We start from the raw sequence: 57671 nt of genomic DNA on the forward strand, positions 1-57671 counted from the left end.
CTCTCCATGCTGACCCAGGTCACCGTCACCTTCGCATTGGTGTGTGTTCTGTGGGTGCTTTATGGCTACAGTCTGGCGTTCAGCGAAGGTAATGCCTTCTTCGGTGGTTTCCAGACGGCGATGCTGAAAGGCATTGGCATTGACAGCGTCACCGGGACCTTTAGCCAGATGATCCACGTAGCGTTCCAGTGTTCATTCGCTTGTATCACCGTCGCGCTGGTGGTGGGGGGCTTTGCCGAGCGTATCCGCTTCTCGGCGGTAGTGATTTTCGCCGCTATCTGGTTCACCATTTCCTACCTGCCGATTGCCCACATGGTGTGGGGCGGTGGCTTCCTGGCCGCTGATGGCGCGTTGGACTTTGCCGGCGGCACCGTGGTGCATATCAATGCGGCAAGTGCCGGCCTGGTGGGCGCTTATCTGCTCGGCAAGCGTGCTGGTTTCGGTAAGGAAGCTTTCAAACCGCATAACCTGCCGATGGTATTTACCGGCGCTTCTATCCTGTATATCGGCTGGTTCGGCTTTAACGCCGGTTCTGCCAGCGCGGCTAACGGCATTGCGGCCCTGGCTTTCCTGAACACCGTAGTGGCAACCGCAGGCGCTATTCTTTCCTGGACTTTTGCCGAGTGGATTGTGCGCGGTAAACCTTCTCTGCTGGGGGCCTGTTCCGGCTGTATCGCCGGGCTGGTTGCCATCACGCCAGCTGCGGGTACCGTAGGGGTTGGCGGGGCGTTGATTATCGGCCTGGTCGGTGGCATTGCCGGTCTGTGGGGCGTGGTCACGCTGAAGAAATGGCTGAAAGTGGACGATACCTGCGATGTGTTCGGTGTACATGGCGTATGCGGCATCGTCGGATGCTTGCTGACCGGCGTGTTCACCTCCGCCTCGCTGGGCGGAACCGGGTACGCAGAAGGCGTTACCATGGGACATCAGGTATGGATCCAACTGTTGAGCGTGGTGATCACGCTGGTATGGTCTGGAGTGGCCGCCTTCATTGCCTTCAAAGTGGCAGGTGCTATCGTCGGGCTGCGCGTACCGGAAGAGCAGGAGCGCGAAGGTCTGGACGTCAACAGCCATGGTGAGAGTGCCTATAACCAATAAGCCTTGAAGAAGGGCAGTGCGCTAAATAACTCGAAAAATAATGATGATGCAGAAAGGGCGATGGAGACATCGCCCTTTTTCTTTTTTAACGATATTCCCCCTTTTTAAGTAATGCACTGTTTTTATTGACCTTATATTAATTGCATTATCAAGTGCTTTTTCTATAATGGCTTTGTTTTGTACTGTTTGTTTTATTTATTTGTATTAATACGTATTAAATGGGAGATAACGATGAAAGGAATAGTGAATTCTGTTTACGTAGGAAAAGTGGTTCCTTTCACTCGTCCTGACAGCTTTACCGGCATATTCAAAAAAGAGGTTAATCATCTGGTTTCAGTAGGTTATGAAGGCATTGAGGGTGATGAGATCGGCGACCTGAAGGTACATGGCGGACCGGAAAAGGCGGTACACGTTTATCCATTGGAACATTATAAAAAGTGGAAGGCAGAATTTCCCGACTGTCCCTTTTTCGAGAATGCCGGCGCATTTGGCGAGAATTTTAGCACTATCGGTTTGGATGAAAGCCAGGTCTTTGTCGGCGACATTTTTAGCATAGGGACGGCAGTAGTGGAGGTTTCACAAGGTCGATTACCCTGTTGGAAGTTAAATGACAGATTCGACATTCCCTATTTTTCGGAAATGCTACAAATTAACTACCGCACCGGTTGGTATTTCAGGGTGATTCAGCAGGGAAATGTCGGTTTGGGCGATGAAATTACCTTGATTAACAGGACCAATGATAAATGGAGTTTGCAGGAGATAATGAAAGTTATTTTTACTAAATCTCTTGATGAAGAAACCCTGACCAGTATGTTGGAATTACCCTTGGTTGCCTCTTGGCGGAAACTGTTTATGAAAAGATTGCTCACTGGGGCTGTTGAAGATTGGTCGCCAAGATTGCATGGAAAAAAGGATTAAAATGAAAGGGTACGTTGATTTTTTATCGCTGCTACGTACAAACCTATTCAAAATTGGTAAGCGGATGAGTGAAGCCAGTTTTTTTAACGTTCACTATATTTTTATTTTTATCCTGTGCAAGGCAAAGTCAATCGATCTGTCACGTTACCAGAAGAAGAACATCAAGGACTACAGCAGCTTCCAGGATTTTTTTTGCAGAGAGCTCAGCGAAGAAACAAAGAATAAAGTCAATTTATTGAATTCAACGGAGCTTTGTATGCCTTGTGATGGGCGTATGGGGGCCCATGGCGAGATAAAAGAGAATACGTTACTGCAAGCCAAGGGGGTTGAGTATTCCATCTTTAGGCTTTTTGGTTTTAATAATGAAATGACGCAGGGCTACAATGGCGGCCGTTTTGCGAATATATACCTGGCGCCGGAGGATTATCACAGGGTACATATGCCGTTCGACGGTTTCTTGATTAATACTATTTATTGCCCCGGAGATTTTAAATCGGTCAGGGAGAAGAATGTAAAAAATGATAAAGAATTATATGTGGGTAATGAACGACTGATTTGTGAGTTTATGACGGAGCATGGCAGGATGTCCGTTATTTTTGTAGGCGCATTTATGGTGGGGGGGATAGTCACGGCTTGGGGAGGAAAGGTCAACTATAACCGGCTCTACACCCATGAGTCTTTTTATAATGATTGTTTGTTTTACAAGAAGGGCGAGGAGATAGGCTATTTCACTATGGGGTCAACAGTCATAGTTCTGTTTGATTCCTGCTGGAATCTCGATTTCAGTAGTGTAAATCAAGGGGATAGGGTTGAGTTTTCTGATGTTTTTGTCACTGTGATGAAAAAGTAAGCGTTAACTTTTCGCCGAATGATGAGGAAGTATTTTCATTTGAATAGGGAGTCAGAGCATGGCGAATACACATCACATGGGCAATCCCGCGTTATTGCCAGACGACCTGCCATGCCCGGTGGATGACGGTGCGGCCGATCATCTGGTCGGCATGCCGATGCCGGCCCTGCGTTTTCACTCAACGTTTGGTGAGAGGGTAGACTTGTCTATCTTGCCGGGGCGAACGGTTGTTTATGCCTATCCGAGGACCGGCGAGCCCCACGGCAATCTGCCGGCAGGTTGGGACGCTATCCCCGGAGCCCGTGGCTGCACAGCGCAAACTTTATCTTTTCAGGCCGAAAAGGAGGTGTTTACCACCTTCGGGATCAGGATCTTTGGGTTGAGCTCGCAAACCACGGATTATCAGAGAGAGCTGTCTGACCGCCTCAGGCTGACTTTCCCCATCTTGAGCGATGCTGAATTTGCATTGGTCGACGCCTTGCGTTTACCCACGATGAACGTGGAAGGCATGCGGCTGATTAAGCGTTTAACGCTGATCATCAGGGATGGCACGATTGAACATGTGTTCTATCCTGTTTTCCCCGCGAACAGAGCGGCCGCTGAGGTCATCGGGTGGCTGAGAGACCATCCGGATTTAGCACCGGGAACCCTTGACTGAGCTGGGTGCGCCCATTTGTGAAGGCACAAAGCAAAAATGCCAGCCAACCTGACTGGCATTCCATTGAAGGGTGAATTGCTTAGGCTTCGCGCTGGCGGATGACGCCTTCCTGCACCGTAGTGGCAACCAGAACGCCGTCACGGGTATAAAATTGTCCGCGCACAAATCCACGGGCTCCGGAAGCTGACGTGCTTTCGACCACGTACAACAACCAGTCATCCATGCGGAAGGGGCGGTGGAACCACATTGAGTGGTCAATTGTCGCCACCTGCATGCCCGGCTCCAGGAAACCTACGCCATGAGGCTGCAACGCCGTCGGCAGGAAGTTAAAATCTGACGCGTAACCCAGCAAATATTGGTGGATGCGCTGATCGTCCGGCATGGTACCGTTGGCGCGGAACCAAACGTAGCGGTGTGGCTCTTCCACGCTGCCCTTCAGTGGGTTGTGGAATTTGACCGGGCGCATTTCGATCGGCTTCTGGCCGATAAACTTTTCACGCACTTTATCCGGCAGCATGTGCGACAACTTTTGGGCAATGTCCGATTCGGACATCAGCCCTTCCGGCGGCGGCACATCCGGCATGGTGTTCTGATGTTCAAACCCTTCTTCCGGGCTTTGGAAAGAGGCTGTCATATAGAAAATCGGCTTGCCATGCTGAATGGCGCTGACGCGGCGGGCGCTAAAACTGTTACCGTCGCGCAGGATTTCCACGTCGTAGATAATCGGCTTGCTGCTGTCGCCTGGACGCAGAAAATAACTGTGAAACGAGTGTACGCTCCGCTCTGCGGGAACCGTCTGTTTGGCGGCATAAAGTGCCTGACCAACCACCTGACCGCCAAATACCTGACGTAGCCCCAGATCTTCGCTTTGGCCGCGGAACAACCCTTCTTCGATTTTCTCCAGATCCAGCAGATCAAGGAGGTTTTGCAGTGCCTGGCTCATAAAGTTACTACCCTTATAATAATCATTTTGCTCAGTGTGCGGAATATCACGGTAAGACGTCAATATATTGCGTTATGGCACAGAGAAAATTGGCTGAATACTGAACATTATTAGGGGGGTAAGTGATTAATAGGCAGTGTTAAATGGATTTTTCAGTGTTTTGTGCTAACTTTAATGAGTGGGGTGGTGGAAGCCACCAACGTGTTGATAATAAAAAAGGAGACCGATCCATGAAACTCTGGCAAATCGTAGGTGGAGCTGCAGCATTAACCCTCACTCTGGCTGGCTGTGCCCAGAAGAGTGGCAATGTGCCTACTCCAACGGCGGGAAGCGCGGCGATTGCACAAACGCAGATTCAGGGCCCGGCGGTGACTGGTTCGGTTAACATTCGCCAGCGCATTGCGCTGCCGCCGGATGCGATACTGACCGTCACGCTCTCTGATGCTTCACTGGCGGACGCTCCGTCTAAAGTGATCGCCCAGCGTGCGGTACGTACTGACGGCAAGCAGGCGCCGTTTAATTTTGTATTGCCATTCAACCCGGCTGATATTCAGCCTAATGCGCGTATTATCCTGAGCGCGGCAATCACGGTTAATGGGCAGCTGATCTTTATTACCGACACAATCCAGGAAGTAGTTAACCGTAACGGCACCCGTGCCGACCTGCTGCTGGTTCCGGTGCAAGGCATTCCGGTTCAGGCAACGCCAACGGCGATGCCGTAATCCGGTGGTCCTGAAGCAGTAAGCTATCAACAGCCTTTGCGCTCCGGCCAAAGGCTGTTTTTTTATCACCAGCGCCAGCCGTAAACCAACAGATCCACCGTGCTGTGGGCGCCAAAAACGATCCCTTCCCCAAGCAATGCCTGACGTTGGCGTTGGAAGTCCTCGCCCTGCTGCGAAATCTGCCCGTGCCGGTTAATCACCCGATGCCAGGGCAGGCTGCTGCCTTCCGGTAGGCGACGCAATACGCCGCCCACCTGACGTGCCGCACGTGGTGAACCGGCCAGGCGCGCTACCTCACCGTAGGTCGTCACTTTGCCATAAGGAATGGCGGCCACGATGTGAAACACCCGCTGGCTGAATGAGGCGTCTTCTGATTCCATTTCTGTGTTCCTGCTGCGGCGAAATCCCAAGATCAAAGTGTGCCACAGCCGAGGTGGGCAAGAAAACAGCGGTTGGCCCCGGTTGGCTTGCTATTTGGCTGGCCATCACCGATAATGCCCACCGCTTCGCAGTACCAGAAGCCGTCAATGGGGGCCCTGTTGGTTCTCCCGCAACACTAACTTGTGAACTCGGTCAGATCCGGAAGGAAGCAGCCGCAGCAGGTGACGTGTGTGCCGGGATGTAGCTGGCAGGGCCTCCACCAATTTCAGCGCCGCATCATTCTTTCACTACTCTCTCGTATTTACTATCGCCCCAAAAATCTCGCTGCAGGAAAACTGCCGGCGCCGATTGCTCGCCAGCAATTCACCTCAGTGCTTCACCAGCGTAGCGAAATAGTACGCCAGCGGGATAGCCAACAGGTAAAGCCCGACCGGGACTTCACGCCATTTGCCTGCAATCACCTTGATGATGATATAAAACAGCAGCCCACCTGCGATACCGGTGCCGAAGCTGTTGGCAATCAGCGTGATCATCACCATCATCAGCACCGGCAGGCCGTCGGTAAAGTTGGCCAAATCGACTTTGCGCAATCCACTGAACATATTCAGGCCGATCAGGATCAATGCCGGTGCGGTAGCCTCTTTTGGGATCATCAGGGCAATGGGGGTAAACAGCAGCATCAGCAAGAACATGATGGCTGCCGCCAGCGCCGTTAATCCAGTCTTGCCACCGGCTTCGGCAGCGGCTGACGATTCGATCAGCGCCGTGGCGGCTGGAATGCCGACCCAGGGCCCGAGAGCCGCTGCGATCGAGTCCACCATAAACGGCCGGTTGATGTGCGGCATGTTGCCGTGCTCGTCCAGTAACCCGGCTTCACCGCCGACGGCGAGCGTGGTGCCCATGGTGGAGAAAAACTCCGAGGCGAAAAAGACAAACAGGTAAGGCAGGAAGGCGATATTCAATGCACCAATCATATCGACGTGGCCGAGCACAGGGGCCAATGAGTGTGGCATTGCCATCAGACTGGCTGGAAGGTGCGTGACGCCGAATGGAATACCCACCAGAGTCGCGACCAGGATCGCCCACAAAATCGCGCCCGGGATGCGTCGAGCTTGCAGGGCAATGGCCAGAAACAGACCGCACAGGGCGATCAACGCACCGGGTGCCGTGAAGTCACCCAGCATCAGCGCATTGGATTTGGCATTGGCCAGTACCAGCCCGGCGTTACGGAACCCCAGCACCGCAACAAATAATCCGATAGAGGCGGTCAGCCCCAGCTTGATGGACTGCGGTACCGAGCGGGTAACCACCTCGCGCAGCCCAAGACGAGTCAGGGCAAAAAACAAAATGCCGGACCAGCAGGCGATACCCAGCCCAATCTGCCAACCTATGCCTTCGCTGCCCGCCAACGTCACGCCGACCAACACCGAACCGCCGATCCCTGGGCCAACGATAAACGGCAGATTACCGTAAAACGCCATAAGCAAGCTGCCGATCACAAACACCAGAATGGTGCCGGTGGTCACCGCGCCCTTATCCATGCCGCCGATGGCCAGCAATCCGGGGATTACCACCAACAAATAGGCCGCAGCCAGAAAACCGGTGATACCGGCCAGGCATTCGGTTTTGACATTGCTTTGCCGCGCATGCAGTTGAAAACGCCGTTGCAGCCAGCCCCCTGGTGTTGGAGCATTTACTGAATTCTCAGCCATATAGACAATCTCCGTTGCTACCCGTCGTATTTCAAGCCGCAGCGTTGTTGGCAACACTCACTCACCCCAGTAACTTACTTGAGTAAGCGCCTGGGGATGAGTGAGCGTACCTGTCTAGCTGCAACTAGAAATCCATAGGGTATATATTGTTATTATGATTATTTTTACGCCGGGGTTTCCCAGCAGGCGATCAGTGGATCGACAATTTGGCGCGTGGTGCCGTCGGTCAGGCCGAGATCGGTCAGGTGCGGCCCGGCGTTACACGCCAGACAGGTGCCCTCGATTGCCTTGAAAACCCGGTAGGGCGGTTCCCAATCGGCGATTTGTGCGCTCAGATCGCGCAGTTTTTTAAATTGTTGTGCCAGTTCCGCGGCAGGCAGATCTGAAAGCATGCCGGCAATCGGCATCGCCACCTGAGCCAGAATTTCCCCGTTTTGACTTAGGGCCATGCCGCCACCGCAGGCGATCAGGGCATTGGCCGCCAGCGCCATATCGGTTGCGTCACGGCCAAGAACCACCAGGTTATGCGAGTCGTGTGAATAGCTGGTGGCGATGGCACCGCGCAGTTCCCCCCAGCCTTCCAACAGTGCCAGTTGCGGGGTGGCCTGGTGGCGACCATGGCGATGTTTCACCCAGATCAGGCTAAAGCCATCCGGTATCTGCACTTCGCCGTCGCGAACCTCGACGGTGGTTTCGTTCCACTGGGTAAAACGCGCGCCTTTAATGTGGCGCAGAGTGGCTTTACCGTGGCGGATCGCCGGGACTTTCAATATGAAATCTGCGGGAGTCAGTGGCGGGAGCCGCAGCGTATCGCGCGGCACCGTCACCTTCGGGTTTGCACTGAGCGGTGTCAGCATTTTTCCGTTCTGCGCCAGCAGCTTTCCTGCGACGTAGACTTGCCGCGCACTCAGTTGAGTGAGCGAATCAAAGACCACCAGATCGGCAATGCGGCCCGCGGCAATCAAGCCCAGATCGTTGCGTTGCAGGCGAATAGCGGCGTTAAGCGTCGCCATCCTCAATACGTCGGTTCCCGACATCCCCTGTTCGATCAGCATATTGAGTAACGCCACAATGCCGCCTTTTTGCAGCAGCATATCCGGCGGTACATCGTCGGTGCAGACGGTGACCTGCGAGGACAGGTGTGGCAACGTTTTTAGTGCCGAAACGATCTCGGGTAGCAGGTAAGGGTGAGATCCTCTGATCTCCAGCGTCAGTCCGGCGCGTAGTTTCTCCAGCGCGTCGGCTCCGGAGGTCAGCTCATGGTCGGACGTCACGCCCGCGGCCAGATAGGCCTGAAGCTGAGCGCCGCTTAGCCCACGTGCGTGACCTTCGATCAACTTGCCGCTGTTCAGCCCGGCGTTGAGGATCTCCAGCATGCGTTCGCTGCCGTTCAGTACGCCGTGCATGTCCATCACTTCGGCAACCCCGCCGACTTCCGGCCAGGCCAACATGGTTTCCATTTCATGACCGCCGAAATCAGCGCCGGACATTTCCAAACCTGGAGTGGAAGGGACGCTTGACGGTGCCGCACAGATCACCCTGAGCGGGAGACCACGGCTGGCGTCGACCGCGTAACGCACACCCTCAACACCGAGCACGTTGGCCAGTTCGTGTGGATCCCAGAAAATGGTAGTGGTGCCTTGGGCAACGACGATTTCGGCGTATTTTTCCGGCGGCAGGTGCGAGCTTTCAACGTGTACGTGGGTGTCGATCAGGCCGGGGCTCAGATATGCGCCGGCCAAGTCTTGCGTTTGAAGGGCTTCGGTCATAGTGCCACAGGGATGAACGCTGGCAATCAGTGCGCCGACGATGCCGACATCAGCGCTACGGATTTCACCGGTGGCCATATCAACCAGCGCAGCGTTCATCAGCAGCAAATCAAAAGGAAGTTGGCCTAATGCAGCCTTCACCGCGCGTTGACGTTCGCCCGCGCTGGTGTAATGAGTGGTCATGGTAATTACCCGGCATGATGACAGGGTTGTTACTCTAGGGGGGCGGGCAGGCTTTGCACAGATGATTTAATTTATTGCCTGATAAGAAACGTTTATGCTGTCGCAAACGTTTACTTGGTTGGCGAATGGAAACCTGACATGTCTGAACCCTGGCGCCGCTTGCCCGCGCTGTCTCTGAAGCAGATTCAATATTTCGTTACTCTGGCGCGGCTACGGCATTTTACCGATACCGCGAACCGTTTGGCGATCAGCCAACCGGCACTGAGTAGCGCGCTGCGACAGATAGAGTTGGTGCTGGGTGGAAAATTGGTGAATCGCACGGCTTCCGCGGTGACGTTGACCGAACAGGGGGCTGCAATTTTGCCGCATGCCGAGCGGCTGCTGAATGTGGCGCAGGCGTCCTTTGACGATATGCAGCGCATTATGTTGGCGGGGGGCGACGGGACCTTGCGCATCGGGTTGGTACCTTCGGTCAGCAGGCTGTTGTTTCCGGCCGTGCCACAGTTGCTGGCGGCGAACTTTCCACGGCTGAGGGTAGAATTTCACGATCAAACTAATGATTCTCTGCTGCTGCAATTAGAGAACGGCATGATTGATTTTGGTATTGGGGCGCTCGATAGTTCCGTGCCGGAGTCGTTGGAGATATATCCGCTGCAGGAAGATCCCTTTGTGGTGGTTATGCGCCGTGATGACCCTTTGGCTGAATCACATCATCTGCCGTGGCGGCAATTAGCCCGGCGTGATATTGCGGTTTTTTCCAAGGGGAATATCAGCCGGCTGGTACTGGCATTGGCAGAAAGCCACCGTCTGAATTTAATCGCACGCTACCAGGTCGATTTTCTGGAGACGTTATACGGATTGGTACGTTCGGAATTAGCGGTCGCTATTTTACCTCAGCTTTACACCACCCATTTGAAAGACGATGAATTAACCGTGGTTCAACTGCAGCAACCGATGCTTAGCCGTACCGTGGCATTAATGCGCAGTGCACACAGAAATCACCCGGCATTAATTGAGGATTGTTTCCAATTGTTATTACAGGATTTTCAACGGCGGATGAAAGTGCAGTAAGTCAATGAGATAAATACGAGAATTTGCCTGACATTGAGGCCGATAGTCTATCGGCTCAACGCATCTCGAGCCTTGATTAACGTACGAACTTCCAAACGGCCGTTGGGATTTTATCGTAGAGCTTATTCATGGTGAGCTCAGCCAGACGGTGGTCAGCTGCAGAGTAAAACAGCTCCAATTCGTCATCCGAAAGCTCATACTTATTTTTTTCAATAACGCGTTCAAGGGTGTCAATAGTGGTGCATTTACGTAAACGCATCAGATAATCAGTTTTAGTCATGATAACCTTTGGTGTTATAAAACGTAGAATAGAATAATTTAGGGATAATTATCCCCTAAGATTTCATTGTCGTACAGATGCCCTCTCCTGAGAACATTCTGAATAATCGCGCCTTGGTTTTTTGCCAGCGACGCAGATCGGAATCATTGATACCGTAACTGCTGAACAACGTGTAGGTATCATCGAGATATTCCTCGACTAACTCCGATAAATCACTTTCGTCCATGTATTTAATTTTATAACTCATCACAAACGAAGCAATATGTTCAATCAACTCATTAAGCTGGAGGTTGACGGAAGACGTTGGGTCGTTCACCCAGCCGTGGTGGCTGTCGCCCAGCGTGGCTATGCCTTCATCATACAAATTTTCGCACAAGAATTTCAGCTGAGCAATATCGTGCCTTTTAGGCGAATACTCATCCATATCATCCCCTCCGTAAGTCTTAATTTCGGTGTTGATAACACTCTGTGAGTAAGCTGATTTACATCATGGACAGAGGTAGCTTAATGACGGTGATAAAATAAACTTCCTATATAATGAATATAAATCATTTCTCCACGTCTGGCCTGCTGTTATTACGTAAACTTACAATTCATCTGCAGTAGATGGACGGGAGTTATCAATGATGTCAAAGCACAAGCTCGATTCAGTCACGCTAAAAATCACGCTTTCGTTGATGTATTCCTCGGCGTTGATATCCAGACAGGCGTTGAAAATTGTCCATTTATAGCGGTAACTCATTGAATACTCATGGTCGCTCAATTTATGAATATCAAGTATTTCTAATGAACCTTCACTATACCGTGCGCTTTCTGAATAAAAACTCAAGCCGCTGGTCAATGCCGGCACCAACTCTGACATTCTATCGTTAATCACTTTCTTTAGTTTTTTAACAGAAAGTGCTTCTATCATTGTGCTGTAGCTAAGAGTTACCTGCATTTAATGCCTGACCGTATAGCGATCCTATCTATTAATCTTACTCCTTTTTCATCCATACGTCGGTAAACTTTTCGTTAACCAGATGCTTTTTTACAGTAACTCAACGTTGTTTACCGGTTAATAACCCTGACGTTTCTCAGTATATCCCTGAAAGAGTTCCGCTGGTGTTCCAAAAATGGCGCTGGTCAACGTTGGTATCACTTTATTGTTACGTTCGGTTGCATTAATCACCGAGAGGGTGCTTGAGTCACAGAAGTGATTGTGATGTTATACTGTAACAGTAAATTCTCTCTCGTTTGGCCATGAAACTGACATCCACACCACAAGATGGCGATCTGCCGTCATTGAACTCGCTGTTCACCGCTTCCGCAGGCCTGCGCTGCGGTATTGCCGCTTTGCTGCTCGGCTTACTCTGGTTGGGCATCCATTGGGCGGTAGCGCTGCCATGATAACGCTACAAAAAGCCGTCATCGGCTATGGCAGAACGCCGTTGTTTCCCCCACTTAGCGGGCATTTCGCCGTAGGATCGCTGACCGCCGTGGTTGGCGTTAACGGCGCAGGTAAGTCTACGTTGCTGAAAACACTGGCTGGGCTTTTACCGCTGCAGGGCGGGAACTTACGTTTTAGCGGCAACAAATTACCGCGTATGGCGTATTTACCCCAACAGGCGGAACTGGATCGCCAGTTTCCGATCCTGGTGAGCGATCTGGTGGCGATGGGGAGCTGGCCGACCAGTGGGATGTTCGGTGGGTTGAATAAGCACGCGAAGCGGCAGATTAGCGAGGCGCTGGACAGGGTAAACATGACCGCTATGGCGCGCACTCCCGTCGGCGAGTTATCCGGTGGCCAACTTCAGCGGGTGTTATTTGCCCGATTATTGGTGCAGCAGGCACCGCTTATTTTATTGGATGAACCCTTTACCGGCATCGATAGTTCCACCGTTCAGTTATTGCTTCAGGTGATCGCAGGTTTGCATCAGCAACGAAAAACGGTAATTGCCGTATTGCACGATATGTCGATGGTGGCGAATCACTTCCCACAGGCGCTGTTGCTGACCCCAGAGTGTTGCCACTGGGGTAAAGCCGACAGCGTGTTGGAACATATTCCTGCGTTAAATATTGCCAGCGCTCCGCTGTGCGGCAGAGGAGGGCGCAGTGATGTTGCTTGAGACATTAATTGATCCCTTTGCTTCCTTCGGTTTTATGCGGCGTGCGCTGGTGGCCTGCTTTGCCTTGTCGATCAGCGCCGCGCCTTTGGGCGTTTTTTTACTGCTACGGCGCATGAGCCTGGTGGGTGATGCATTGTCGCATGCGGTGCTGCCGGGTGCGGCGATAGGGTATTTGATTTCCGGTATGTCGCTGGTGGCGATGGGCGTGGGGGGATTTATCGCCGGGCTCGCCGTGGCCATGCTGTCTGGGCTTGTCAGTCGTCGAACGCCGTTGAAAGAGGACGCCAGTTTTGCCGGTTTCTATCTGGGATCCTTGGCGCTGGGAGTCACACTTGTCTCCTTGCGTGGTTCTAGTGTCGACTTGCTGCACGTGCTGTTCGGCTCGATCCTTGCCGTGGATACGCACGCCATTTTCATGGTCGGGGCGATAGCCAGTTTTTCACTTTTGTCGCTGGCGGCGCTGTATCGCGCTCTGGTGATTGAGTCTTTCGACGCGACCTTTTTACGCGTTAGCGCCCCGCGCTGGTTAGCACTGATCCACGGGTTATTTTTAGCGCTGGTCGTGATCAATTTGGTGGCCGGTTTCCAAATCCTCGGCACCTTGATGTCGGTAGGGCTAATGATGCTGCCTGCCGCCAGCGCACGTTTTTGGGCCCGTAATCTGCCACATACGTTGGCGGTGGCGATGGGCATCGGCATGCTATCGAGTTTGATCGGCCTGGAGTGGTCGTATTACGCCTCGTTGCCTGCCGGCCCGGCTATTGTGCTCAGTGCCAGCGTGATCTTTTTTGGGTCGATTCTGTTTGGGACGCGTGGGGGGATCTTTTCCCTGGCGCGCCGTTGAGAAGTGTCATGTGCAAGGAGAAAGTATGAAACGTTTACCTATTACGCTGGCAGTCGCTGCTCTGCTGTCCAGCCCGTTGGCGATGGCGAAAACCGTAGATGCCGTTGCCAGTTTTTCCATCCTGGGCGATATCGTCAAGCAGGTAGGGGGGGAGCACGTTAAGGTCACCACCTTGGTGGGGCCGGACGGCGATCCGCACAGCTTTGAGCCTTCGCCTAAGGACAGCAAGGTGCTGTCACAGGCCGACGTGGTGTTCGTCAGTGGTTTAGGCCTGGAAGGTTGGATCGATCGGCTGGTTAGCGCCTCGGGGTATAAAGGGCAGGTCATCACCGCATCGCAGGGAATAAATTCGCGCCAGATGGAAGACGATGGCAAAGAGATCACCGATCCTCATGCCTGGAACAGCATGAAAAATGGTGTGCAGTACGCCACAAACGTGATGAACGCGCTGATTGCCGCCGATCCTGAAGACGCCAATTATTTCCGCCAGCGCGGCGCAGAGTATATCCAACAGTTGCAGAAGCTGGATTTGTGGGCCAAAACGCAGTTTGCCGCAGTACCGCAGCAAAAGCGTAAGGTGCTGACCAGCCACGATGCTTTTGGCTACTTTGGGCAAGAATATGGCGTCACCTTCCTTGCCCCGGTCGGTTTCTCTACCGAAGCAGAGGCCAGCGCCAGCGACGTGGCCGGTTTGATCAAGCAGATCAAACAGGAAAAGGTGACCGCCTACTTTATTGAAAACCAGACCGACCCGCGACTGGTGAAGCAGATTGCTGCGGCGACCGGGGCAAAAGCCGGTGGTGAGCTGTATCCTGAGGCGTTATCCCAACCGCAGGGGCCGGCAGCGAACTACGTGCAGGCATTTAAACACAATGTTGATACCTTACTGAGCAGTATGAAATAAACCCACATGTCCCCGTTATGATGGCGGGGACACTGATGACACTTCGGCTTTCTCCATAAAAAAAGCCCCGTTGAGCAGCAACGGGGCTTTGCGACAGATGACACTACGGAAGTTAACGCTTTTTCTTACGTCCCTGTACCGCTTTAAAACGCGGGTTGGTTTTACAGATCACATAGATGCGACCTTTGCGGCGCACGACTTTGCAATCCGGATGGCGATTCTTCGCCGAACGCAATGAACTCAAAACCTGCATGTTGATTCCCTTTTACTTCTTGCCAAGAAAACGGCCAAAACGCTGCTGGAAACGTGCAGTGCTGCCCTCTTTGGAGAACTCCTTCTGCTTGCCGGTGTAGTACGGATGCGAAGCGGAAGAGACGTCGATAGTGACATACGGCCAGTTTTCACCGTCCAGCTCAATGGTGCGATCGGTGTTAATGGTCGATCCCACCTTAAAGTAGGCATTGGCACTCAGGTCGTGGAATACCACGGTACGATAATTTGGATGGATACCTGCTTTCATGATGCACTCTCATGTAATGTTATACTATAACAATAATTATGCGCTGCACGGCAGAGCGGATCAAGTACAAAATGCATCCGCAGCTAAATTAATGAGAGTGATTTGCATTAAGCAGATGAAGCAAAAGAAAAAGGCCGCATAAGCGGCCTTTTTTCAGGAGGGAAACAGCACTGAGTTATCAGTGATGTTCGACCGGATGGCTGTGTTCTATGTCTTCAGACTTCTTGCCGAAGCGGCGGCGAACCACCACGAAGAACACCGGAACAAAGAACAGGGCCAGCACGGTGGCGGTAATCATCCCGCCCATAACGCCGGTACCTACCGCGTTCTGTGCGCCGGAGCCTGCACCGTTACTGATAACCAACGGCAGTACCCCGAGGATGAAGGCCAGTGAGGTCATCAGGATTGGACGCAGACGCATACGTACCGCATCGAGCGTCGCTTCGATCAAACCCTTGCCCTCTTTCTCCATCAGATCCTTGGCGAATTCCACTATCAGGATGGCGTTCTTCGCCGACAGACCTATGGTGGTCAACAGCCCCACCTGGAAGTAAACGTCGTTGTTCATGCCGCGCATGGTTGCTGCCAGCAGAGCACCGATAACCCCTAGCGGCAGTACCAGCATGACCGAGAACGGAATCGACCAGCTTTCATACAGCGCTGCCAGACACAGGAATACGACCAGAATCGAAATGGCGTACAGCGCAGGCGCCTGGTTACCGGACAGACGTTCCTGATAGGACATACCGGTCCAATCGTAACCAATACCGCTCGGCAGTTTGGACGCCAGCTCTTCCATCATGTTCATCGCCTCACCGGTACTCTTACCCGGTGCCGCTTGTCCAAGAATTTCCATGGATGGCAGGCCGTTATAACGTTCCAGACGCGGAGAACCGTATTCCCATTTCGCCGTAGAGAACGCGGAGAAAGGAACCATCTGGCCGGTGCCGCCACGAACAAACCATTTATTGATATCTTCTGGCAGCATACGGAATGGCGCATCAGCCTGAACGTAGACCTTCTTCACACGACCGCGGTCGATGAAGTCGTTAACGTAGGTGCCACCCAGCGCGGTAGTCAGCGTACTGTTGATGGTGGTGATGCTCACGCCCAGCGCCTTGGCTTTCTCCTGATCGATGATCAGTTTGAACTGTGGCGTATCTTCCAGGCCGTTAGGACGCATGCCCACCAGCAGATCCGGGTGTTTGGCAGCCATGCCCAACAACTGGTTACGCGCTTCGGTCAGTTTTTCATGGCCTAAGCCACCCTGATCGATCAGTTCAAAGTCGAAACCTGTCGCAGTACCGAGTTCGATAATCGCCGGCAGGTTGAACGGGAATACCAGGCCTTCTTTAATCTGAGAGAACGCACCCATCGCGCGGCCGGCAATCGCAGGCACTTTATTGTGCTCACCGGAGCGTTCGGACCAGTCTTTCAGGCTGACGAATGACAGACCGTTGTTCTGGCCGTTACCGTTGAAGCCGAAGCCCGCTACGGTAAACACCGAGACCACGTTGTCCTTTTCCTTGGTCATGAAGTAGTCGGTGACTTCTTCCAGTACTTTAGCGGTACGCGCTTCAGTCGCACCCGCCGGCAGCTGAACCATGGTTAACAGGATGCCCTGGTCTTCTTCCGGCAGGAACGAGGACGGCAGGCGCAGGAACAACAGGCCCATGCCAACGACGATCAGCAGGTAGATCACCAGATAACGCCCGGTACTGCGCAGAATATTGGCTACGCTGTCGGTGTAGTGGTTGGTGCTCTTTTCGAACATGCGGTTAAACCAGCCGAAGAAGCCTGTTTTAATCCCATGATCGCCTTTCGGGACCGGTTTGAGCATGGTGGCGCAAAGTGCCGGCGTCAGGATCATCGCTACCAGAACCGACAGGGCCATCGCGGAAACGATGGTGATCGAGAACTGACGATAGATGGCACCGGTAGAACCACCGAAGAACGCCATTGGTACGAATACCGCTGACAGCACCATGGCGATACCGACCAACGCACCCTGGATTTGGCCCATCGATTTGCGGGTGGCTTCTTTCGGCGACAGTCCCTCTTCGGACATTACACGCTCGACGTTTTCCACCACCACGATGGCGTCATCCACCAACAGGCCTATCGCCAGCACCATACCGAACATCGTTAGGGTGTTGATCGAGAAGCCGAACGCCGCCAGGATCGCAAAGGTCCCCAGCAATACTACCGGTACCGCGATGGTTGGGATCAACGTCGCACGGAAGTTCTGCAGGAACAGGTACATAACCAGGAACACCAGCAAGATCGCTTCCATCAGCGTTTTTACTACTTCGTTGATGGAGATTTTAACGAACGGCGTGGTGTCGTACGGGTAAACCACTTTCATCCCCTGCGGGAAGAAGGGTTCCATTTTGTTCAGTGCATCTTTTACGCCTTTAGCGGTGTTCAGGGCGTTGGCGCCGGTGGCCAGTTTGATCCCCAAACCTGCTGCCGGTTTACCGTTATAGCGTGCGGTTACCGCGTAGCTTTCTGCACCGCGTTCAATGTGCGCAACATCACTCAGGCGAACCTGAGAACCATCACTATTCACCTTCAGCAGAATTTTACCGAACTCTTCAGGAGAGGTCAGGCGAGTCTGCGCGATGATCGAGGCGTTCAGCTGTTGCCCCGGCACCGGTGGCATACCGCCCAGCTGCCCTGCGGCGATCTGGTTGTTTTGCTCGGTAATGGATGAGGTGACATCCGAAGTGGTCAACTGGAAATTATTCAGTTTGTTCGGATCCAGCCAGATACGCATGGCGTACTGGGCACCGAACAGCTGCACTTCACCCACGCCGGATGAACGGCTGATAGGATCTTTGATGTTGGAAGCTACGTAGTCCGCAATGTCATCCTGGGTCATGTTCGGATCGTCGGAAACGAAACCGGCCACCATCAGGAAGCTGCTGCTGGATTTTTCTACTTTCAGGCCCTGCTGCTGCACTTCTTGTGGCAGTAAAGGGGTAGCCAACGACAGTTTGTTCTGGACCTGAACCTGCGCAATGTCAGGGTCGGTACCGGATTCAAACGTCAATGTAATGGTGACGCTACCAGAGGAATCGCTGGTGGAAGACATGTACATCAGATTATCGATACCGTTCATGTTCTGTTCGATAATCTGAGTGACGGTATCTTGCACCGTTTTGGCATCCGCGCCTGGATAGTTTGCGGAAATACTGACCGCCGGTGGTGCAATAGTTGGATACTGCGCAATCGGCAGTTTCATTATTGACAACACACCCGCCAACATGATGATGATGGCGATTACCCAGGCGAAAATCGGGCGATCTATAAAGAACTTAGCCATGTCTTACCGGCTCCTTTTTATGACTTCTGCGCTTCAGACTGCGGCTGCTTTTGCGCCTGAGTGTCAACTTCCTGCACTTTTACCTGAGCGCCCGGACGGACTTTCATCAAGCCGGTGACAATCACGCGGTCGCCGGCTTTCAAACCGTCGGTAACCAGCCATTTGTCGCCGATAGCCTGATCGGCCTTCAGCGTACGCAATTCAACTTTGTCGTCAGCACCTACCACCAGTGCAGTAGCATCGCCACGTGGGTTACGCGTCACACCCTGCTGCGGTACCAGCAATGCGTCGCTGCGCACACCTTCGTCCAGACGGGCGCGAACGAACATGCCTGGCAACAGCGTATCGTTAGGGTTAGGGAACACCGCACGAATGGTGATGGAACCGGTGGTTTCATCAACGGTGACGTCAGAGAATTCCAGCGTGCCTTCCTGAGCGTATTGCGCGCCGTTTTCCAGCAGCAGTTTCACTTTGGCTTTGCCGTTCTCTTGCTTCAGCGCACCGCTTGCCAGTTCTTGCTTCAGACGCAGGAAGTCGTTGCTCGACTGAGTCACGTCGACGTACATCGGATCAAGCTGCTGCACGGTAGACAGAGCAGTAGCTTGGCCGTTAGTGACCAGTGCCCCTTCGGTCACGGCAGATTTGCCGATACGGCCGGAGATTGGTGAAGTCACCTTGGTGTAAGCCAGGTTGATGCGCGCGGTTTCCACAGCGGCTTTGGCTGCCACAACAGCGGCTTCCGCCTGCTGCAGGTTGGAGACTGCGGTGTCGTAATCTTGCTTACTGATGTAACTGGTACCCAGCAATGGTTTGTAGCGGTTAACCGTCACGCGTGCGATAGACGCGCTGGCTTGGGCTTTCGCCAAATCGCCTTTAGCGCTGTCATAGGCCGCCTGATAGGTAGCAGGATCGATTTGATACAGGGAAGTACCTGCCTTGATATCGCTGCCTTCTACGAAGTTACGTTTCAGGATAATGCCGCTAACCTGAGGGCGAACTTCGGCGATACGATACGCAGCGGTACGACCAGGAAGATCGGTGGTGATGTTGAGAGGTTCTGCCTTCAATGTCACTACACCCACTTCGGGAGCCGGTGCCTGGGCGCCTTGCTGTTGGGTTTCTTTATCGTTACATCCTGTTAGCACTAAGCTGCCTGAAAGCATCAGAACTGCCGCCAGAGGCGTTAACCCTCTGTTTTTGTTCATAGAAAAACCTCAAGTGTCCGATTTCAAAATGATCAATGGATCACAAGCTTTAAAACCCATTGCTGCGTTAATTATTAGTGCGTGCTATGGTACATACATACACGAATGTATGTAAATCTCACTTCCCCGAAAAAACAACGCCATGGCACGAAAAACCAAACAGCAAGCGCAAGAAACTCGACAGCACATTCTTGACGCTGCGGTGCGAGAATTCTCTGAACGTGGCGTTTCTGCAACGTCCCTCACCGATATAGCCACCGCTGCTGGGGTGACGCGTGGCGCAATTTACTGGCACTTCAAGAATAAGGTAGACCTGTTTAACGAAGTTTGGGAGTTATCAGAGTCGAAAATAGGCGATCTCGAACTAGAGTATCAGGCAAAGTACCCTGAGAATCCACTGCGTATTTTACGCGAAATTCTAATTTATATTCTGACGGCTACGGTAGATGACGCACGCAGGCGTGCCCTGATGGAGATCGTTTTCCATAAGTGTGAATTTGTCGGTGAGATGCTCCCGTTGCAAGATGCCCGTAAAGTCCTCTATCTGGAAGGTTACGACCGTATTGAGTCCGTGCTGCGCAACAGTATGCGCCACGGCCAACTGCCGGCTGATTTACATACCCGCCGCGCTTCTATCATTCTGCGCGCCTACATTACCGGCCTGATGGAAAACTGGCTTTTTATGCCGGAAAGCTTTGATCTGAAAGCCGAGGCGGCGGTGTTGATCGACTCATTTATCGAAATGGCCCAATTCAGCCCCACCTTGCGGATAAAACCGGAGGAGGGGGAGCTGGCGGCACAGCCGTTGAGTGCAGAACATCATCATTTATAGGAGAAACACCATGTCATCCGTTGTCTTGATCGCCAATGGCGCCGCTTATGGTCACGAATCGCTGTTTAACGCGCTGCGTCTGGCGATTGCGCTGAAAGAGCAGCAGAGCGATCTCAACCTGAAACTGTTTTTGATGTCCGATGCGGTGGTCGCGGGCATTGCCGGGCAGCAGCCGCATGAAGGCTATCACCTGCAGCAAATGCTGGAAATTCTTACCGCGCAGCAGGTGCCGGTGAAATTGTGTAAAACCTGTGCCGATGCGCGCGGAGTCAGTCGGCTGCCGCTGGCGGACGGGGTGGAAATCGGAACGCTGGTGGAACTGGCACAGTGGACGTTGGCGGCGGAGAAAGTATTGACCTTCTAAGCCCGCGGCATTTGTACATCACCCGCAACGCTTTTCTTATTCTTTGGCTCTCTGCGATCGTGATAATCTTTAGGCTTCTTTATTGATTCGAAGCCAAATCATGCATCGCAGGTTAGCCAAACGCCTTTTTCTGCCGCTCGTGTCGTTGTTCGGTGTGGAGTTCTCCCGCGCCTTCGCCCTGTTTTTGTTGATCGCTTTCTGTGCGGTTTGCCAACCTGCAGCCTATGCGGCACTCAATGGCGATGTGCCGTCACGCAGTGAAATACAAAGCCAGCTTGATGCGCTGAATAAGCAAAAGACGCTGACGCCGGTCAATAAACTCACGCAGCAAGACCTTACCCGAACCCTAGAACTGCTGGATGCCATCGATCGCACCAGGCAGGATGGCGCGCAGCTTAAGCAACAGCTGCAGCTGGCACCGGGCAAATTGCGCCAGGTCACCGACGATCTGGCGGCGCTCAAAACGCCGGTCGACAGTGCGGCCGCCCGGGCTGAACTGCTGCAACTTTCCCTGCGCCAATTGGAAACCCGGCTTTACCAGACGCTCGATGACCTACAGACGGCGCAGGAAAACCTGTCCACCTATAACAGCCAGCTGGTTTCGCTACAGACTCAACCGGAACGGGTGCAGAGCAGCATGTATACCGCGTCTCAGCGGCTGCAGGAAATTCGTAACCAGATCAACGATCAGACGCCGGGACAAAACTCGTTGCGTGACAGCCAACTGGTGATGCTGGCCACCGAGCAAACGCTACTCAACGCGCAGATAGATCTGCAACGCAAAAGTCTGGAAGCCAACACTACCCTGCAAGATTTGCTGCAGAAGCAGCGCGATTATACGACCGGGCATATCGATGCGCTCGACCACAACGTGCAATTGTTGCAAGAAGTGGTCAACAGCAAGCGTCTGACGCTGTCGGAAAAAACCGCCAAAGAGGCACAGAATCCGGAAGACGCTACGGATATCCAGCACGACCAGTTGGTCAGCAAAGAGCTGGACGTTAACCGCCAGCTCAGCCAGCGGCTGATTGCCGCCACGGAAGAGAGCAACGTACTGTTCCAGCAGAATATTCGGGTGAAGAACTGGCTGGATCGCGGCCTGCAGGCGGAGCGTAATCTCAAAGAGCAGATCCAGGTGCTGAAAGGCAGTCTGGTGCTGTCGCGCATTCTGTATCAGCAGCAACAAAGCCTGCCGCAGGGCACGTTGGTGGCGGATATGGGTACGCGTATTGCCGATCTGCGCCTGGAACAGTTTGATATCAACCAGCAGCGCGACGATCTGTTCAAGGGTGACGATTACATCAACAAACTGGTTGCCGACAGCAAAGAAAAAGCCAGCGCCGACGTGCTGGATGCTCTGAATGAAATCGTCGATATGCGCCGTGAACTGTTGGATCAGTTAAACAAACAGCTCAGCAATCAGTTGGCACAATCGATCAGCCTGCAGATCAACCAACAGCAGTTAACCAGCGTTAACAGCTCGCTGCGCGATACCCTGACTCAGCAGATTTTCTGGGTAAACAGCAACAAACCGGTCGATCTGGCATGGCTGAAAGCTTTGCCAGGGGCGGTTAGAGATCAACTGGCTGCGCTCGACTTCAAAGTCGACTTCGGCAAAATACTGCAGGGCGGACTGAATTCACTGGTCATGCTGATCCCGCTGCTGTTGCTGATCGGCCTGTTGCGCTGGCGTTACAAGCTGATAGACACCCATTTGCAGAAACTGGCCAATGACGTGGGGCAATTAAAGCGTGATAGCCAGATGCACACCCCCAGGGCCATTGTGTTGACTCTGCTGAAGGTCCTGCCCGGTTCGGCATTGCTGTTGGGGGTGGGTTTCTGGTGTTACCGTGCAGAAATCGGTCTCAGTGACTTTCTCTGGGCGTTGTCGCAACAGTTGGCGCTGTTCTGGCTGATATTCGGCTTTACCTACCGCACGCTGGCACCTGGCGGCATTTGCGAACGGCATTTCAACTTCGCCTCTGAGCTTTGTGCGCATTATCGTCGTCAGACGGTACGCCTCGGACTGGCGCTGCTACCGCTGATCTTCTGGTCGGTGCTGGGCGAGAAAGCACCACTGCGGTTGGTGGAAGACGTTATCGGCCAGGTGGTGGTGATGTTGACCTTGGCACTGCTGGCGGTGCTGGTGTTTCCGTTGTGCCGCGACAGCTGGCGTGAAAAGGGCTCGCACGCGGTAAGGCTGATCATTGTCACCGCCATTGCCGCTACGCCGCTGATCCTGCTGGGGCTGATGTTCGCCGGCTATTTCTATACCACGTTGCGGTTAGCCGGCCGCTGGATCGACAGCCTGTATCTGTTCTTCCTGTGGAATATCGTCTATCTGACCGCCATTCGCGGGCTGAGCGTCGCGGCGCGCCGTCTGGCTTACCGCCGTGCGATAGCTCGTCGTCAGAGCCTGGCCAAGGAGAAAGAGGGGGCTGAAGGGGTTGAACCGGTTGAGGAGCCGCCTTTGGCGCTCGATCAGATCAACCAGCAGTCGCTGCGTCTGACCACCATGGTGCTGTTTATTATCTTCGCCAGCGCCCTGTATGGCATTTGGTCAGATTTGGTGACGGTCATTTCGTACCTGGACAGCATTACGCTGTGGCATTACACCACCACTGTCGCCGGCAGCAGCGTGGCGCAGGCGGTGACGCTGGGCAACATGATGGTGGCGATAGCGGCGGTAATTGTCGCCTACGTGATGACGCGCAACCTGCCCGGTCTGCTGGAGGTGGTGGTGCTGTCGCGGCTGCAACTGCGGCAGGGGACGTCTTACGCCGTCACCACCATACTCACCTACCTGATCACCACTGTGGGCGCGGTCACTGCACTGGGCTCGCTGGGTGTCTCCTGGGATAAATTGCAGTGGCTGGCCGCCGGGTTGACCGTCGGGTTGGGCTTCGGGCTGCAGGAGATTTTCGCCAACTTTGTGTCCGGCCTGATCATCCTGTTCGAACGGCCGATTCGTATTGGCGATACCATTACTATTGGCACTTTCTCTGGTTCGGTCAGCAAAATCCGCATTCGCGCCACCACCATCACTGACTTTGACCGCAAAGAGGTGATCATTCCGAATAAGGCATTTGTGACCGAACGGCTGATCAACTGGTCGCTGTCAGACACCATCACCCGCGTTTTAATCAAGGTAGGGGTGGCCTACGGCTCCGATTTGGATAAGGTGAAAGCGGTGCTGCTCAAGGCGGCGCATGATAACCCACGCGTGATGAGCGATCCGGAGCCGCAGGTGTTCTTCCTGAATTTCGGTGCCAGTACGCTGGATCATGAACTGCGCCTTTACGTGCGTGAGCTACGCGACCGCAGCTATACCGTTGACGAACTGAATCGCTCTATCGAACGCCTGTGTCGCGAAAACGACATCAACATTGCTTTCAACCAGCTCGAGGTCTATTTGCACAATCAGCAGGGCAACGAGGTGCAGGAAGTAAAACGGACGCTATCGTCGGATAAGGACGGCTCATCGGTAGGGGAGTAGAACGAGGATCCTGGGTTCAGCGCAGGCTGAACCCTTTTCACTGCCCGACAGGCAGATATGGGGAGGTAACGCCGTTGCGCTGCAGCTTTTCCTGGTAGTCCCGTTTGACAATATCCAGCGCCGCCAGCGCGGTGGCGGGATCGATCTCATTGCATTCCAGCAGGTAAATCAGATCTACCGCCAGTTGCAATTCTGGTGAGGCATTTTCTAGAGACATAAAACCCACGTTTTAATTGAGATGAATGATACTTCGTTCGGCTGAGTATAGTGAACAAGCCCGATTGGGGGGAATAATCATTAAAATATTGTGATAAATCTTCAAAAACCGTTTTCTTTACGTTCAATACTGCGCTCAATGCGCGTCAGCGCTTGACGGCAACGCGTCAGTCGGCCTTCTAACGCAGCCAGCTCATGTTGAAGCTTTTGCTGTGCCGCCAGTGTCGTCTGCCTTCCCAGCAGGCTTTCCCGATCCTGAATCATTGCAATGATCCGACGTTCATAATCCTGATGTTCGGCCAGCTTGTGATACAGATCGACCGCTGCCACCTCTTTGGGCTGATTCTTACGGCGCAGCGTCTGGGTTGCCAGCTCGCGTTGCAGGGCGGTGAGCTGCGCCAGCAACTTTTCAGCCAGAAAGGCTACCTGAGTGGTGCGATTGTCGTTGGCCGCCGTCTGTAACTGGGCGAAGTTCTTTTGCACTTCGGCCAGATAATCGCGCAGCCGTGTACCGCGGTTAGAAAACAGCGCAGTATCGAAGCGTGCCTGAGGGATAGGCGCGTCGCCGCGGGGCGTGATCTCGCTGGCCAATACCTTGATTTGTTGTTCTAACGCTTCTAAAAGACGCTGGGTGCTCACGTCGGCTCCATTGTGGGGATAGTGGGCTCAGCTTGCCCGCGATCGCGTCGTGAAACAAGCGCCGTGCATAATTCCGCCCGTTGCGGCTGGTGGCACGGGGGAAGGCGGTGATAAAGTAACGCCAGACAGGTTGATGGACAAGGGCTCGCATGACGCGTTGGTTATTGATTATCCTCGGTTGGTTAGCGGTGGTGTTGGCGACGTTGGGCGTGGTATTACCACTGCTGCCGACGACGCCGTTTCTGCTGTTGGCCGCCTGGTGCTTCGCCCGTTCGTCACCACGCTTCCACAGTTGGCTGTTGTACCGCTCCTGGTTCGGGCCTTATCTGCGTCATTGGCAGCAGCATCGCGCCTTACCGCCAGGGGCTAAATGGAAGGCGGTGGTGGTGATTGTGCTGACATTCGCACTTTCGTTGTGGTTGGTGAAAATCTGGTGGGTGCGCGGAGTGCTGTTGCTGATGCTGGCTATTTTGCTGACCTTCATGTTGCGCTTGCCGGTTGTTGACTTATCGCAACAAAAACAGCGCTGATTGTGGCCTATGATATTCAATAGCTTTCAGGCTGCGTTTTGAAAGATGCAGGGGAAAGTTGCATTTGTCCGTCAGTTTGCATAGATTTGGGCGTTTTCGTGCGCGGGTGGCCTCCCATTCCCTGTTTATGCCGGGATCGGGTTCCAGACGATCGGCGCGCAAGTCATCAGGCAGTTTTATCAGGCAATAATTATGACCGCTACTGCACAGCAGCTTCAGTTTATTAAAGACAGTATCAAAACCATTCCGGATTACCCTAAGCCGGGCATACTGTTCCGTGACGTCACCAGCCTGCTGGAAAACCCGCTGGCTTATGCTGCCAGCATCGAATTGCTGGTTGAGCGCTTTCGCGAAGCGGGCGTGACCAAAGTGGTTGGCACCGAAGCGCGTGGTTTCCTGTTTGGCGCACCGGTGGCATTGGCGCTGGGCGTAGGTTTTGTTCCGGTGCGTAAACCGGGTAAGCTGCCGCGCGCGACGCTCAGCGAAAGCTATGAGCTGGAATACGGTACTGACCAACTGGAAATACACACCGATGCCATCAGTGCCGGTGATAAAGTGCTGGTGGTGGACGATCTGCTGGCAACCGGTGGCACCATCGAAGCCACCGCAAAACTGATCCGCCGTCTGGGCGGTGAAGTTAAAGACGCTGCTTTCATCATTAACCTGCCGGATCTCGGCGGTGAAGCGCGTTTGAACTCACTGGGTATTGAATGCTACTGCCTGGTCAACTTCGCCGGCCACTGATCTGCATTACCACAACGGCCTCGCGGATCGCCGCGGGGCTGTGTTAGCATGACCCTCCAGATTACTCGACTTTTCCGGTATTAATGAGCTATCAGGTTCTTGCCCGTAAGTGGCGCCCTCAAACGTTTGCAGATGTTGTCGGACAGGAACATGTCCTGACTGCGCTGGCTAACGGCCTCTCGCTGGGGCGGATTCATCACGCCTATCTGTTCTCGGGCACGCGCGGCGTGGGTAAAACCACCATTGCGCGCTTGCTGGCCAAAGGCCTGAACTGTGAAACCGGCATCACCGCCACGCCGTGCGGTCAATGCGACAACTGCCGCGAGATTGAGCAGGGCCGCTTTGTTGATTTGATCGAGATCGACGCCGCGTCCAGAACCAAGGTGGAAGATACCCGCGATCTGCTGGATAACGTCCAGTACGCACCCGCCCGCGGCCGCTTCAAGGTTTACCTGATTGACGAAGTGCACATGCTCTCGCGTCACAGCTTCAATGCGCTGTTGAAAACGCTGGAAGAGCCGCCTTCTCACGTCAAATTCCTGCTGGCGACGACCGATCCGCAAAAGCTGCCGGTCACCATCCTGTCGCGCTGCCTGCAATTCCATCTTAAGGCTCTGGATGTCGAGCAGATCCGCAACCAGTTGGAAACGGTTCTGCAGGCAGAACAAATCACCAGCGACCAGCGCGCGCTGCAGCTGATAGCACGTGCTGCCGACGGCAGTATGCGTGACGCGTTGAGCCTTACCGACCAGGCTATCGCGATGGGGCAAGGGCAGGTGACCACCACCACCGTCAGCCAAATGCTCGGTACGCTGGATGACGAACAGCCGCTGGCAATCCTCGAAGCGCTGGTGAGCGCAGATGGCGAAAAGGTGATGGCGCAGGTCGCGCAAGCCGCTTCACGCGGTGTTGACTGGGAAAACCTGCTGATCGAAACGCTGGCCTTGCTGCACCGGATCGCGATGGTGCAGTTACTGCCATCGGTACTGGACAATCATTACGCCGCCATTGAACAGCGGTTGCGTGAGCTGGCGCGTACTTTGCCGCCGACGGACGTACAGCTTTATTACCAAACGCTGCTGGTCGGCCGTAAAGAGCTGGCCTTTGCCCCGGATCGCCGTATGGGGGTTGAGATGACCCTGCTGCGTGCTCTGGCGTTTCACCCGAAAGCGGTGATCCCGGAGCCGGTGGCGATGGTGCAAACCGCACCGGCGCAGATGGCGCAACCGCAGGCTCAGCAGGTGGCTCAACCACCACAGTTTCAGGACGCGCCACCGCCGTTAGGCCAGGTTGCGCCACAGAATAATCAGCAGGCTAATTTACCGGATGCCACCGCGCAATTATTAAAGGCGCGCACCCAGCTGTTGCGGCAGGGAGCATCCACACCAAAAAAGAGTGAACCGGCGGCGCCAGGAAAAGCGCGGCCGGCAAACTCAGCACTGGAGCGGTTGGCTTCCGTGACTGAGCGCAGCCAGCAGCGCCAGGCGGAAAAACTTGTTCAGCAAAAACCGGCCAAGCCGGAAGCTTATCGCTGGCGTGCACAGACCGAGCCAGAGGCCGAGCCGGAACCGCTGGCGACGCCAAAAGCGCTGCGCACGGCTCTTGAGCATGAAAAAACGCCCGAACTGTCAGCCAAGCTGGTGGTGGAGTCGCTGGAACGCGATGCCTGGGCGGCAGAAATCGATAAGCTGAAAATTCCAAAACTGGTGCAGCAACTGGCGTTGAACGCGGTTAAAGAAGTGCTGGAACCAGGTAAAATTTGTCTCCATCTGCGGTCGTCGCAGCGCCATCTGAACTCGCCTTCGGCGCAGAAGATGTTGACCGATGCACTCACCGAGCTGTACGGCAGTCCGGTTGAACTGACCGTGGTGGAAGACGATAATCCGGCGGAGCGGACTCCGCTGGAGTGGCGCCAAGCCATTTATGAAGAAAAACTGGCGCAGGCGCGCCAGTCGATCGTTGCGGATACCAATATCCAAACGCTGCGCCGGTTCTTCGACGCAGACCTGGATGAAGAGAGTATTCGCCCCATTTAAACGCCGCGTAAAGTGCGCGGCCCTAGCGACGAGAGACGACTATGTTTGGTAAAGGCGGTCTGGGCAACCTGATGAAGCAAGCCCAGCAAATGCAAGAAAAAATGCAGCAGATGCAGGAAGAAGTCGCCAAATTGGAAGTGACTGGCGAATCCGGCGCCGGTCTGGTGAAAGTCACCATCAACGGTGCGCACAACTGCCGTCGTGTGGAGATCGATCAGAGTCTGATGGAAGACGACAAAGACATGCTGGAAGATCTGATTGCCGCTGCGATTAACGATGCTGCGCGCCGTATCGACGAAACCCAGAAAGAGAAGATGGCGTCTGTATCCAGCGGCATGCAACTGCCACCTGGCTTTAAGATGCCGTTCTAATGCAGACCAGCCCGCTCCTTGAAACACTGATGGAGGCGTTGCGCTGCCTGCCGGGCGTTGGCCCGAAGTCGGCGCAGCGTATGGCGTTCCAGCTGTTGCAGCGCGATCGCAGTGGTGGGATGCGTCTGGCGCAGGCGCTGACCCGCGCCATGTCAGAGATTGGCCACTGTGCCGATTGCCGTACCTTCACCGAGCAGGACGTTTGCACCATCTGCGCCAATCCGCGCCGTCAGCAAAACGGTCAGATCTGCGTGGTGGAAAGTCCGGCGGATATTCACGCCATTGAGCAGACCGGTCAGTTCGCCGGACGCTACTTTGTGCTGATGGGCCACCTGTCGCCGATGGACGGCATTGGGCCCGGTGATATCGGTCTGGATCGGCTGGAGCAACGGCTGGAAAAAGAAAGCATCACTGAAGTGATCCTGGCCACCAACCCGACGGTGGAAGGTGAGGCAACCGCCAACTATATCGCCGAGATGTGCGGCCAGTATGGCGTGGTCGCCAGCCGCATAGCCCACGGCGTGCCGGTGGGCGGTGAACTGGAAATGGTCGACGGCACCACGTTGTCGCATTCATTGGCCGGTCGTCACGTTATCAAGTTTTGATGTTTTCCTCTGATGGGGCTATTTGGCCCCGTCAGCTATCTGCAAAAATTTCCCGCCAGCCGCTTGAAAAACAACGCCCTTGTCCCCACTTAATCCTCATTGTTCGCTTTTGGTAGCTATTGTCTTTGAGGTAATCAATGAGTATGAAAGGTCAAGAAACCCGTGGTTTCCAGTCTGAAGTAAAACAACTGCTTCATTTGATGATTCATTCGCTGTACTCCAATAAAGAAATTTTCCTGCGCGAGCTGATCTCCAACGCCTCGGATGCCGCCGACAAGCTGCGTTTCCGCGCACTGTCGACGCCTGAGCTATATGAAGGTGACGGCGAGCTGCGTGTGCGCCTTTCTTTCGATAAAGAACAGCGTACGTTGACCATTGCCGACAACGGTATTGGCATGAGCCGTGAGGAAGTGATTGAAAACCTGGGTACCATCGCCAAGTCAGGTACCAAAGCCTTCCTGGAATCCATCGGTTCCGATCAGGCCAAAGACAGCCAACTGATTGGTCAGTTCGGCGTGGGTTTCTACTCCGCGTTCATCGTGGCGGATAAAGTCACCGTGCGCACTCGTGCCGCGGGCGCTCCGGCCGATCAAGGCGTGTTCTGGGAATCTGTCGGCGAAGGCGATTACACCATTGCCGATATCAGCAAAGAAGATCGCGGTACCGAAATTACCCTGCATCTGCGCGAAGGCGAAGATGAGTATCTCGATGCCTGGCGTCTGCGTTCCGTGATCGGCAAATACTCCGACCACATTGCACTGCCGGTTGAGATTGAAAGCAAAAACGAAGAAGACGGCACCGTCACCTGGGAAAAAATCAACAAGGCGCAGGCCCTGTGGACCCGCAGCAAGGCTGACGTGACCGACGAAGAATACAAAGAGTTCTACAAGCACATCGCGCACGACTTTACCGATCCGCTGAGCTGGAGCCACAACCGAGTGGAAGGCAAGCAGGAATACACCAGCCTGCTGTACATTCCTGCCCAGGCGCCATGGGACATGTGGAACCGCGATCACAAGCACGGGCTGAAGCTGTACGTGCAGCGCGTGTTCATCATGGACGACGCTGAACAGTTCATGCCGAACTACCTGCGTTTCGTGCGTGGCCTGATCGATTCCAACGATCTGCCGCTGAACGTTTCGCGTGAGATCCTGCAAGACAGCCGTGTGACCCAGAACCTGCGCGGTGCGCTGACCAAGCGTGTGTTGCAGATGCTGGAGAAACTGGCTAAAGACGATGCGGAAGGCTACCAGAAGTTCTGGCAGCAGTTTGGTCTGGTGTTGAAAGAGGGCCCGGCGGAAGATGGTGGCAACAAAGAAGCCATTGCCAAGCTGCTGCGCTTTGCTTCCACCCACAATGACAGCTCGGCGCAAACCGTCTCGCTGGAAGAGTACGTGGGCCGCATGGCAGAAGGGCAGGAGAAGATTTATTACATCACCGCCGACAGCTATGCCGCCGCCAAGAGCAGCCCACACCTGGAACTGTTCCGCAAGAAAGGCATCGAAGTGCTGCTGCTTTCTGACCGCATCGACGAATGGATGATGAGCTACCTGACCGAGTTCGACGGCAAGCCGTTCCAATCCGTCAGCAAGGCAGATGACGCGTTGGACAAGCTGGCAGACGAAACCGAAGAGCAGAAGGCCGCCGAGAAGCAGCTGGAGCCCTTTGTTGACCGTGTGAAAACCCTGCTGGGCGATCGCGTGAAGGACGTGCGTCTGACGCACCGTCTGACCGACACGCCGGCTATCGTTATCACCGATGCCGACGAAATGAGCACCCAGATGGCGAAGCTGTTTGCCGCTGCGGGCCAGGAAGCGCCGGCGGTGAAGTACATTTTCGAACTGAACCCGGAGCATGCGTTGGTCAAACGCGCATCCGATGTGGGCGATAACGAACAATTCGCCGAATGGATTGATCTGTTATTGGATCAGGCTCTGCTGGCTGAACGCGGCACCCTGGAGGATCCAAATCAGTTTATCCGTCGTATGAATAAACTGTTGTCCGCATAATTCCGAGTATATACGCCCAAAATCCGCGAATTTTGGGCGTATTTTTTTGTTTTTCCTGCCGATTTTCCGCGCTTTATTCTCTGTTTCCTCCCTTTGACGCCGCAATCGATTTCCTCGCGTACCTTGAGCCAGCCCCCCCTGAAATGGTATGGTTGAGCGTTTTCGCAATTTTATAAAAACTACATAGCAAGGGGATTTACGCAATGCGTATCATTCTGCTGGGCGCTCCGGGCGCTGGTAAAGGTACTCAGGCTCAATTCATCATGGAGAAATACGGTATTCCGCAAATCTCCACGGGTGATATGTTGCGCGCAGCCGTGAAGGCCGGCAGTGAATTGGGCAAGCAGGCGAAAGAAATCATGGACGCCGGCAAGCTGGTGACCGATGAGTTGGTCATTGCACTGGTTAAAGAACGCATCACCCAGGAAGATTGCCGTAAAGGTTTTCTGCTGGACGGTTTCCCACGCACCATTCCACAGGCTGACGCGATGAAAGAAGCCGGCATCAATGTGGATTACGTGCTGGAATTTGACGTACCGGACGAGCTGATTATCGATCGCATCGTTGGCCGTCGCGTACATGCCCCTTCTGGCCGCGTGTACCACATTAAATTCAATCCACCGAAGGTGGAAGGTAAAGACGACGCGACCGGTGAAGAACTGACAACTCGTAAAGACGATCAGGAAGAAACCGTACGTAAACGTCTGGTGGAATACCATCAGATGACTGCACCGCTGATTTCCTACTACAGCAAAGAAGCTGCTGCAGGTAACACCCAATACCGTAAAATCGACGGCACCCGCAAAGTGACCGAAGTGAGCGCCGAACTGGCGAACATCCTCGGCTAATCGGTTTTTCATTGCTGTGCATAGCGCCAGGCCTCATCCGCCTGGCGTTTTTTTTATTATTTACCCGCCGAATTGTGATCGCCGTGGCTTGTTGCGCCTGTGCCCTTTAATCCACCGAGAGAAATGGCGTATAACTCCCCCATCTTAATCCCCGGGGACAATCCGCATGCTCAGACCAACCCATTTGCTGGCAGAATCCACCGCACGCCAGATCGTGCAGCGGGCGATGAGCATCATCAGCCATTCTGTCAATGTGATGGACAGCAACGGCGTCATCATCGCTTCCGGCAACCCCTCACGCCTGTTCCAGCGTCATGAAGGCGCTGTTCTGGCGCTGACCGAAAACCGGGTGGTGGAAATCGATGCGGTGACTGCCGCGCACCTCAAGGGAGTGCGGCCCGGCATCAATTTGCCCTTCAGTTTTCACAGCCAACAGGTAGGGGTGATCGGTATTTCCGGTGAACCCGCGCAGGTACGTGCCTATGCCGAACTGGTGAAAATGGCGGCCGAAATGATGGTGGAGCAGGCGGCGTTGCTGGATCAACATCAGTGGGAAAAACGCTACCGCGAGGAACTGGCCAATCAGTTGCTGCAACCGCAGCCGGCATCAGGCTCGCTGGAGGCGATGGCCGCCTACCTGGGGTTAGATCTGCAACAGCCACGGATTGTCTGGATCGCGGAATTACAGGACACGCAGCCGCACCTGCTGCGTGAATTGCTGACGGAGCTGGAGCAGACTCAGCGCGAAGCGCTGATCGCCATCACCGGGTTCAACGAAATGATCCTGCTGCGTCCTGCCAGTCTGGTGCAGGGGGAGTGGAATGTGAAGCAGGAGCGCAAACAGGCGCAGCAGTTACAGAGCCAGCTTCAGTCGCGTTTCAACCTGCGGTTGATTGTCGGTGGTTTCTTTAGCGGCGAAGCAGGGTTGCACCGTTCAAGCCTGACGGCTCGCGCCACCCAGGCGATGGCGAAACGCCTGAAGTTACGGCACAAGACGCTGTTTTACCAAGATTATCCGCTACCGTCACTGCTGTGCGATCTGGGTGAAGACTGGCGGGCTCAAGAGCTTTCCCGCCCCTGGCAGGTTTTGGGCGAACAGGATGAAAAAGGGGTATTACGCAGCACGCTGAGGCACTATTTTTCGCGGAATTGTGATCAGACGCAGACCGCCGCCGAGCTTCATATTCACGTCAATACCTTGCGCTATCGCCTGCAGCGTATTGAAGCCATTACTGAATTAAAAATCAATCAGTTAACGGACGCCTTGCAGTTGTATATTGGCATGCTGATGCACGGCTGAGTTGTGTAAAACCACAACTTTCCGCTGTGTGCGCGCGCATGTTTTTGTGGCTTTCTCTCACGCCAATGTCCGGCGCTCAGGATATGTTTTCCCCACACCAACAACGGGGAAAACAATAATGACAACGGTATCCACGCTTGGGGCGCTGGTGGCATTGGTCGTCGCTATCGTCCTGATTTTACGCAAGGTCCCGCCTGCCTACGGCATGATTGCCGGTGCGCTGGCGGGCGGATTATGCGGCGGCGCCGATCTGGTGCAGACCGTGACGCTGATGATCACCGGTGCGCAGGGCATTACCAATGCCGTGATGCGCATTTTGGCGGCGGGGGTGCTGGCCGGGGTGTTGATCGAGTCCGGCGCGGCGCACACCATCGCTGAAACCATCGTCCGCAAAGTCGGGGAAACCCGTGCGCTGTTAGCGCTGGCGGTAGCTACACTGATCCTGACGGCAGTGGGCGTATTTATCGACGTTGCGGTGATCACCGTGGCGCCGATTGCCCTTTCCATCGCTCAGAAGGCCGGGATCTCGCGTGCGGCGATACTGCTGGCGATGATCGGCGGCGGCAAGGCCGGTAACGTGATGTCACCAAACCCCAACACCATTGCCGCAGCCGACAACTTCCACGTGCCGCTGACCTCGGTGATGATGGCCGGTATCGTGCCAGGATTGTGCGGATTGATCGTGGCCTATCTGCTGGCCCGCCGTTTGAGTGATAAGGGCGATAAGGTGATGGCGGAAGAGCTGACGCAGCAAGCCGAAGGCATTCGTCCGGGCTTTGCGGCGGCGATCAGCGCACCCTTGGTTGCCATTGTTCTGCTGTCGCTGCGGCCGATCGCCGGTATTGCCATCGATCCGCTGATAGCGCTGCCGCTGGGCGGTCTGGTGGGCGCATTGCTGATGGGCCGCATCCGCCAGTGCAACCAGTTTATGGTTTCCGGCCTGTCCCGTATGGCGCCGGTGGCGATTATGCTGCTTGGCACCGGTACGCTGGCAGGCATTATCGCCAACTCTTCGCTGAAGGACGTGCTCATCAGCGGGTTGACCAGCACCGGCATGCCGGCCTGGCTGCTGGCTCCGCTTTCTGGGGCATTAATGTCGATGGCCACCGCTTCGACAACCGCCGGTACCGCCGTGGCATCCGGGGTCTTCAGCAGCACTCTGCTGGAGCTGGGCGTCAGCGGGCTGGCGGGGGCGGCTATGATCCATGCCGGCGCGACGGTGCTGGATCACCTGCCGCACGGCAGCTTCTTCCATGCCACCGGCGGCAGCGTCAATATGGCCGTGCATCAACGGTTGAAGCTACTGCCTTATGAAACACTGGTCGGCTTTACCATCGCGGCCGTCTCGGCGTTGATGTTTGGCGTATTTAATCTGGCGGGATAAGGAAGAGTAATGAAAACGCTGAAAAAAGTGGTGATTGCGCCGGATTCGTTTAAAGAAAGCCTGAGTGCGTTGGAGGTGGCGGAAGCCATCGAACGCGGCTTCCGCCAGATCTTCCCGCAGGTACACTATGTGAAGCTACCCATGGCGGACGGCGGCGAAGGCACGGTGGATTCGATGGTGGCAGCCACCGGTGGGGAAATCGTTACGGTCGCGGTCACTGGGCCGTTGGGCCAGCCGGTACAGGCCTTCTATGGTTTGCTGGGAGAGGGAGAAACTGCCGTTATCGAGATGGCGGCGGCTTCCGGGTTGCATCTGGCTCCCAAGGCGCAGCGAGATCCGCGCATGACCACCAGTTATGGCACCGGTGAGCTGATCCTGGCTGCGCTGGAGCGCGGCGTTAAGACGATTATTCTTGGCATTGGCGGCAGCGCCACCAACGACGGCGGGGCCGGCATGATGCAGGCGCTGGGGGCCAGACTGCTGGACGAGAATCGACAGGCTTTGCCGCCTGGAGGGGCCGCGCTGGCGCAGTTGGCCTATATCGATCTTTCCGGGGTGGATCCGCGTCTGCAGCAGGTGAGCATCACGGCGGCCTGCGACGTGGATAATCCTTTGTGTGGTGCTAACGGAGCCTCCGCGGTGTTTGGCCCGCAGAAGGGAGCCACGCCGGAAATGGTCACGCAGTTGGATGTGGCGCTGCGCCATTACGGCACATTGCTGGAACAGGCTACCGGTCGTGAGGTTATCAACGCGCCCGGTGCAGGAGCGGCAGGGGGAATGGGGGCGGCATTGCTTGGCATGCTAAACGCCCGGTTGCGCCCCGGTATTGAGATCGTGATCGAAACCCTTCAATTGGAAGAGGCGTTGCGCGATGCCGACCTGGTGATCACCGGCGAAGGGCGACTGGACAGTCAGTCTATCCACGGCAAAACGCCGATTGGCGTGGCGCGGGTGGCCAAACGCTTTGGTTTGCCGGTGATCGGCATTGCCGGCAGCCTGTCGAAAGATTATCAGGTGGTGCACCAGCACGGCATTGACGCCGCTTTTTCGGTGCTCGATCGCGTTGTCTCTCTGGAGGAAGCGTTGGCGGAAGCGGCCGATAACCTGGAGGTGACGGCGCGTAATGTGGCGGCGGTCTGGCGACTGGCGCAGAGTTAATGTCATTCCCCTTTATCATGGGCAACGCCTGTTGCTGATATCGGTTCCGACGAGGCGCTTTTCCGTTACAATAGGCGCCATTAATCGACGTTAACCCCCTGACCCAGAACAGGGGGTTAGCTTGCAAGGAATCAAGGGGAACTGAGATGAAGCAAGAGAAACACGGGGTATTGCTGGTGAACCTGGGCACGCCGGATGCTCCGACCTCGTCGGCGGTAAAACGCTATCTGAAGGAATTCCTCAGTGACGACCGCGTAGTGGATACAGCCCCATTGATCTGGTGGCCGATCCTCAACGGTGCGATCCTGCCGATCCGTTCGCCGCGCGTTGCCAAGCTGTATAAGTCGGTATGGATGGACGAAGGCTCACCACTGCTGGTCTACAGCCGCCGTCAGCAGCGCGCATTGGCCGCACGTATGCCGAACACGCCGGTTGAATTGGGCATGAGCTACGGTTCACCGAGCCTGGGCGAAGCGATAGACAAGCTGTTGGCACAGGGCGTGACCAATCTGGTAGTACTGCCGTTGTACCCGCAATACTCCTGTTCAACCAGTGCAGCCGTGTGGGACGGCGTGGCACGTATATTGAAAGGCTATCGCCGCCTGCCGTCGATCAGCTTTATCCGCGACTATGCCGAACACCCGGCCTACATCGCCGCATTGCGTCAAAGCGTGGAGCGTTCGTTTGCCGAGCATGGCCAACCGGACCGGCTGGTGCTGTCATTCCACGGCATTCCCAAGCGCTATGCACGCCTCGGCGACGATTATCCGCAGCGCTGCGAAGACACGTTACGTGCCTTGACTGATACCTTACCGCTGGCGCCGGATCGGGTCATGATGACCTACCAGTCGCGTTTTGGCCGTGAACCCTGGTTGACGCCGTATACCGACGAAACCCTCAAAGGCCTGCCTGCGCAAGGCGTTAAACATATTCAGCTTATCTGCCCAGGTTTTTCGGCGGACTGTCTGGAAACGCTGGAAGAAATCAAAGAGCAAAACCGCGAAATCTTCCTCGAGGCGGGCGGCGAGAAGTTTGAGTACATTTCTGCGCTGAACGACGAACCGGCGCACATTGATATGATGCAGCAACTGGTGGCGCAGCACCTCTGATCCCCAGAGCGCAAAATAGTGACAGTCATCATCAATCGGGCAGGAATGTGCTAACATTCTCTGCCTGTTAACTGCCACTGCCGCCAAATAAATGAAATTTCCTGGTAAACGTAAGTCCAAACACTATTTTCCGGTGAACGCCCGCGATCCGCTCTTGCAGCAAGCTCAGCCTGAAAATGAAATCAGCACCTCCTATATCGTCGGTATCGATCAGACGCTGGTGGATATCGAAGCCAAAGTGGACGATGCCTTCGTCCAGCGTTACGGTCTGAGCCTGGGGCACTCCCTGGTGATTGAGGATGACGTCGCCGAGGCGCTGTATCAGGAACTGATCGACAATAATCTGATCACCCACCAATTTGCTGGCGGCACCATCGGCAATACTCTGCACAACTACTCCGTGCTGGCGGACGACCGTTCCGTTCTGCTCGGCGTGATGTGCAGCAATATCAAGATTGGCAGCTACGCCTATCGCTATCTGTGCAACACCTCCAGCCGTACCGATCTTAACCACCTGCAGGCGGTTGACGGTGCTATTGGCCGCTGCTTTACGCTGATCGGCGAAAGCGGCGAACGGACCTTTGCCATCAGCCCCGGGCAGATGAATCAACTGCGGCCGGAAAGCGTGAAGGAAGAGGTGATTGCCGGTGCTTCGGCGCTGGTGCTGACGTCATATTTGGTGCGCTGCAAGGAAGGGGAGCCGATGCCGGCTGCCACCATGCAGGCAATTGAATTTGCCAAAAAGCACGACGTACCGGTGGTACTGACGCTGGGCACCAAGTACGTGATCGCCGATAACCCGCAATGGTGGCGCGACTTCCTGCAACAACACGTGTCGATCCTGGCGATGAACGAAGATGAAGCGCTGGAGTTGACCGGGTTGAGCGATCCCTTGACTGCCTCTGACATGGCGCTTGAATGGGTGGATCTGGTGCTGTGCACCGCCGGGCCAAACGGTCTGTATATGGCGGGTTATACCGAAGAGTCGAATAAGCGGGAAACCCAGCATCCGCTGCTGCCGGGGCATATTGCCGAATTCAACCGCTATGAGTTCAGCCGCGCCATGCGCCGTGAAAGCTGTGAAAATCCGTTCCGCATCTATTCGCACATCGCGCCTTACATGGGCGGGCCGGAGAAAATCATGAACACCAACGGTGCCGGCGATGGCGCACTGTCGGCGTTGCTGCATGATATCGCCGCCAACGGTTATCACCGCAATAACGTGCCTAATTCCAGCAAGCACGTTCGCAGCTATCTGACCTATTCCTCGCTGGCGCAGGTGTGTAAATACGCTAACCGTGTCAGCTATCAGGTGCTGAATCAGCATTCGCCTCGCCTGACGCGTGGCCTGCCGGAGCGGGAAGACAGTCTGGAAGAGTCTTACTGGGAACGCTAACAAGCAAAAGGTCCGGCAAGCCGGACCTTTTTTATATCGAATCGCCGATCAGATCGGGCAACCGCCCATTTTCTCTTCTTCGCTCAGCGTATCCAGTTTGAGAATATTCAGCATGCTGTTGGCGATTTCTCGTTCGCCCATCACTACCTGATTCGCCCCGCGATCGGAGATATAAGACACTTCGTCATCGTAGTGCGCACGGGCGATGATCTCGATGTTCGGCCGCTTGGTACGTGCCGAAGCCACGATTTCACCGGCCTCGTAACCGTTGGGAATGGTCAGCAACAGCCAGCGTGCACAGTCGAGTCGCGCCAGATCCATTACTTCAGGATTGGCGGCGTTGCCCAGCACCGTTTTGATGCCTTGTTCACGCAGGGCTTCCACCCGTGGGCGGGAGTTCTCAATCACCACCAGCGGAATACCGGCTTCGGCCAACTTTGCCCCCAGCAGGCTGCCGACGCGGCCATAGCCGACCACCAGCGCATGGTTGCACATATCGACCGGGATCTGCTTTTCTTCTTCCACCGCTTCTTCCATTATCTGGTCTTCCATGGTTTCGGTTTTGGCCAGATAACGCTCAAGCAGCGTGAACAGCAACGGATTCAACATAATCGACAAGATAGCCCCGGCCAGCACCAGATTGCGGCCGTGCTCCGACATCATGCCCAGCGTGATCCCAAGGCCGGCCAGAATGAAGGCGAACTCGCCAATCTGCGCCAGACTGGCAGAAATGGTCAGCGCGGTGCGTTTGGAGTGGCCGAACATTTTCACCAGCAGGAACGCTGCCGCCGATTTCCCGAACACGATAATCGCCAGCGTTGCCAGCACCGCCAGCGGCTCGTTGATCAGGATCATCGGATCAAACAGCATGCCGACCGACACAAAGAACAGCACGGCGAAGGCATCGCGCAACGGTAAGGTATCGTGGGCCGCGCGATGGCTCAGCTCCGACTCGTTCAGCACCATGCCGGCGAAGAAGGCTCCCAGGGCAAAGGAAACGTCGAACAGCTTCACCGCGCCATAGGCAATGCCGAGCGCCAGTGCCAACACGGCAAGGGTAAACAGCTCGCGCGAGCCGGTGCTGGCGGTTTTCGCCAGGATCCACGGCACCAGCCGGCGTCCCACCACAATCATCAGCGCAATAAAGGCGATGACTTTACCAATGGTGATTGCCAGCTCAGTCAGCAACTGGCCGCTGCTGGCGTTGTCATTGCCCAGCATGTTGCCGAACGCAGGCAGCAATACCAGCGTCAGCACCATCGCCAGGTCTTCAACGATCAGCCAGCCAATGGCGATTTGCCCGCGCTGGCTGTCGATCAGTTGGCGTTCTTCCAGCGCACGCAGCAGCACCACGGTACTGGCGGTAGAAAGACAGAGACCGAACACCAGGCCGGAAATCAAATCCCAGCCGAGCAGCTTTGACAGCCCCATACCCAACAGAGTGGCGACGGCAATCTGTGCTACGGCACCGGGAATAGCGATATGTTTAACTGCCAGGAGGTCTTTAAGCGAGAAATGGAGGCCAACACCGAACATCAACAGGATCACGCCGATTTCCGCCAGTTCCGGTGCCAGCGAGGTGTCGGCAACAAAACCGGGGGTAAAAGGGCCGGCGAGCACGCCTGCGGCAAGATACCCCACCAGCGGGGAGATGCGCAGGCGATTCGCCAGCATTCCGAGGAGGAAGGCAAGTACTAACCCTCCGACAATGGTGGTGATTAAGGGTGTTGAATTATGCATCCAGACTCCTTCTAGCTATGCATGGCAGCAGAGGGGAAACGCAACAAAGTTACGAAAAGATACATTTAGTTTATTGCATTTGTTCGCGTCTTGCTTAGCTAAATTGAGCTTTTTTGCGAAAAAGCAGAGGATTCCGCTTTGGGCAGGGCAGTAAGGGGATTTAACACTAAATAAGTCAAATAACGTTGGTTTGTTCGGGAGATAACCCGACTGAGCGCAATGATTCAGCCGGGTTTTATCAGGGGTATTACGAGTTATGGTCCATATTAGGCAGTAATGCGGTGATAATGCCGATCAGTGGCAAGAAAGCACAGATTTGGTAGACCAATTCGATACTGGTCAAATCTGCGACATAACCAAGAACGGCTGCGCCTAATCCCCCCATACCAAAAGCAAAACCGAAGAATAAACCGGAAACCATACCCACTTTCCCCGGGATCAGCTCCTGTGCATAAACCAGAATGGCCGAAAATGCCGAAGCGAGAATTACCCCGATAATGACGGTTAAAATGCCGGTCCAGTAGAGAGAAGCATAGGGTAAAGCCAGCGTAAATGGTGCAGCACCCAGTATTGAGCCCCAAATGACATATTTACGCCCTATCTTGTCGCCGAGAGGCCCGCCAATTATGGTTCCTGCTGCTACGGCAAACAGGAATGCAAACAGGTGAAACTGCGCATTCTGCACGGAAACGCCGAACTTATGTATCAAATAAAAGGTGTAATAGCTGCTGATACTGGCCAAGTAGAAGTATTTGGAGAAAATCAGCACCAGCAGGATGCCCAGCGCATAGGTGACAGTACGTTTTGGCAGCGGTTTCACCGTCGAGGACGCTTTTGGCTGACCTTTTGTTGCCCGGTGCTGATGTTGATACCATTTGCTGACTTGCAACAGCACCACAATAGCCAACAGCGCGGCCAGTGAGAACCAGGCCACGTTACCTTTGCCATAAGGCGCAATAATCAGCGCGGCCAGCAGGGGGCCGAGAGAGCTGCCAAAGTTACCGCCGACCTGGAACAACGATTGAGCCAGGCCATGTCGGCCACCGGAGGCCATGCGCGCAACGCGGGAGGACTCAGGGTGGAATACCGAGGAACCGGTGCCGACCAGCGCCGCTGCCAGCAGCACCAGCGGGAAGGTATTGGCGACGGACAGCAGCAGCAGCCCACACAGCGTAAAGCCCATGCCGATCGGCAACGAATAGGGCTGCGGGTGTTTATCCGTGTAGTAACCGATTAACGGTTGCAATAAGGAAGCCGTGAGCTGATAGGTCAGAGTAATCATGCCGATCTGCACGAAGCTGAGGCTGAAGTCAGCCTGCAGGATCGGGTAAATCGCCAGGATCAGCGATTGAATCATGTCGTTAAGCAGGTGAGAGACGCTGATGGCACCGAGAATCGAGAATGCAGTCCCTTTAACCGCGCTGCCCTTGGCCGGTGGCATGGCAGTATCGCTACGGTCGGTCATTTTATTATTAGCCTGGTAAGTTTTAGAGGACAGAGCAGATATCTTAGCAAGTTGTTCAATATTTGCCATATCCGACATAATTTGACGTATATCGCAAAAATTTGAAATCAAAGGGCTTTGTTTCGCGTTACAATTTCGGTCACCTCAAAAAAGCCGTTAATGATCATATGGAGTTCTGCCATGCGCTTTTCGCTAAAAACCACCGCATGCGCTCTGGCCGTATCCCTGACTTTCCTGTCGGGAGCCGCCAGCGCCTGGGAAAAGGATAAGACCTACGACATCACCATTTTGCACACCAACGATCACCACGGCCATTTCTGGCAGAACGATCATGGCGAATATGGCTTGGGTGCACAGAAAACCTTGGTAGACAGCATCCGTCAGGAAGTCGCGGCGCAGGGGGGCAGTCTGTTGCTGCTGTCGGGCGGTGATATCAACACCGGCGTGCCGGAATCCGATCTGCAAGATGCTGAACCGGACTTCCGCGGCATGAATCTGGTGGGTTACGACGCAATGGCGATCGGCAACCATGAATTCGACAACCCGCTCAGCGTACTGCGTCAGCAGGAGAAATGGGCGACTTTCCCTCTGCTGTCGGCCAACATTTATCAAAAAAGCACCCAGCAGCGTCTGTTCAAGCCCTATGCCTTATTTGACAAGCAGGGGATCAAGATTGCGGTCATTGGCCTGACGACGGATGACACGGCCAAGATTGGCAACCCCGAATATTTTACCGACATCGAGTTCCGTGTTCCTGCACAGGAAGCCAAACAGGTAGTGGAGCAATTGCGTAAGGACGAAAAGCCGGACGTGATTATCGCCGCAACGCACATGGGCCATTACGATGACGGCAATCATGGCTCCAACGCGCCGGGCGATGTTGAGATGGCGCGCAGCCTGCCTGCCGGCTATCTGGACATGATCGTTGGTGGTCATTCGCAGGATCCGGTCTGTATGGCGGGCGAGAACCACAAGCAGGTGGATTATGTGCCGGGCACGCCGTGCGCGCCGGATCGTCAGAACGGCACCTGGATTGTGCAGGCGCATGAGTGGGGCAAGTACGTGGGCCGCGCCGATTTCCAGTTCCGTAACGGTGAGCTGAAGCTGGTGCATTACCAACTGATCCCGGTCAACCTGAAGAAGAAGGTGGAGAAAGCCGACGGCACCAGTGAGCGCGTGTTTTACACCCAACAGATCGCAGAAGATCCTTCCATGATGAAGCTGCTGACGCCGTTCCAGGAAAAAGGTAAGGCGCAGTTGGACGTCAAGATTGGCAGCGTCAACGGCAAGCTGGAAGGCGACCGCAGCAAAGTGCGCTTTGTACAGACCAACCTGTCACGCGTCTTGTTGGCAGCGCAGATGGAACGTGCCGAGGCTGATTTTGCGGTGATGAGCGGTGGCGGGGTGCGTGACTCGATTGAAGGCGGCGATATCACCTATAAAAACGTGCTGAAAGTGCAGCCATTCGGCAATACGCTGGTCTACGTCGAGATGAAAGGCAGCGACGTGGAAAAATACCTGGCTGTAGTCGCCAACATGAAGGTAGATTCCGGGGCCTATGCGCAGTTTGCCAACGTTAGCCTAACGGCGGACGGTCAGGGCGTCAGCAACGTCAAGATCAAGGGGGAACCGCTGCAGGCGGACAAAACCTACCGTATGGCCACGTTGAACTTCAATGCGTTGGGCGGCGACGGTTATCCGAAGCTGGATACCCTGCCAAGCTACGTCAACACCGGGTTTATCGATGCCGAAGTCTTGAAGCAATACATCGAGAAGCACTCACCGCTGGACGCAGCGGCCTATGAGCCTAAAGGCGAGATCGTTTATCAATAATATTATGGCGGCTTTTACCGGTTAAAAGCCGCCGTCGATTTTCCCTGCATTACCACACTTCTAGTATAAAAGAATTCTAATATTATTAATTTCAATATTGTTTTCCCTGTCTTGCATAATTGTATTTCTATTTTCTTTGTCTATACCTTTAGGGTTAATGATTTTATCTTGCTTAAATCATAATTTTTCCAGGGAATAAAACTCAGCGAAATAATCGTGATTGAAGAGGAAATGAAATGTACAGGGCAGCAGTGCTTTTATATGGCGTCGTAGGCTATTTTTTAGGGTTGGTTGGCTTTGTTTTGCTTATTTTATTACTTAACGGCTGGGGGCTGAGAAATATGGTCGCCGTTAGGGAGGATAGCGACGTATGGCCCTGGCTGGTGAATATCGTTTTGCTTTTGCTGTTTGGCTTGGTGCATTCCGTTATGGCCCATGAGAGGTTCAAGGCCCGTTTGGCGCTCTCCCCGGCATTGGAAAGAAGCTCCTATGTGTTAATTGCCGGTGCGTCGTTGGCGCTACTGGCGCTTGCGTGGCAACCACTGCCGGGCGTCTTGTGGCGGTTACCGCCAGACAGTGTTGCCGCATGGGGGCTTAACGGTATTAGTGCGCTAGGGTGGCTCGTGGTCTTTGCGTCAACCTGCATGATCAGCCACACCGACTTATTTGGCTTGCGACAATCCTGGCTGCAATGGAGAGAACGCCAATATACCGATTTGCCTTTTCAGGTAAGAGGATTTTACCGGTTGACGCGGCATCCCATGATGACGGGAATGTTACTGGCATTTTGGTTCACGCCAGAGATGACCGCTGGGCGTCTATTATTTAATTCAGGTATGACATTATATATTTTGGTGGGTGTTTATTTTGAAGAACGTAGCCTGCTTAAAGCTTTAGGGGCGGATTATCAGCGGTATTGCCGACATGTTCCCATGTTGTTGCCGCGAATGGGGATACGGAATAAGCCGACGGAGTAATCAGATCCCGCGGCCGACGTTGGGACTGCGGCCGCGTCATCAGGCTTCTAGTCGCGCTTGGCGATATCGGCGAAGCTGCCGGCCAACAGCCGGCAAAGATCTTGCGCCGCCAGTTCGATGTCCAGCCCGCGTTTACCGCCGGAGACATAAATGGTGGCGAACTGCTGTGCCGGGCTGTCGATCACCGTTGGCAGCCGCTTTTTTTGCCCCAGCGGGCTGATGCCGCCGACCAGATAACCCGTCACGCGCTGCGCCAGTAGCGGATCGGCCATCTCTGCCTTTTTGGCGCCGAGCGCACGAGCGACCTTTTTTAGATCCAACTGTGTAGCTACCGGCGTGACCGCCACTGCCAGATGTTTGGCGTCGCCGTTCAGCGCCACCAGTAACGTTTTATAAACGCGGTCTGCATCCAGCCCCAATTTTTTCACTGCTTCATCGCCGAAGTTGGTTTCAGCACTGTCGTGATGATAAGGATGAAGGGTAAAAGCGACTTTTTGTTTCTCAAGCAGGATCACTGCGGGCGTCATGTGTTTTCCTCTTCCCTGTTAAGCGGGAGGTTGCAAACGGATGCAACAAAATTACAAAAATATAACGGTAACAGCAACCTGAGTGGCAGGCGCGTAAAGCGGGTTGCCAAGATGTTCACTGGGTTGCTACCCTGTCTGTTGTAACCGTTAACACGGTTGCTATGCGTATAACTAAAATACAAGAAATTCCTCTTTGACTGGCCAGTAGCGATATTGGCCACTTTTTTACTGCGCCTGCAGCATCGCCGGCAGATTATCCTCGCCATACAGATGCAGTGCGCCTACCGCCACCACGTAATTTCCTGGCGGTAACGCCTCCAGCTTTTGTTGCCAGTCGCGATTTCGTTGGTGCATCAACACGTCATACAGATCGGCGCTGAATGTGGCGGGCAGGGTTTCGAGCATACCGTTGGGTTTTGCGTCTAGCCACCAACTCACCATGGTTTGCAGCAAGCGTGCGTTGGTGTGCCAGTGCTCCAGCGTGTCGCGCAGCAGCGCTATTCCTCCCTCCGGTAACTGTTCCAGCATACTCATCTGGTGTTCCGCCCCTTCCAGCTCAATCACCTTTTTATGCTGGTCTCTGGCCGCCTGCAACAGTTGATAATCCACGCCGTATTCGGCGCGTAATCCCAATCGCTGAGCCTGACGGGCTTGCATCATTAACGCTACCTGCCAGCCGGGCAGGGTGGAAAAACTGTCGGCGTCGGCACCCAGCTCCTGGCACAGCGTCAGCAATTGCTGAAATTCTGACTCTGAGAGCCGCTGTTCAAGCTCCGGTTGCTGTTCGATGTGGTCAAAGGGCGAGGCGGAACCGGTGATGTCGGCTTCAACAATCAGGGCATCTGCCTGTTTGAGGCGAGCTGCCAGCTTGGCCGGCAGCGGCGACATATCCACCGTGCCCATATGGATGCTGCCCACCAGATGGAACTGACGATCGCCGGGCAGTCGAATATCCAGCGCCGGGTAGGCGTAAGTCATCGGGGATATCAGGCCGAGAAAGGCGGCGATTCGGCGTAACAGTTGACCCATACAGCGTGGCTCCTGAATAGCGTGTTCACCCTTGGCTTGGCAAGGTGAGGATTCCCCATGCTAAACGCTATCCGCCGGACAAGAAAGCCTGAAGAGTGAAGGAATTATCCCAAAGAAAAAGGGGCGCACTATTTGCGCCCCTTGAGTATTTAGCGTTTGGGTTTAAAACGCAGCAGTCGGTTGGCGTTACTGACCACGGTAATGGAGGACAGCGCCATAGCCGCGCCCGCCACCACCGGACTGAGCAGGGTGCCGGTCAACGGATACAGTACCCCGGCGGCAATCGGGATGCCGAGCGTGTTGTAAACAAAGGCTCCCAGCAGGTTCTGCTTCATATTGCGCAATGTGGCTTTAGACAGCTCAAGCGCATCGGCGACGCCGTTCAGGCTGTGGCGCATTAGGGTGATGGCGGCAGTCTCAATGGCGATATCGCTGCCGCCTCCCATGGCGATGCCGACATCGGCCTGCGCCAGCGCCGGCGCGTCGTTGATACCGTCGCCGATCATGGCTACGCGGTGACCCTGCGCCTGCAGCTGTTTGATCGCTTCGGCTTTGCCCTCCGGCAACACGCCGGCAATCACCCGGTCGATACCGGCCTCTTTGGCAATGGCGTTGGCGGTCACCGGGTTGTCGCCGGTTAACATCACCAACTGATAGCCCTGACGGTGCAAGCGCTGTAGCGCTTCAACGCTGTCGGCGCGCATCGGATCACGGATGGCGAACAGCGCGGCCGGCTTACCCTCGACGGCCAGCAGCACCGGCGTAATGCCGCGCTCTGCCTGTTGCTGCATCTGTGTGTCCAGCTCGGCGGTGGCTACCTGATGCTGTTGTAATAACGCAGCATTGCCCAGCAGCAACTTCATGCCGTCCACTTCGCCGCTAACGCCGGCACCGCGCAGGGTACGGAACTGCTTAACCTGCGGCAGCGCTTGTCCTTCGGCATGATCAACGATGGCACGGGCCAGCGGGTGGCTGGCGCCCTGTTCCAATGCGGCAGCCCAGCGCAGTGCCTGCTGCTCGCTCACCTGGTTAAACGTGAGGATTTCTACCACCCGCGGCTGACCTTCGGTCAGGGTGCCGGTTTTATCAAACACCAGGGTGTCGAGTTGGCTTGCCTGCTGCAAGGCATCGGCATCACGTACCAACACGCCAAATTCGGCGGCGCGGCCCACTCCGGAGATGATCGACATCGGCGTCGCCAAACCCAGTGCGCAAGGGCAGGCGATGATCAAGACCGTGGTGGCAATCACCAGCGTATAAACCAGCTGCGGTTGCGGGCCGAAGAAATACCAGATTGCGGCGCTGAACAGGGCGATAGCCACTACCGTCGGGACGAATACTGCAGAAATGCGATCCGCCAGCTTACCGATCTCAGGCTTACTGCTCTGCGCCTGACGCACCAGCTTGATGATGCGTGCCAGGGTGGTTTTGCTGCCGATAGCGCCGGCACGGAATAGCACACTGCCGTCATCGACCACCGTCCCGGCATGTACGGTATCACCCACGCTTTTTTGTTGCGGCACCGCCTCGCCGGTCAGCATTGCTTCATCCAGCCAGACTTCACCCTGAATTATCTCACCGTCTACCGGAATACGATCGCCGGTCGTCAGCCGCAGCGTCATGCCGAGCTGCACCTGCGCCAACGGGATGCTTTTCTCGCCATCGTCGGTCACCAGGCGCGCCGTCGGCGGCGTCAGATCCAACAGCCGTTCCAGCGCCTGCGATGAGCGTTGGCGAGCGCGTTGTTCCAACGCATGGCCCAGGTTTATCAGACCGATGATCATTGCGCTGGCTTCGTAGTACAGATGCCGCGCCGCCATCGGGAAGAAATCCGGCCACAGGTTGACGCTGATTGAATACAGCCAGGCGGCACCGGTGCCCAGTGCGACCAGGGTGTCCATGGTGGCGCTGCCGTTCATCAGCGCGCGCCAGGCATTACGATAGAAATGCCCGCCGGCGAACACCATCACCGCCAGCGTGAGCAGGCCGACCAGTAGCCACGGACGCTGAGTTTCCGGCGTCAGTGACATACTGCCACCAAACAGCCCCCAGGCCATCAAGGGGATACCCAGCGCCAGGCCAAGCGCGGCTTGCCAGCGAAAACGCTTCATATTGGCTTGCGCAGTTTGCTGTTGGCGCTCGCGGCGTTCGGTTTCGTCCTGGATCATTTCTGCGCCGTAACCGGCTTTCTCGACCGCCGCGACCAGCGCTTGTGGATCGGCGCTGCCGGTGATCAGCGCGCTGCGTTCCGCCAGATTGACGCGCGCCTGATCTACACCGGATACGCTTTGTAGTGCATTTTGCACTTTACTGACGCAGCTGGCGCAGCTCATGCCACTGAGCAAAAGCTGCACGCTGTCATCATCATCGCCATTAGAGGTTGCCGGAAGGGGAGACGAGGCCGTTGCCTGGGTTTCCGGCAATACAGGGACTGATTCAGTCAACGGCTCAGTTTTTGGGGAGGTAACGGCTCCGGCAAGGCTCGCGTGATAACCCGCATCTTCAACTGCGGCGATCAACGCCTCGGGAGCAGCGTCACCGTAAACCTTGGCGCTGTCGATACTGACGTCGGCGGCAATCACCCCCGGCACCGCTTCCAGCGCTTTGCGGGTGCTGGCAGCGCAGTGCATGCAGCTCAGACCGTTCAACTGCAGCTCGGTATCCGGCTGTTGCGCCACGGCGGCCTGATAGCCGGCAGCGACTACGCTGTCGATCAGCGCCTGGCTCGGCGCCTCGCCAGTGACTTTGGCATAGTGGACATTGACCTCTGCCTGTTCGACATCTTCGCGGCTTTCCAGGGCTTTTTTCACCCGCTGCGCGCAGTTCATGCAGGTCAGCCCCTGCAATGCCAGCACTGTGGTTTGTGACATGATTCGATTCCTCGCTCAGGTGCGGTGTTTAAAGGTTGACCGCTTAGCCTATTTTCACTAAGAATGGAGTCTAAACCTTCCAGCAAGGGGAAGGTCAAGGGGGATAAATGAATATCAGCGACGTGGCGAAAAAAACCGGTTTAACCAGCAAGGCAATCCGCTTCTATGAAGAGAAAGGGCTGGTTACCGCGCCGATCCGCACCGATAACGGCTACCGCAGCTACAGCCCGAAGCACATTGAGGAGCTGACGTTGCTGCGTCAGGCGCGGCAGGTGGGGTTTAACCTAGACGAATGCGGCGAACTGGTGGCGTTGTTCAACGATCCGGCCCGTCACAGCGCCGATGTGAAAGCACGCACCCTGCAAAAAGTGGCGGACATTGAAAAGCACATCGCCGAGTTGGGTGAGATGCGCCAGCGTTTACTGGCGCTGGCGGATCAGTGTCCGGGGGATGACGGGGCAGAGTGCCCGATCATTAATAACCTGGCAGGGTGTTGCCACAACCATTAACGAATAACGGCGCGGATCACCAGCGTTATGCCTTCGACGGCGATCACTTCCACCTCGGTGCCCACCGCCAGATCGTCACTGGCCTGCGCCCGCCAACTGCTGTCGCCGATGTTAATGCGCCCCATGCCGTTGTGCATGGGTTCCGTCAGCGTGGCGCGGGTGCCAATCAGCTGGCGGTTGCGCTGGTTCAGCACCTGAGAGCCGCTGGAGGCCGCTGCCGGACGTTGGCGCAGCCAATACCACCACAGGTAGGCCACCACCACGGTCAGCACGGCAAAAATCACCCCCTGCCATTCCCAGGCCAACTGCGGCAACAGCCAGACGATCGCGCCGACCACCACTGCGGATACGCCGCTCCATAGCAGGTAACCGCTGGCGCCGAGCATTTCGGCCGCCAGCAGCAGCCCGCCAAGGGAGAGCCAGAACCAGTGCGGGTTTGCTGCAATTTGTTCGAGCATGATTATTTGCCTTTGGTGTCTTTCAACAGCTCGGCAATGCCACCAATTGAACCGAGCAGGCTGCTGGCATCCAGCGGCATCATGATGACTTTACTGTTATTGGCGGAGCCGATCTTCTGCAGCGCATCGGTGTATTTCTGCGCCACAAAGTAGTTCACCGCCTGGATATTGCCGCTGGCGATAGCATCGGAAACCAGTTGAGTCGCACGAGCTTCGGCTTCCGCGGCACGTTCACGGGCTTCCGCCTGCAGGAACGCCGACTGACGCTCACCTTCCGCCTTGAGGATTTGCGACTGTTTGTCGCCTTCGGCACGCAGGATAGCGGCCTGGCGCACGCCTTCGGCCTCCAGAATATCCGCACGCTTGGTTCGCTCGGCCTTCATCTGGGCGTTCATTGCCGAGATTAACTCTGCCGGTGGACGTACGTCGCGGATCTCGATACGGGTGATTTTAATGCCCCAGGGGTTGGTGGCTTCATCGACAATGTGCAGCAGGCGACTGTTGATGCTGTCACGCTGCGAGAGAATTTCGTCCAGCTCCATTGAGCCGAGCACGGTACGGAAGTTGGTCATGGTCAGGTTGACGATCGCCAGTTCCAGGTTGCTGACCTCATAAGCGGCACGGGCCGGATCCACCACCTGGATAAAACACACCGCATCGATGGCCACATTGGCGTTATCGCGCGAGATGATTTCCTGAGATGGAATATCCAGTACTTGTTCCATCATATTGATTTTTCTGCCGATGCGGTCCATAAAAGGCACCACCAGGTTTAAACCTGGCATCAGCGTTTTGGTGTAGCGGCCGAAGCGTTCCACCGTCCATTGGAACCCCTGCGGAACAATTTTGACGCCGGCAAATACGATGATTAGCGCGACGACAATCACGATGGGAATAAGGGTAAACATGGCAAACCTCCTGTCGGACATATGTAAACGAATATTACGCCAGCTACCGTGCAAAGACTAATAAATCAGGGGCGTTGTGCCATTAACATTCCAAATTGGCATGTTTCCAATAATTTTAATTCATTTCATGACGTTGTCCGCCTTGGCTAGAGTAAAAAGCATTGCCGTTTTTCACTTCAAATATTTGTCATTTATATTTGCGACTATGCTTTTTGAAATGACATCTAGCGCCAAGGATTGTTATGGACTCAATCAGTGTTGATGAACTCGCCCCGAAAAAAGATCGTTGGTATCGCATTGTGGAGGAATTGTTGTCCTCTGCCGATGTGGCCATCAACGGCAACCGCGCCTGCGATATCAAGGTACATAATCCGGCGTTGTTTAAACGCATTTTGCAGGAGGGATCGCTCGGGTTCGGCGAAAGCTACATGGATGGCTGGTGGGACTGTGAGCGACTGGATGTGCTATTTACCCGCATTCTGCAGGCGGGCGTCGATGAGCGCTTGCCTAAAAACCTGAGCGACATTGCGCGCATCGCCTATGCCCGGCTGTTTAACCGTCAGTCGCGTAAACGCGCCTGGCAGGTGGGTAAGGAGCATTACGATATCGGTAACGATCTGTTCTGTGCGATGCTCGATCCCTATATGCAATATTCCTGCGGCTATTGGAAAGACGCTGACACGCTGGAGCAGGCGCAGCAGGCCAAGTTGAAAATGATCTGCGAGAAGTTGCAGCTGAAACCCGGTATGTCACTGCTGGACATCGGCTGTGGCTGGGGCGGATTGGCTCAATATGCGGCAGAAAACTACGGCGTGTCCGTGTATGGCGTGACGATTTCCGCCGAGCAGCAAAAGCTGGCGCAGGAACGCTGTCAGGGATTGGACGTAGAGATACAACTGCAGGATTATCGCGATCTTGACCGTCAGTTTGACCGCATTGTCTCCGTCGGCATGTTCGAACACGTGGGGCCGAAGAACTACGACACGTATTTCCGCGTGGCGGCGCGCAACCTCAAGCCCGATGGGCTGTTCCTGCTGCACACCATAGGTGCTAACCAAACCAATCTGCACGTCGACGCCTGGATAGACAAATACATTTTCCCCAACGGCTGCCTGCCATCGGTACGGCATATTTCCGAGGCCAGCGAAGGACGTTTTGTGATGGAGGATTGGCACAATATCGGCGCCGATTACGATCGAACGCTGATGGCCTGGTATGAAAATTTCAAACGGGCGTGGCCGCAGCTGGCCGAAGAGTATTCCGAGCGGTTCGAGCGGATGTTCACCTATTACCTGAATGCCTGCGCCGGCGCGTTCCGTGCACGGGATATTCAGCTATGGCAGGTGTTGTTCAGCCCGAAGGGGGTGGACGGTGGGGTTCGTGTTTACCGCTGATATCCCCTTCGTCTTTCCAGCCACATCGTTGTTGGCTGCACGCTCGAGCCCTGGTCACTTAGTTATCTAAGCTCCCAGGGCTTCTCGCGTTTGCCGCCTAGATGTGGCGGGAAATCCATTGGGGATCTGTCCCAAATAACTAAGGCCATACCCTAAATAATTGGAGTTGCATCACGGCGGCAAGTTTGTAAGTCCCCAGGAGCTTACTTAAGTAAGTGACTGGGGTGAGCAAACGCAGCCAACACAGATGCAGCTTCAAGTATGACGGGTATTAATACAGTAATGAATACAACTGACGGCGGTACTTAGCTGCTAATGCGTCGCCGGTGCCCAGCGCGGCCAGAATATCCATCAGCGTCTTGCGCGCGTTGCCATTGGCGGCGGCGAGATCTTTCTTCAGATGCCCCATTAGCAGCTCCAGCGCTTCTTCATTGCGCCCGACCTGATGCAGTTGCAGCGCCAGCTGCACGGCTAAATCGACGTTCTCCGGTTGCTGTTCCACCTGCTGTTGCAACTGTTGAATTTCCGGCGTGTCGGCAGCCTGCTTCAGCAGCTCAATCTGCGCCACCAGACCCTGATAGCGGGTATCACGATCCTGCAGCGGAATGGTCGCCAGCACGGTTTCGGCATCTTCAGTGCGGTTCAGCGCTATCTGGGTTTCTGCCAGTGTCAGGCCAATATCGCTGCGTTGCTGGCTGGCTTGCCAGGCGTCTTTCAACAGCGGTAACGCCTCAGTGGCATTGCCTTCGGCCAGCAATTCAGTCGCCTGCGCCAGCTTCAAATCTTCTTCTTTGGGCAGGAAACGCTGCAGGAATTCGCGGATCATCTCTTCCGGCTGCGGGCCCTGGAATCCGTCGACCGGCTGGCCGTCTTTGAACAGGTACACCGTCGGCAAAGAACGCAGGCCAAACTGGGCCGCGATGGCCTGTTCGGCGTCGCAATCCACTTTTGCCAGCACGAACTGACCGGCATATTCCGCCGCCAGTTTGTCCAGTATCGGGGTGAGCTGCAGACAGTGTTGGCTGCGATCCGACCAGAAGTAGAACACCACCGGCAGGGACATTGACTGTTCCAGCGTCTGGTGCAGGTTAGTTTCGTTAATATCAACAACAGCTTGAGCTAGCATGTATTTTCTCTCTGATCTTGCGGAGCCATTGGCTTTTAAATGGGGGCGGAGTGGCGTTCTTCAACCCCGCCGACCCAATTAACCGTTGCTGCGCAGCAGCCAGTCCAGGCAGCGGCCCGGCAGGATGCGACGCAATACGCTGAGCGCGTGCGCCAGCAGGGTCACCGGGTAACGCAGTTTAGCCCTTGGACTTTCCAGCGCGTGGCGCAATTTGGGCAAAATGGCTTCCGGCGGCAGCGTCAGGCGCTTGGCAATACCGGGGTTATGCACCGGTTTGTCGCTCTGCGCCTGATTGACGTTCTGGGTAAAGTGGGTGGAGATGGGGCCGGGCTCAATCAGGCTGACCTGAATGCCGGTACCGTGCAGCTCCATACGCAGAGCATCGGACCAGGCTTCCAGCGCAAACTTGCTGGCGGCATAGGCACCGCGTCCGGCGCTGGAAACCAGCCCCATCACCGAACTGGTCTGAATAATGCGCCCCTCGCCGTGCGGCAGCATCGCCGGCAACAGCAACTGGGTTAACTGATGGGTGCCAAACAGGTTGGTGGCGAATTGGCGTTCCAGCTGCTGGCGCGAAATGCTGCTCAGCGGCCCATAAACGCCAAAGCCGCCGTTGTTGAACAGGCCGTACAGCCGATTGTCGGTCAGTTCGATCACCTGTGCGGCGGCACGTTCGACGCTGGCGCTGTCGTCCAGATCCAGCTCAATGCCTTCCAGCCCAAGCTGGCGCATGTTTTCCACGTCCTGCGGTTTGCGGCAGGCGGCCAGCACGCGGTAGCCACGGTTACGCAGATCCTGTGCCGCAATCAATCCAATCCCGCTGGAACAGCCGGTTATCAACACTGCTTTTTGCATAACTTTACCTAGTGTACAACGCTATTTAGTTAGACTCATGTTTTACTAGAGGTTCCAGACGTTCCGCCATCCAGGTGGCGATAAACGGTTGGGCATCCTTATTGGGATGCAATCCGTCATCCTGCATCCATTCCGCTTTTACCACCACCTGTTCCATATAGAACGGCAGCAGCGGAATGTTGAACTGTTTGGCCAACTGAGGGTAAACCGCGCTGAAGGCCTCGGTATAACGGCGGCCATAGTTGGGCGGGATGCGGATCTGCATCAGCAGCGGCTGTGCGCCGGCCTGCTGTACCAAGGTGATGATTTGGCCGAGATCGCGCTGCAGGTCCTGTGCCGGGAAACCTCGCAGACCATCGTTGGCGCCCAATTCAATCAGCACCCAGCGCGGCTGGTGCTGTTTTAGCAATTCGGGCAGGCGGGCCAGCCCCTGTGCAGCGGTGTCGCCGCTGATACTGGCGTTGACCAGTTGCGGATCGCCCGGCTTTTTCTGCCATTGATCGGCCAACAGCGTCGGCCAGGCCTGCGCCACCGGCAAGCGATAACCGGCGCTTAAACTGTCGCCTAAAATCAACAGGGTATCGGCGGCGACAGCGCGTAAACTGAATAATCCCAACAGCAAAAGGAAGGGAAGATGCCAGCGGAAAACGTTCTTGAAGTTCATCATCTTAGTAAACACGTTGGTCAGGGTGAGCATCAGCTCTCCATCCTTACCGGAGTCGAGCTGGTTGTCAAACCCGCGCAGACAATTGCCCTGATTGGCGAGTCCGGTTCGGGCAAGTCAACGCTGCTGGGGATCCTCGCCGGGCTGGATGACGGCAGCGAAGGGGAGGTGCATTTGTTGGGCGAATCGCTGACCGCGCTGGACGAAGAGGGCCGCGCCGCGCTGCGTGCCAAAAATGTCGGCTTTGTCTTTCAATCATTTATGCTGGTGCCGACGCTCAATGCGCTGGAAAACGTGCAGTTGCCAGCGCTGCTGCGCGGTGAAAGTGACCGCCAGAGCCGTGAGCAGGCGGTGCAACTGTTGGAACAGTTGGGTTTGGGCAAGCGCCTTGATCATTTGCCGGCGCAGCTCTCCGGTGGCGAACAGCAGCGGGTGGCGCTGGCGCGGGCGTTTAGCGGGCGGCCACGGGTGCTGTTCGCCGATGAGCCGACCGGCAATCTCGATCGCCAGACCGGCGAGCGCATCGCCGATTTACTGTTTTCACTCAACCGCGATTTCTCCACCACCTTAATCCTGGTCACCCATGATGAAACCCTGGCGGCGCGCTGCCAGCGGCGGCTGCGCCTGCGCGAAGGCAAGCTGTGGGAGGAAGCATGATCTGGCGCTGGTTCTGGCGCGAGTGGCGCTCGCCGTCGCTGCTGATCGTTTGGCTGGCGCTGACGCTGTCGATGGCCTGCGTACTGGCATTGGGCAGCATCAGCGATCGTATGGACAAGGGCCTGAGTCAGCAGAGCCGCGATTTTATCGCCGGTGATCGTGTGCTGCGCAGCGCCCGGCCGGTACCGGAAGGCTGGCTGCTGGATGCGCAGCAGCAGGGGCTGAAGGTCAGCCGGCAACTGTCGTTCACCACCATGACCTACGCCGGAGACCGGCCGCAGTTGGCGGACGTGAAGGCCACCGATCTGGCCTATCCGCTGTACGGCAAGCTGGAGACCCGTCCGGCTAATGCCAAGCTGACGCCGGGCAGCGTATTGGTCGCACCGCGTTTGCTGGCGCTGTTGAACGTAAAGGTGGGTGATACGTTGGACGTGGGCGACACCCAACTGCGGATTGCCGGTGAAATCATTCAGGAGCCGGATTCCGGCTTTAACCCGTTCCAGACCGCGCCGCGTATCATGATCAATCTGGCGGATGTGGATAAAACCGGGGCTGTGCAGCCAGGCAGTCGCCTGACCTACCGTTATATGTTTGCCGGAGCTGCGCAGGATATTCAGCGTTATGAAGATCGCCTGACGCCGCAGCTCGGCCCGGATCAGCGCTGGTTCGGACTGCAGGAATCCGGCAGCGCATTAGGCAAATCGCTGCAGCGTTCGCAGCAGTTCTTGCTGTTGTCCGCATTGCTGACTTTGCTGCTGTCGATTGCCGCCGTAGCGGTGGCGATGAGCCACTATTGCCGCAGTCGTTACGATCTGATCGCGGTGCTGAAAACGCTGGGTGCCGGTCGTAGTGCGTTGCGTAAGCTGATTGTCGGCCAGTGGCTGGCGGTGATCCTGCTGGCTGCGGTATGCGGGGGGATTATCGGGTTGGGATTTGAGGCGGTGTTGATCCGCCTGCTGGCTCCGGTGTTGCCGGGGGAGCTGCCTGCCGCCGGGACCTGGCCGTGGCTGTGGGCGATCGGCGCGTTGCTGATGATTTCGCTGCTGGTGGGGCTGCGGCCATACCGGCAGCTGTTGGCGACTCAGCCGCTGCGGGTGCTACGCCGCGATGTGGTGGCTAACGTCTGGCGGCTGCGCTACTTCCTGCCGGTGACGGCGGTGATTGTGGTAGCGTTGCTGATCGCGCTGATGGGCGCCAGCACGCTGCTGTGGTCGATCCTGGCCGGTATTCTGGTGCTGGCCTTGCTGTTGGGCGCTATCGGTTGGGGCAGCCTGCTGCTGCTGCGCCGTATTACGCTTAAAAACCTGGCACTGCGTCTGGCGGTTAACCGTCTGTTGCATCAGCCTTGGGTGACGGTGAGCCAACTGGCGGCCTTTTCGCTGTCGTTTATGCTGTTGGCGTTATTGCTGGTGTTGCGTGGCGATCTGCTCGAACGCTGGCAACAACAACTGCCGCCGGACAGCCCAAACTACTTCCTGTTGAACCTGACCGAAGCGCAGGTGCCGCAGGTGAAGACTTTCCTGCAACAGCATCAAATTGCACCTGAGACCTACTATCCGATTGTCCGTGTTCGCCTGACCGAGATTAACCAGCAGGTGGCGACCGAACGGGTGCATGAGGACGATCCGGGCGGTGAAGCGGTGAATCGCGAACTGAACCTGACCTGGCTGGCGGATTTGCCGGCGCACAATCCTTTGCTGGCGGGCAGTTGGCCGCCTAAGACCGGCGAAGTGTCGATGGATCAGGGTATTGCCGGGCGGCTCAAGATCAAGCTGGGCGATACGCTGACCTTCAGTGGCGATACCCAGTCGTTCAGCGCCAAGGTGACCAGCCTGCGGCAGGTGGATTGGGAAAGTCTGAAGCCGAACTTTTACTTTATCTTCCCGCCGGGTGCGCTGGACGGTCAGCCGCAAACCTGGCTCACCAGTTTCCGCTATGACGGGGATGGCCAGATGTTAACCCAGCTCAACCGTCAGTTCCCGACGCTCAGCCTGCTGGATATCGGCTCGATCCTCAAACAGGTGGGCGGCGTGCTGCAGCAGGTCAGCCGCGCACTGGAAGTGATGGTGGTGCTGGTGGTGTTGTGTGGCGGCCTGTTGCTGATGGCCCAGGTGCAGGTGGGGATGCGTCA

The 57671-nt window shown here is 55.4% G+C and carries 54 protein-coding genes, 1 other RNA gene and 1 other annotated feature (2 of these 56 running past the window's edge); of the genes, 32 read left to right on the forward strand and 23 right to left on the reverse strand.

The annotated features are described in order from the left end of the window. From amtB to M495_RS04760, 4 genes are all read left to right on the forward strand, one after another. On the forward strand, positions 1–1098 hold the 3' portion of the coding sequence (amtB, locus tag M495_RS04745; RefSeq protein ID WP_020825504.1) for an ammonium transporter AmtB. It extends 189 nt beyond the left edge of the window; only the last 1098 of its 1287 coding nucleotides appear in the window; its start codon lies off the left edge, out of view; the stop codon is at positions 1096–1098. Positions 1099–1329: 231 nt separating this feature from the next. Continuing rightward, on the forward strand, positions 1330–2016 hold the full coding sequence (locus M495_RS04750; protein ID WP_020825505.1) for an MOSC domain-containing protein: 687 nt from the start codon (positions 1330–1332) through the stop codon (positions 2014–2016). Between the two features lies 1 nt (position 2017). After that, positions 2018–2866 (forward strand): archaetidylserine decarboxylase, encoded by an 849-nt coding sequence (asd, locus tag M495_RS04755; RefSeq protein WP_020825506.1) that lies wholly within the window; start codon positions 2018–2020, stop codon positions 2864–2866. A gap of 58 nt (positions 2867–2924) precedes the next feature. Beyond that, complete coding sequence (locus tag M495_RS04760; RefSeq protein ID WP_020825507.1) at positions 2925–3524, forward strand: peroxiredoxin; 600 nt, start codon at positions 2925–2927, stop codon at positions 3522–3524. A 79-nt stretch (positions 3525–3603) separates the two neighbouring features. Here the strand turns inward: M495_RS04760 and tesB are convergent, their stop codons facing one another. After that, positions 3604–4467, reverse strand: coding sequence for an acyl-CoA thioesterase II (gene tesB / locus M495_RS04765; protein ID WP_020825508.1), 864 nt, complete (start codon positions 4465–4467; stop codon positions 3604–3606). A 230-nt stretch (positions 4468–4697) separates the two neighbouring features. On the opposite strand from tesB, the gene M495_RS04770 reads away from it, so the two are divergent. Continuing rightward, entirely contained in the window at positions 4698–5189 is a 492-nt protein-coding gene (locus M495_RS04770) for a YbaY family lipoprotein (protein ID WP_020825509.1), read from the forward strand. 65 nt (positions 5190–5254) lie between these two features. Here the strand turns inward: M495_RS04770 and M495_RS04775 are convergent, their stop codons facing one another. Then, positions 5255–5569 carry an MGMT family protein gene (locus tag M495_RS04775; RefSeq protein ID WP_020825510.1) on the reverse strand — a complete coding sequence of 105 codons (315 nt, stop codon included), beginning with the start codon at positions 5567–5569 and terminating at the stop codon, positions 5255–5257. 157 nt (positions 5570–5726) lie between these two features. Here M495_RS04775 and ffs point away from each other — a divergent pair. After that, an RNA gene (ffs, locus tag M495_RS24830) (signal recognition particle sRNA small type) lies at positions 5727–5823 on the forward strand. A 115-nt stretch (positions 5824–5938) separates the two neighbouring features. On the opposite strand, the gene M495_RS04780 is transcribed toward ffs, so the two are convergent. Both M495_RS04780 and M495_RS04785 read right to left on the reverse strand, forming a co-directional pair. Continuing rightward, complete coding sequence (locus tag M495_RS04780) at positions 5939–7282, reverse strand: NCS2 family permease (protein ID WP_020825511.1); 1344 nt, start codon at positions 7280–7282, stop codon at positions 5939–5941. 164 nt (positions 7283–7446) lie between these two features. Further along, a complete protein-coding gene (locus M495_RS04785; RefSeq protein WP_020825512.1) occupies positions 7447–9234 on the reverse strand; it encodes an adenine deaminase in 1788 nt (595 codons plus the stop codon). A gap of 138 nt (positions 9235–9372) precedes the next feature. On the opposite strand from M495_RS04785, the gene M495_RS04790 reads away from it, so the two are divergent. Then, the gene (locus M495_RS04790; protein WP_020825513.1) at positions 9373–10305 is read left to right on the forward strand and encodes a LysR family transcriptional regulator; all 933 of its coding nucleotides are present in this window, start codon (positions 9373–9375) and stop codon (positions 10303–10305) included. Positions 10306–10381: 76 nt separating this feature from the next. On the opposite strand, the gene M495_RS04795 is transcribed toward M495_RS04790, so the two are convergent. The 3 genes from M495_RS04795 to M495_RS04805 form a co-directional block, all read right to left on the reverse strand. After that, the gene (locus M495_RS04795) at positions 10382–10585 is read right to left on the reverse strand and encodes an HHA domain-containing protein (protein ID WP_020825514.1); all 204 of its coding nucleotides are present in this window, start codon (positions 10583–10585) and stop codon (positions 10382–10384) included. 55 nt (positions 10586–10640) lie between these two features. Continuing rightward, positions 10641–11009, reverse strand: a complete 369-nt coding sequence (gene tomB / locus M495_RS04800; protein WP_020825515.1) for an Hha toxicity modulator TomB — start codon at positions 11007–11009, stop codon at positions 10641–10643. A gap of 162 nt (positions 11010–11171) precedes the next feature. After that, entirely contained in the window at positions 11172–11525 is a 354-nt protein-coding gene (locus M495_RS04805) for a hypothetical protein (protein ID WP_020825516.1), read from the reverse strand. 302 nt (positions 11526–11827) lie between these two features. Between M495_RS04805 and M495_RS25740 the strand changes: the two genes are divergently transcribed. Genes M495_RS25740 through M495_RS04820 form a run of 4 tightly spaced genes read left to right on the forward strand, consistent with a single transcriptional unit; the run spans position 11828 to position 14441 of the window. Then, a complete protein-coding gene (locus tag M495_RS25740; protein ID WP_020825517.1) occupies positions 11828–11974 on the forward strand; it encodes a hypothetical protein in 147 nt (48 codons plus the stop codon). Further along, complete coding sequence (locus M495_RS04810; protein ID WP_020825518.1) at positions 11971–12693, forward strand: metal ABC transporter ATP-binding protein; 723 nt, start codon at positions 11971–11973, stop codon at positions 12691–12693. Before M495_RS25740 ends, M495_RS04810 begins: the two co-directional genes overlap by 4 nt. Further along, a complete protein-coding gene (locus M495_RS04815; protein WP_041414279.1) occupies positions 12680–13537 on the forward strand; it encodes a metal ABC transporter permease in 858 nt (285 codons plus the stop codon). The genes M495_RS04810 and M495_RS04815 overlap by 14 nt, the downstream gene beginning before the upstream one ends. A 25-nt stretch (positions 13538–13562) precedes the next feature. Next, positions 13563–14441: a metal ABC transporter substrate-binding protein gene (locus tag M495_RS04820; RefSeq protein WP_020825520.1), complete on the forward strand. Its 879-nt coding sequence runs from the start codon at positions 13563–13565 to the stop codon at positions 14439–14441. A gap of 112 nt (positions 14442–14553) precedes the next feature. On the opposite strand, the gene ykgO is transcribed toward M495_RS04820, so the two are convergent. The 4 genes from ykgO to sdeX all read right to left on the reverse strand — a co-directional run bounded on the left by ykgO (position 14554) and on the right by sdeX (position 19491). After that, positions 14554–14694 (reverse strand): type B 50S ribosomal protein L36, encoded by a 141-nt coding sequence (gene ykgO / locus M495_RS04825; protein WP_012005563.1) that lies wholly within the window; start codon positions 14692–14694, stop codon positions 14554–14556. A gap of 12 nt (positions 14695–14706) precedes the next feature. Further along, positions 14707–14961, reverse strand: a complete 255-nt coding sequence (locus tag M495_RS04830) for a type B 50S ribosomal protein L31 (RefSeq protein ID WP_020825521.1) — start codon at positions 14959–14961, stop codon at positions 14707–14709. 178 nt (positions 14962–15139) lie between these two features. Further along, positions 15140–18286 (reverse strand): multidrug efflux RND transporter permease subunit SdeY, encoded by a 3147-nt coding sequence (gene sdeY / locus M495_RS04835; protein WP_020825523.1) that lies wholly within the window; start codon positions 18284–18286, stop codon positions 15140–15142. 17 nt (positions 18287–18303) lie between these two features. After that, entirely contained in the window at positions 18304–19491 is a 1188-nt protein-coding gene (gene sdeX, locus M495_RS04840; RefSeq protein WP_020825524.1) for a multidrug efflux RND transporter periplasmic adaptor subunit SdeX, read from the reverse strand. A 142-nt stretch (positions 19492–19633) separates the two neighbouring features. On the opposite strand from sdeX, the gene acrR reads away from it, so the two are divergent. The 3 genes from acrR to mscK all read left to right on the forward strand — a co-directional run bounded on the left by acrR (position 19634) and on the right by mscK (position 24183). After that, a complete protein-coding gene (acrR, locus tag M495_RS04845; protein WP_020825525.1) occupies positions 19634–20323 on the forward strand; it encodes a multidrug efflux transporter transcriptional repressor AcrR in 690 nt (229 codons plus the stop codon). Between the two features lie 10 nt (positions 20324–20333). Next, on the forward strand, positions 20334–20687 hold the full coding sequence (locus tag M495_RS04850; RefSeq protein WP_020825526.1) for a DsrE/DsrF/TusD sulfur relay family protein: 354 nt from the start codon (positions 20334–20336) through the stop codon (positions 20685–20687). 100 nt (positions 20688–20787) lie between these two features. Then, entirely contained in the window at positions 20788–24183 is a 3396-nt protein-coding gene (gene mscK / locus M495_RS04855) for a mechanosensitive channel MscK (RefSeq protein WP_020825527.1), read from the forward strand. 37 nt (positions 24184–24220) lie between these two features. On the opposite strand, the gene rsmS is transcribed toward mscK, so the two are convergent. Next, positions 24221–24400: a pleiotropic regulatory protein RsmS gene (rsmS, locus tag M495_RS04860; protein WP_020825528.1), complete on the reverse strand. Its 180-nt coding sequence runs from the start codon at positions 24398–24400 to the stop codon at positions 24221–24223. A 101-nt stretch (positions 24401–24501) separates the two neighbouring features. After that, the gene (gene priC / locus M495_RS04865; protein WP_020825529.1) at positions 24502–25038 is read right to left on the reverse strand and encodes a primosomal replication protein PriC; all 537 of its coding nucleotides are present in this window, start codon (positions 25036–25038) and stop codon (positions 24502–24504) included. A gap of 149 nt (positions 25039–25187) precedes the next feature. On the opposite strand from priC, the gene M495_RS04870 reads away from it, so the two are divergent. From M495_RS04870 to M495_RS04925, 12 genes are all read left to right on the forward strand, one after another. Then, positions 25188–25568, forward strand: coding sequence for a DUF454 family protein (locus M495_RS04870; protein ID WP_020825530.1), 381 nt, complete (start codon positions 25188–25190; stop codon positions 25566–25568). Positions 25569–25760: 192 nt separating this feature from the next. Then, positions 25761–26312, forward strand: coding sequence for an adenine phosphoribosyltransferase (gene apt, locus M495_RS04875; RefSeq protein ID WP_020825531.1), 552 nt, complete (start codon positions 25761–25763; stop codon positions 26310–26312). A gap of 83 nt (positions 26313–26395) precedes the next feature. Then, positions 26396–28348: a DNA polymerase III subunit gamma/tau gene (gene dnaX, locus M495_RS04880; protein WP_020825532.1), complete on the forward strand. Its 1953-nt coding sequence runs from the start codon at positions 26396–26398 to the stop codon at positions 28346–28348. Next, positions 27681–27745 (forward strand) — a sequence feature (DnaX frameshifting element). (Overlaps the previous gene by 65 nt.) A 41-nt stretch (positions 28349–28389) precedes the next feature. Beyond that, positions 28390–28719, forward strand: coding sequence for a YbaB/EbfC family nucleoid-associated protein (locus tag M495_RS04885; protein WP_020825533.1), 330 nt, complete (start codon positions 28390–28392; stop codon positions 28717–28719). After that, on the forward strand, positions 28719–29324 hold the full coding sequence (gene recR, locus M495_RS04890) for a recombination mediator RecR (RefSeq protein ID WP_020825534.1): 606 nt from the start codon (positions 28719–28721) through the stop codon (positions 29322–29324). Before M495_RS04885 ends, recR begins: the two co-directional genes overlap by 1 nt. Before the next feature lie 143 nt (positions 29325–29467). Continuing rightward, positions 29468–31333: a molecular chaperone HtpG gene (gene htpG, locus M495_RS04895; RefSeq protein WP_020825535.1), complete on the forward strand. Its 1866-nt coding sequence runs from the start codon at positions 29468–29470 to the stop codon at positions 31331–31333. A gap of 203 nt (positions 31334–31536) precedes the next feature. Next, entirely contained in the window at positions 31537–32181 is a 645-nt protein-coding gene (gene adk, locus M495_RS04900) for an adenylate kinase (RefSeq protein ID WP_020825536.1), read from the forward strand. A 166-nt stretch (positions 32182–32347) separates the two neighbouring features. After that, positions 32348–33481 carry a sugar diacid recognition domain-containing protein gene (locus M495_RS04905; protein WP_020825537.1) on the forward strand — a complete coding sequence of 378 codons (1134 nt, stop codon included), beginning with the start codon at positions 32348–32350 and terminating at the stop codon, positions 33479–33481. A gap of 118 nt (positions 33482–33599) precedes the next feature. Next, positions 33600–34865 carry a GntP family permease gene (locus M495_RS04910; protein ID WP_020825538.1) on the forward strand — a complete coding sequence of 422 codons (1266 nt, stop codon included), beginning with the start codon at positions 33600–33602 and terminating at the stop codon, positions 34863–34865. A 9-nt stretch (positions 34866–34874) separates the two neighbouring features. Then, positions 34875–36023: a glycerate kinase gene (locus M495_RS04915; protein ID WP_020825539.1), complete on the forward strand. Its 1149-nt coding sequence runs from the start codon at positions 34875–34877 to the stop codon at positions 36021–36023. Between the two features lie 146 nt (positions 36024–36169). After that, entirely contained in the window at positions 36170–37132 is a 963-nt protein-coding gene (gene hemH, locus M495_RS04920) for a ferrochelatase (protein ID WP_020825540.1), read from the forward strand. A gap of 91 nt (positions 37133–37223) precedes the next feature. Next, complete coding sequence (locus M495_RS04925) at positions 37224–38528, forward strand: inosine/guanosine kinase (protein WP_020825541.1); 1305 nt, start codon at positions 37224–37226, stop codon at positions 38526–38528. A gap of 48 nt (positions 38529–38576) precedes the next feature. Here the strand turns inward: M495_RS04925 and ybaL are convergent, their stop codons facing one another. Both ybaL and M495_RS04935 read right to left on the reverse strand, forming a co-directional pair. Then, positions 38577–40268, reverse strand: a complete 1692-nt coding sequence (ybaL, locus tag M495_RS04930; protein ID WP_041414282.1) for a YbaL family putative K(+) efflux transporter — start codon at positions 40266–40268, stop codon at positions 38577–38579. A gap of 247 nt (positions 40269–40515) precedes the next feature. Continuing rightward, positions 40516–41733, reverse strand: a complete 1218-nt coding sequence (locus tag M495_RS04935) for an MFS transporter (RefSeq protein ID WP_020825543.1) — start codon at positions 41731–41733, stop codon at positions 40516–40518. Positions 41734–41913: 180 nt separating this feature from the next. Here M495_RS04935 and ushA point away from each other — a divergent pair, with 180 nt between their 5' ends. Continuing rightward, the gene (gene ushA, locus M495_RS04940) at positions 41914–43566 is read left to right on the forward strand and encodes a bifunctional UDP-sugar hydrolase/5'-nucleotidase UshA (RefSeq protein WP_020825544.1); all 1653 of its coding nucleotides are present in this window, start codon (positions 41914–41916) and stop codon (positions 43564–43566) included. 236 nt (positions 43567–43802) lie between these two features. Next, complete coding sequence (locus M495_RS04945) at positions 43803–44543, forward strand: methyltransferase family protein (protein WP_020825545.1); 741 nt, start codon at positions 43803–43805, stop codon at positions 44541–44543. Between the two features lie 47 nt (positions 44544–44590). On the opposite strand, the gene ybaK is transcribed toward M495_RS04945, so the two are convergent. The 3 genes from ybaK to copA form a co-directional block, all read right to left on the reverse strand. Beyond that, a complete protein-coding gene (gene ybaK / locus M495_RS04950) occupies positions 44591–45070 on the reverse strand; it encodes a Cys-tRNA(Pro)/Cys-tRNA(Cys) deacylase YbaK (RefSeq protein ID WP_020825546.1) in 480 nt (159 codons plus the stop codon). Positions 45071–45295: 225 nt separating this feature from the next. After that, complete coding sequence (locus M495_RS04955; protein ID WP_020825547.1) at positions 45296–46099, reverse strand: TraB/GumN family protein; 804 nt, start codon at positions 46097–46099, stop codon at positions 45296–45298. Positions 46100–46248: 149 nt separating this feature from the next. Further along, positions 46249–48969 (reverse strand): copper-exporting P-type ATPase CopA, encoded by a 2721-nt coding sequence (gene copA, locus M495_RS04960; RefSeq protein ID WP_020825548.1) that lies wholly within the window; start codon positions 48967–48969, stop codon positions 46249–46251. A gap of 107 nt (positions 48970–49076) precedes the next feature. Here copA and cueR point away from each other — a divergent pair, with 107 nt between their 5' ends. Further along, a complete protein-coding gene (gene cueR, locus M495_RS04965; protein ID WP_020825549.1) occupies positions 49077–49478 on the forward strand; it encodes a Cu(I)-responsive transcriptional regulator in 402 nt (133 codons plus the stop codon). On the opposite strand, the gene M495_RS04970 is transcribed toward cueR, so the two are convergent. Together M495_RS04970 and M495_RS04975 are read right to left on the reverse strand one after the other, a co-directional pair. After that, complete coding sequence (locus M495_RS04970; protein WP_020825550.1) at positions 49475–49936, reverse strand: NfeD family protein; 462 nt, start codon at positions 49934–49936, stop codon at positions 49475–49477. The two genes, cueR and M495_RS04970, sit on opposite strands and share 4 nt — an antisense overlap. 2 nt (positions 49937–49938) lie before the next feature. Beyond that, a complete protein-coding gene (locus tag M495_RS04975; RefSeq protein ID WP_020825551.1) occupies positions 49939–50844 on the reverse strand; it encodes an SPFH domain-containing protein in 906 nt (301 codons plus the stop codon). A gap of 242 nt (positions 50845–51086) precedes the next feature. Between M495_RS04975 and cfa the strand changes: the two genes are divergently transcribed. Continuing rightward, entirely contained in the window at positions 51087–52238 is a 1152-nt protein-coding gene (gene cfa, locus M495_RS04980; RefSeq protein ID WP_020825552.1) for a cyclopropane fatty acyl phospholipid synthase, read from the forward strand. Between the two features lie 271 nt (positions 52239–52509). Here cfa and M495_RS04985 read toward each other — a convergent pair whose 3' ends face one another. The 3 genes from M495_RS04985 to tesA form a co-directional block, all read right to left on the reverse strand. Then, positions 52510–53364, reverse strand: coding sequence for a co-chaperone YbbN (locus M495_RS04985; protein WP_041414284.1), 855 nt, complete (start codon positions 53362–53364; stop codon positions 52510–52512). A 78-nt stretch (positions 53365–53442) separates the two neighbouring features. Further along, the gene (locus M495_RS04990; protein WP_020825554.1) at positions 53443–54219 is read right to left on the reverse strand and encodes an SDR family oxidoreductase; all 777 of its coding nucleotides are present in this window, start codon (positions 54217–54219) and stop codon (positions 53443–53445) included. Between the two features lie 25 nt (positions 54220–54244). Then, positions 54245–54883, reverse strand: coding sequence for a multifunctional acyl-CoA thioesterase I/protease I/lysophospholipase L1 (gene tesA, locus M495_RS04995; RefSeq protein WP_044548763.1), 639 nt, complete (start codon positions 54881–54883; stop codon positions 54245–54247). Between tesA and ybbA the strand changes: the two genes are divergently transcribed. Then, positions 54854–55540 (forward strand): putative ABC transporter ATP-binding protein YbbA, encoded by a 687-nt coding sequence (ybbA, locus tag M495_RS05000; RefSeq protein WP_020825556.1) that lies wholly within the window; start codon positions 54854–54856, stop codon positions 55538–55540. The genes tesA and ybbA overlap by 30 nt on opposite strands. Then, positions 55537–57671: the 5' portion of a putative ABC transporter permease subunit YbbP gene (ybbP, locus tag M495_RS05005; RefSeq protein ID WP_020825557.1), read on the forward strand. 298 nt of this gene lie beyond the right edge of the window; only the first 2135 of its 2433 coding nucleotides appear in the window; its start codon is at positions 55537–55539; its stop codon lies beyond the right edge, outside the window. Before ybbA ends, ybbP begins: the two co-directional genes overlap by 4 nt.

Source organism: Serratia liquefaciens ATCC 27592 (assembly GCF_000422085.1).
GTDB lineage: Bacteria > Pseudomonadota > Gammaproteobacteria > Enterobacterales > Enterobacteriaceae > Serratia > Serratia liquefaciens.

Coding starts and splice junctions, on each gene's coding strand:
- sdeY (WP_020825523.1), bottom strand. CDS start 18,286: ATGGCTAAGTTCTTTATAGATCGCCCGATTTTCGCCTGGGTAATCGCC.
- tomB (WP_020825515.1), bottom strand. CDS start 11,009: ATGGATGAGTATTCGCCTAAAAGGCACGATATTGCTCAGCTGAAATTC.
- htpG (WP_020825535.1), top strand. CDS start 29,468: ATGAAAGGTCAAGAAACCCGTGGTTTCCAGTCTGAAGTAAAACAACTG.
- M495_RS04775 (WP_020825510.1), bottom strand. CDS start 5,569: ATGGAATCAGAAGACGCCTCATTCAGCCAGCGGGTGTTTCACATCGTG.
- M495_RS04990 (WP_020825554.1), bottom strand. CDS start 54,219: ATGCAAAAAGCAGTGTTGATAACCGGCTGTTCCAGCGGGATTGGATTG.
- M495_RS04805 (WP_020825516.1), bottom strand. CDS start 11,525: ATGCAGGTAACTCTTAGCTACAGCACAATGATAGAAGCACTTTCTGTT.
- tesB (WP_020825508.1), bottom strand. CDS start 4,467: ATGAGCCAGGCACTGCAAAACCTCCTTGATCTGCTGGATCTGGAGAAA.
- M495_RS04795 (WP_020825514.1), bottom strand. CDS start 10,585: ATGACTAAAACTGATTATCTGATGCGTTTACGTAAATGCACCACTATT.
- M495_RS04975 (WP_020825551.1), bottom strand. CDS start 50,844: ATGTTTACCCTTATTCCCATCGTGATTGTCGTCGCGCTAATCATCGTA.
- cfa (WP_020825552.1), top strand. CDS start 51,087: ATGGACTCAATCAGTGTTGATGAACTCGCCCCGAAAAAAGATCGTTGG.
- ushA (WP_020825544.1), top strand. CDS start 41,914: ATGCGCTTTTCGCTAAAAACCACCGCATGCGCTCTGGCCGTATCCCTG.
- M495_RS25740 (WP_020825517.1), top strand. CDS start 11,828: ATGAAACTGACATCCACACCACAAGATGGCGATCTGCCGTCATTGAAC.
- M495_RS04925 (WP_020825541.1), top strand. CDS start 37,224: ATGAAATTTCCTGGTAAACGTAAGTCCAAACACTATTTTCCGGTGAAC.
- M495_RS04955 (WP_020825547.1), bottom strand. CDS start 46,099: ATGGGTCAACTGTTACGCCGAATCGCCGCCTTTCTCGGCCTGATATCC.
- rsmS (WP_020825528.1), bottom strand. CDS start 24,400: ATGTCTCTAGAAAATGCCTCACCAGAATTGCAACTGGCGGTAGATCTG.
- M495_RS04885 (WP_020825533.1), top strand. CDS start 28,390: ATGTTTGGTAAAGGCGGTCTGGGCAACCTGATGAAGCAAGCCCAGCAA.
- M495_RS04945 (WP_020825545.1), top strand. CDS start 43,803: ATGTACAGGGCAGCAGTGCTTTTATATGGCGTCGTAGGCTATTTTTTA.
- ybbA (WP_020825556.1), top strand. CDS start 54,854: ATGCCAGCGGAAAACGTTCTTGAAGTTCATCATCTTAGTAAACACGTT.
- M495_RS04760 (WP_020825507.1), top strand. CDS start 2,925: ATGGCGAATACACATCACATGGGCAATCCCGCGTTATTGCCAGACGAC.
- M495_RS04935 (WP_020825543.1), bottom strand. CDS start 41,733: ATGACCGACCGTAGCGATACTGCCATGCCACCGGCCAAGGGCAGCGCG.
- M495_RS04780 (WP_020825511.1), bottom strand. CDS start 7,282: ATGGCTGAGAATTCAGTAAATGCTCCAACACCAGGGGGCTGGCTGCAA.
- M495_RS04830 (WP_020825521.1), bottom strand. CDS start 14,961: ATGAAAGCAGGTATCCATCCAAATTATCGTACCGTGGTATTCCACGAC.
- ybaL (WP_041414282.1), bottom strand. CDS start 40,268: ATGCATAATTCAACACCCTTAATCACCACCATTGTCGGAGGGTTAGTA.
- M495_RS04820 (WP_020825520.1), top strand. CDS start 13,563: ATGAAACGTTTACCTATTACGCTGGCAGTCGCTGCTCTGCTGTCCAGC.
- asd (WP_020825506.1), top strand. CDS start 2,018: ATGAAAGGGTACGTTGATTTTTTATCGCTGCTACGTACAAACCTATTC.
- M495_RS04910 (WP_020825538.1), top strand. CDS start 33,600: ATGACAACGGTATCCACGCTTGGGGCGCTGGTGGCATTGGTCGTCGCT.
- recR (WP_020825534.1), top strand. CDS start 28,719: ATGCAGACCAGCCCGCTCCTTGAAACACTGATGGAGGCGTTGCGCTGC.
- M495_RS04915 (WP_020825539.1), top strand. CDS start 34,875: ATGAAAACGCTGAAAAAAGTGGTGATTGCGCCGGATTCGTTTAAAGAA.
- adk (WP_020825536.1), top strand. CDS start 31,537: ATGCGTATCATTCTGCTGGGCGCTCCGGGCGCTGGTAAAGGTACTCAG.
- hemH (WP_020825540.1), top strand. CDS start 36,170: ATGAAGCAAGAGAAACACGGGGTATTGCTGGTGAACCTGGGCACGCCG.
- M495_RS04810 (WP_020825518.1), top strand. CDS start 11,971: ATGATAACGCTACAAAAAGCCGTCATCGGCTATGGCAGAACGCCGTTG.
- dnaX (WP_020825532.1), top strand. CDS start 26,396: ATGAGCTATCAGGTTCTTGCCCGTAAGTGGCGCCCTCAAACGTTTGCA.
- mscK (WP_020825527.1), top strand. CDS start 20,788: ATGCATCGCAGGTTAGCCAAACGCCTTTTTCTGCCGCTCGTGTCGTTG.
- ybaK (WP_020825546.1), bottom strand. CDS start 45,070: ATGACGCCCGCAGTGATCCTGCTTGAGAAACAAAAAGTCGCTTTTACC.
- M495_RS04985 (WP_041414284.1), bottom strand. CDS start 53,364: ATGCTAGCTCAAGCTGTTGTTGATATTAACGAAACTAACCTGCACCAG.
- apt (WP_020825531.1), top strand. CDS start 25,761: ATGACCGCTACTGCACAGCAGCTTCAGTTTATTAAAGACAGTATCAAA.
- ykgO (WP_012005563.1), bottom strand. CDS start 14,694: ATGCAGGTTTTGAGTTCATTGCGTTCGGCGAAGAATCGCCATCCGGAT.
- M495_RS04790 (WP_020825513.1), top strand. CDS start 9,373: ATGTCTGAACCCTGGCGCCGCTTGCCCGCGCTGTCTCTGAAGCAGATT.
- M495_RS04850 (WP_020825526.1), top strand. CDS start 20,334: ATGTCATCCGTTGTCTTGATCGCCAATGGCGCCGCTTATGGTCACGAA.
- M495_RS04770 (WP_020825509.1), top strand. CDS start 4,698: ATGAAACTCTGGCAAATCGTAGGTGGAGCTGCAGCATTAACCCTCACT.
- M495_RS04870 (WP_020825530.1), top strand. CDS start 25,188: ATGACGCGTTGGTTATTGATTATCCTCGGTTGGTTAGCGGTGGTGTTG.
- cueR (WP_020825549.1), top strand. CDS start 49,077: ATGAATATCAGCGACGTGGCGAAAAAAACCGGTTTAACCAGCAAGGCA.
- acrR (WP_020825525.1), top strand. CDS start 19,634: ATGGCACGAAAAACCAAACAGCAAGCGCAAGAAACTCGACAGCACATT.
- M495_RS04785 (WP_020825512.1), bottom strand. CDS start 9,234: ATGACCACTCATTACACCAGCGCGGGCGAACGTCAACGCGCGGTGAAG.
- M495_RS04905 (WP_020825537.1), top strand. CDS start 32,348: ATGCTCAGACCAACCCATTTGCTGGCAGAATCCACCGCACGCCAGATC.
- M495_RS04750 (WP_020825505.1), top strand. CDS start 1,330: ATGAAAGGAATAGTGAATTCTGTTTACGTAGGAAAAGTGGTTCCTTTC.
- tesA (WP_044548763.1), bottom strand. CDS start 54,883: ATGAACTTCAAGAACGTTTTCCGCTGGCATCTTCCCTTCCTTTTGCTG.
- copA (WP_020825548.1), bottom strand. CDS start 48,969: ATGTCACAAACCACAGTGCTGGCATTGCAGGGGCTGACCTGCATGAAC.
- M495_RS04970 (WP_020825550.1), bottom strand. CDS start 49,936: ATGCTCGAACAAATTGCAGCAAACCCGCACTGGTTCTGGCTCTCCCTT.
- sdeX (WP_020825524.1), bottom strand. CDS start 19,491: ATGAACAAAAACAGAGGGTTAACGCCTCTGGCGGCAGTTCTGATGCTT.